The organism is Pedobacter lusitanus (assembly GCF_040026395.1).
In the GTDB taxonomy this organism is placed as follows: domain Bacteria; phylum Bacteroidota; class Bacteroidia; order Sphingobacteriales; family Sphingobacteriaceae; genus Pedobacter; species Pedobacter lusitanus.
Genome location: NZ_CP157278.1, coordinates 5709469 through 5767139, shown reverse-complemented (window position 1 = coordinate 5767139; position 57671 = coordinate 5709469). Strand labels below are relative to the sequence as shown.

The 57671-nt window shown below is 39.4% G+C and carries 54 protein-coding genes and 2 riboswitches (2 of these 56 only partly in view); of the genes, 10 read left to right on the top strand and 44 right to left on the bottom strand.

The features are described 5' to 3' along the window. From metE to PL_RS24785, 3 genes are all read right to left on the bottom strand, one after another. On the bottom strand, positions 1-2084 hold the 5' portion of the coding sequence (metE, locus tag PL_RS24795; RefSeq protein ID WP_041887329.1) for a 5-methyltetrahydropteroyltriglutamate--homocysteine S-methyltransferase. The gene continues 241 nt to the left of window position 1, outside the view; the window shows 2084 of its 2325 coding nt (coding positions 1-2084); the start codon lies at positions 2082-2084; its stop codon lies off the left edge, out of view. Positions 2085-2265: 181 nt separating this feature from the next. Beyond that, positions 2266-2450: riboswitch (cobalamin riboswitch) on the bottom strand. 64 nt (positions 2451-2514) lie between these two features. Then, positions 2515-3519, bottom strand: coding sequence for an L-glyceraldehyde 3-phosphate reductase (mgrA, locus tag PL_RS24790; protein ID WP_041887319.1), 1005 nt, complete (start codon positions 3517-3519; stop codon positions 2515-2517). A gap of 63 nt (positions 3520-3582) precedes the next feature. Next, a complete protein-coding gene (locus tag PL_RS24785; protein WP_041887317.1) occupies positions 3583-3762 on the bottom strand; it encodes a hypothetical protein in 180 nt (59 codons plus the stop codon). A 304-nt stretch (positions 3763-4066) separates the two neighbouring features. Here PL_RS24785 and PL_RS24780 point away from each other — a divergent pair, with 304 nt between their 5' ends. Then, positions 4067-4474: a response regulator transcription factor gene (locus PL_RS24780; protein ID WP_052496666.1), complete on the top strand. Its 408-nt coding sequence runs from the start codon at positions 4067-4069 to the stop codon at positions 4472-4474. Here the strand turns inward: PL_RS24780 and PL_RS24775 are convergent. The 15 genes from PL_RS24775 to PL_RS24705 form a co-directional block, all read right to left on the bottom strand. Further along, positions 4471-5385 (bottom strand): tetratricopeptide repeat protein, encoded by a 915-nt coding sequence (locus tag PL_RS24775; protein WP_052496665.1) that lies wholly within the window; start codon positions 5383-5385, stop codon positions 4471-4473. The two genes, PL_RS24780 and PL_RS24775, sit on opposite strands and share 4 nt — an antisense overlap. Positions 5386-5424: 39 nt before the next feature. Then, on the bottom strand, positions 5425-5631 hold the full coding sequence (gene xseB, locus PL_RS24770) for an exodeoxyribonuclease VII small subunit (RefSeq protein ID WP_041887315.1): 207 nt from the start codon (positions 5629-5631) through the stop codon (positions 5425-5427). Next, positions 5609-6976, bottom strand: a complete 1368-nt coding sequence (gene xseA, locus PL_RS24765) for an exodeoxyribonuclease VII large subunit (protein WP_235324756.1) — start codon at positions 6974-6976, stop codon at positions 5609-5611. The genes xseB and xseA overlap by 23 nt, the downstream gene beginning before the upstream one ends. A gap of 139 nt (positions 6977-7115) precedes the next feature. Continuing rightward, positions 7116-8054 carry a phosphatase PAP2 family protein gene (locus PL_RS24760; RefSeq protein ID WP_041887313.1) on the bottom strand — a complete coding sequence of 313 codons (939 nt, stop codon included), beginning with the start codon at positions 8052-8054 and terminating at the stop codon, positions 7116-7118. Beyond that, positions 8029-8676: a sterol desaturase family protein gene (locus PL_RS24755; protein ID WP_348620611.1), complete on the bottom strand. Its 648-nt coding sequence runs from the start codon at positions 8674-8676 to the stop codon at positions 8029-8031. Before PL_RS24755 ends, PL_RS24760 begins: the two co-directional genes overlap by 26 nt. Before the next feature lie 9 nt (positions 8677-8685). Beyond that, positions 8686-10014 (bottom strand): DUF4833 domain-containing protein, encoded by a 1329-nt coding sequence (locus PL_RS24750; protein ID WP_348620609.1) that lies wholly within the window; start codon positions 10012-10014, stop codon positions 8686-8688. Between the two features lie 24 nt (positions 10015-10038). Continuing rightward, a complete protein-coding gene (locus tag PL_RS24745; protein WP_041886735.1) occupies positions 10039-12600 on the bottom strand; it encodes a DUF5686 and carboxypeptidase-like regulatory domain-containing protein in 2562 nt (853 codons plus the stop codon). A 5-nt stretch (positions 12601-12605) separates the two neighbouring features. Continuing rightward, on the bottom strand, positions 12606-12977 hold the full coding sequence (locus tag PL_RS24740; RefSeq protein ID WP_041886733.1) for a GtrA family protein: 372 nt from the start codon (positions 12975-12977) through the stop codon (positions 12606-12608). Between the two features lie 2 nt (positions 12978-12979). Then, complete coding sequence (locus PL_RS24735) at positions 12980-13432, bottom strand: phosphatidylglycerophosphatase A family protein (protein WP_041886730.1); 453 nt, start codon at positions 13430-13432, stop codon at positions 12980-12982. 26 nt (positions 13433-13458) lie between these two features. Next, entirely contained in the window at positions 13459-14448 is a 990-nt protein-coding gene (locus PL_RS24730) for an NAD-dependent epimerase/dehydratase family protein (RefSeq protein ID WP_041886729.1), read from the bottom strand. A gap of 143 nt (positions 14449-14591) precedes the next feature. Next, complete coding sequence (gene spt / locus PL_RS24725; protein ID WP_041886728.1) at positions 14592-15797, bottom strand: serine palmitoyltransferase; 1206 nt, start codon at positions 15795-15797, stop codon at positions 14592-14594. A gap of 274 nt (positions 15798-16071) precedes the next feature. Next, entirely contained in the window at positions 16072-16683 is a 612-nt protein-coding gene (locus PL_RS24720; RefSeq protein ID WP_041886725.1) for a TetR/AcrR family transcriptional regulator, read from the bottom strand. 152 nt (positions 16684-16835) lie between these two features. Then, complete coding sequence (locus tag PL_RS24715) at positions 16836-17183, bottom strand: helix-turn-helix domain-containing protein (protein WP_348620607.1); 348 nt, start codon at positions 17181-17183, stop codon at positions 16836-16838. A 287-nt stretch (positions 17184-17470) separates the two neighbouring features. Continuing rightward, positions 17471-18817: a hypothetical protein gene (locus PL_RS24710; RefSeq protein WP_041886723.1), complete on the bottom strand. Its 1347-nt coding sequence runs from the start codon at positions 18815-18817 to the stop codon at positions 17471-17473. Continuing rightward, positions 18817-19383 (bottom strand): RNA polymerase sigma factor, encoded by a 567-nt coding sequence (locus PL_RS24705; RefSeq protein ID WP_041886722.1) that lies wholly within the window; start codon positions 19381-19383, stop codon positions 18817-18819. Before PL_RS24705 ends, PL_RS24710 begins: the two co-directional genes overlap by 1 nt. A 268-nt stretch (positions 19384-19651) precedes the next feature. Between PL_RS24705 and PL_RS24700 the strand changes: the two genes are divergently transcribed. Next, positions 19652-20380 carry a DUF4397 domain-containing protein gene (locus PL_RS24700; protein WP_041886720.1) on the top strand — a complete coding sequence of 243 codons (729 nt, stop codon included), beginning with the start codon at positions 19652-19654 and terminating at the stop codon, positions 20378-20380. Between the two features lie 50 nt (positions 20381-20430). On the opposite strand, the gene PL_RS24695 is transcribed toward PL_RS24700, so the two are convergent. Together PL_RS24695 and PL_RS24690 are read right to left on the bottom strand one after the other, a co-directional pair. Then, positions 20431-20580 carry a hypothetical protein gene (locus PL_RS24695; protein ID WP_235324708.1) on the bottom strand — a complete coding sequence of 50 codons (150 nt, stop codon included), beginning with the start codon at positions 20578-20580 and terminating at the stop codon, positions 20431-20433. A gap of 133 nt (positions 20581-20713) precedes the next feature. Further along, entirely contained in the window at positions 20714-22132 is a 1419-nt protein-coding gene (locus PL_RS24690; protein WP_041886714.1) for a glycoside hydrolase family 125 protein, read from the bottom strand. Positions 22133-22332: 200 nt separating this feature from the next. On the opposite strand from PL_RS24690, the gene PL_RS24685 reads away from it, so the two are divergent. Beyond that, positions 22333-23553, top strand: coding sequence for a dicarboxylate/amino acid:cation symporter (locus tag PL_RS24685; protein WP_041886712.1), 1221 nt, complete (start codon positions 22333-22335; stop codon positions 23551-23553). Here the strand turns inward: PL_RS24685 and PL_RS24680 are convergent. Both PL_RS24680 and PL_RS24675 read right to left on the bottom strand, forming a co-directional pair. Then, positions 23540-24352: a hypothetical protein gene (locus PL_RS24680; protein WP_052496608.1), complete on the bottom strand. Its 813-nt coding sequence runs from the start codon at positions 24350-24352 to the stop codon at positions 23540-23542. The genes PL_RS24685 and PL_RS24680 overlap by 14 nt on opposite strands. A 471-nt stretch (positions 24353-24823) precedes the next feature. After that, positions 24824-25306 (bottom strand): DinB family protein, encoded by a 483-nt coding sequence (locus tag PL_RS24675; RefSeq protein ID WP_041879489.1) that lies wholly within the window; start codon positions 25304-25306, stop codon positions 24824-24826. 108 nt (positions 25307-25414) lie between these two features. Between PL_RS24675 and PL_RS24670 the strand changes: the two genes are divergently transcribed. Then, positions 25415-26230, top strand: coding sequence for an MOSC domain-containing protein (locus PL_RS24670; RefSeq protein WP_041879338.1), 816 nt, complete (start codon positions 25415-25417; stop codon positions 26228-26230). Here the strand turns inward: PL_RS24670 and cobC are convergent. From cobC to PL_RS24645, 5 genes are read right to left on the bottom strand one after another with little or no spacing between them, the layout of a single operon-like run. Beyond that, a complete protein-coding gene (gene cobC, locus PL_RS24665; protein WP_041879342.1) occupies positions 26211-26735 on the bottom strand; it encodes an alpha-ribazole phosphatase in 525 nt (174 codons plus the stop codon). The two genes, PL_RS24670 and cobC, sit on opposite strands and share 20 nt — an antisense overlap. Next, complete coding sequence (locus tag PL_RS24660; RefSeq protein ID WP_041879345.1) at positions 26720-27517, bottom strand: adenosylcobinamide-GDP ribazoletransferase; 798 nt, start codon at positions 27515-27517, stop codon at positions 26720-26722. The genes cobC and PL_RS24660 overlap by 16 nt, the downstream gene beginning before the upstream one ends. Further along, on the bottom strand, positions 27517-28521 hold the full coding sequence (gene cobT / locus PL_RS24655) for a nicotinate-nucleotide--dimethylbenzimidazole phosphoribosyltransferase (protein ID WP_041879347.1): 1005 nt from the start codon (positions 28519-28521) through the stop codon (positions 27517-27519). The genes PL_RS24660 and cobT overlap by 1 nt, the downstream gene beginning before the upstream one ends. 50 nt (positions 28522-28571) lie before the next feature. Continuing rightward, a complete protein-coding gene (locus tag PL_RS24650) occupies positions 28572-29078 on the bottom strand; it encodes a bifunctional adenosylcobinamide kinase/adenosylcobinamide-phosphate guanylyltransferase (RefSeq protein WP_041879350.1) in 507 nt (168 codons plus the stop codon). 1 nt (position 29079) lies between these two features. Next, positions 29080-29673, bottom strand: a complete 594-nt coding sequence (locus tag PL_RS24645) for a cob(I)yrinic acid a,c-diamide adenosyltransferase (protein WP_041879352.1) — start codon at positions 29671-29673, stop codon at positions 29080-29082. A 194-nt stretch (positions 29674-29867) separates the two neighbouring features. On the opposite strand from PL_RS24645, the gene PL_RS24640 reads away from it, so the two are divergent. Together PL_RS24640 and PL_RS24635 are read left to right on the top strand one after the other, a co-directional pair. Further along, positions 29868-33008 carry a TIM-barrel domain-containing protein gene (locus PL_RS24640; protein ID WP_082035844.1) on the top strand — a complete coding sequence of 1047 codons (3141 nt, stop codon included), beginning with the start codon at positions 29868-29870 and terminating at the stop codon, positions 33006-33008. Positions 33009-33082: 74 nt separating this feature from the next. Continuing rightward, positions 33083-33748, top strand: coding sequence for an Rpn family recombination-promoting nuclease/putative transposase (locus PL_RS24635; protein ID WP_160292072.1), 666 nt, complete (start codon positions 33083-33085; stop codon positions 33746-33748). A 44-nt stretch (positions 33749-33792) separates the two neighbouring features. Here the strand turns inward: PL_RS24635 and PL_RS24630 are convergent, their stop codons facing one another. The 8 genes from PL_RS24630 to PL_RS24595 form a co-directional block, all read right to left on the bottom strand. Further along, entirely contained in the window at positions 33793-35982 is a 2190-nt protein-coding gene (locus tag PL_RS24630; RefSeq protein WP_041879354.1) for a TonB-dependent receptor, read from the bottom strand. A 36-nt stretch (positions 35983-36018) separates the two neighbouring features. After that, on the bottom strand, positions 36019-37026 hold the full coding sequence (locus tag PL_RS24625; RefSeq protein WP_041879356.1) for an ABC transporter ATP-binding protein: 1008 nt from the start codon (positions 37024-37026) through the stop codon (positions 36019-36021). After that, entirely contained in the window at positions 37026-38054 is a 1029-nt protein-coding gene (locus PL_RS24620) for an iron ABC transporter permease (RefSeq protein WP_041879359.1), read from the bottom strand. Before PL_RS24620 ends, PL_RS24625 begins: the two co-directional genes overlap by 1 nt. 12 nt (positions 38055-38066) lie before the next feature. After that, the gene (locus PL_RS24615) at positions 38067-39236 is read right to left on the bottom strand and encodes an ABC transporter substrate-binding protein (RefSeq protein WP_160292073.1); all 1170 of its coding nucleotides are present in this window, start codon (positions 39234-39236) and stop codon (positions 38067-38069) included. A 27-nt stretch (positions 39237-39263) separates the two neighbouring features. Further along, positions 39264-39457, bottom strand: a riboswitch (cobalamin riboswitch). After that, on the bottom strand, positions 39454-39990 hold the full coding sequence (locus PL_RS24610) for an AAA family ATPase (protein ID WP_041879364.1): 537 nt from the start codon (positions 39988-39990) through the stop codon (positions 39454-39456). (Overlaps the previous riboswitch by 4 nt.) A gap of 49 nt (positions 39991-40039) precedes the next feature. Next, positions 40040-40975 (bottom strand): adenosylcobinamide-phosphate synthase CbiB, encoded by a 936-nt coding sequence (gene cbiB / locus PL_RS24605; protein ID WP_041879367.1) that lies wholly within the window; start codon positions 40973-40975, stop codon positions 40040-40042. After that, the gene (locus PL_RS24600) at positions 40960-41973 is read right to left on the bottom strand and encodes a pyridoxal phosphate-dependent aminotransferase (RefSeq protein WP_041879369.1); all 1014 of its coding nucleotides are present in this window, start codon (positions 41971-41973) and stop codon (positions 40960-40962) included. The genes cbiB and PL_RS24600 overlap by 16 nt, the downstream gene beginning before the upstream one ends. 4 nt (positions 41974-41977) lie before the next feature. Next, the gene (locus tag PL_RS24595) at positions 41978-43456 is read right to left on the bottom strand and encodes a cobyric acid synthase (RefSeq protein ID WP_200890701.1); all 1479 of its coding nucleotides are present in this window, start codon (positions 43454-43456) and stop codon (positions 41978-41980) included. A gap of 160 nt (positions 43457-43616) precedes the next feature. Here PL_RS24595 and PL_RS24590 point away from each other — a divergent pair, with 160 nt between their 5' ends. Both PL_RS24590 and PL_RS24585 read left to right on the top strand, forming a co-directional pair. Next, entirely contained in the window at positions 43617-45107 is a 1491-nt protein-coding gene (locus PL_RS24590; protein WP_082035846.1) for a glycoside hydrolase, read from the top strand. A gap of 252 nt (positions 45108-45359) precedes the next feature. Next, positions 45360-46592, top strand: a complete 1233-nt coding sequence (locus PL_RS24585) for a peroxiredoxin family protein (RefSeq protein ID WP_041879372.1) — start codon at positions 45360-45362, stop codon at positions 46590-46592. A gap of 117 nt (positions 46593-46709) precedes the next feature. Here the strand turns inward: PL_RS24585 and PL_RS24580 are convergent, their stop codons facing one another. Next, positions 46710-47903, bottom strand: coding sequence for an inositol-3-phosphate synthase (locus tag PL_RS24580; RefSeq protein ID WP_041879375.1), 1194 nt, complete (start codon positions 47901-47903; stop codon positions 46710-46712). A gap of 385 nt (positions 47904-48288) precedes the next feature. On the opposite strand from PL_RS24580, the gene PL_RS24575 reads away from it, so the two are divergent. Next, a complete protein-coding gene (locus tag PL_RS24575; protein ID WP_041879377.1) occupies positions 48289-48663 on the top strand; it encodes a VOC family protein in 375 nt (124 codons plus the stop codon). An 18-nt stretch (positions 48664-48681) separates the two neighbouring features. Here the strand turns inward: PL_RS24575 and PL_RS24570 are convergent, their stop codons facing one another. Continuing rightward, complete coding sequence (locus PL_RS24570; protein WP_041879381.1) at positions 48682-49266, bottom strand: DUF4136 domain-containing protein; 585 nt, start codon at positions 49264-49266, stop codon at positions 48682-48684. A 380-nt stretch (positions 49267-49646) separates the two neighbouring features. On the opposite strand from PL_RS24570, the gene PL_RS24565 reads away from it, so the two are divergent. Beyond that, positions 49647-50333 carry a DUF4397 domain-containing protein gene (locus PL_RS24565; RefSeq protein ID WP_041879383.1) on the top strand — a complete coding sequence of 229 codons (687 nt, stop codon included), beginning with the start codon at positions 49647-49649 and terminating at the stop codon, positions 50331-50333. Between the two features lie 73 nt (positions 50334-50406). Here the strand turns inward: PL_RS24565 and PL_RS24560 are convergent, their stop codons facing one another. The 7 genes from PL_RS24560 to PL_RS24530 all read right to left on the bottom strand — a co-directional run. Next, the gene (locus tag PL_RS24560; protein WP_160292074.1) at positions 50407-52713 is read right to left on the bottom strand and encodes a TonB-dependent receptor domain-containing protein; all 2307 of its coding nucleotides are present in this window, start codon (positions 52711-52713) and stop codon (positions 50407-50409) included. A 170-nt stretch (positions 52714-52883) separates the two neighbouring features. Next, positions 52884-53252 carry a hypothetical protein gene (locus PL_RS24555; protein ID WP_041879389.1) on the bottom strand — a complete coding sequence of 123 codons (369 nt, stop codon included), beginning with the start codon at positions 53250-53252 and terminating at the stop codon, positions 52884-52886. A gap of 62 nt (positions 53253-53314) precedes the next feature. Further along, positions 53315-54094 carry an SDR family oxidoreductase gene (locus tag PL_RS24550; protein WP_041879392.1) on the bottom strand — a complete coding sequence of 260 codons (780 nt, stop codon included), beginning with the start codon at positions 54092-54094 and terminating at the stop codon, positions 53315-53317. A gap of 18 nt (positions 54095-54112) precedes the next feature. Next, the gene (locus PL_RS24545) at positions 54113-54970 is read right to left on the bottom strand and encodes a fumarylacetoacetate hydrolase family protein (protein WP_041879394.1); all 858 of its coding nucleotides are present in this window, start codon (positions 54968-54970) and stop codon (positions 54113-54115) included. Positions 54971-54978: 8 nt separating this feature from the next. After that, positions 54979-55743: an SDR family NAD(P)-dependent oxidoreductase gene (locus PL_RS24540; protein ID WP_041879396.1), complete on the bottom strand. Its 765-nt coding sequence runs from the start codon at positions 55741-55743 to the stop codon at positions 54979-54981. An 8-nt stretch (positions 55744-55751) separates the two neighbouring features. After that, entirely contained in the window at positions 55752-57416 is a 1665-nt protein-coding gene (locus PL_RS24535; RefSeq protein ID WP_041879398.1) for a UxaA family hydrolase, read from the bottom strand. A 1-nt stretch (position 57417) separates the two neighbouring features. Further along, positions 57418-57671, bottom strand: partial view of an L-rhamnose mutarotase gene (locus PL_RS24530; protein ID WP_041879400.1) — the 3' portion only. It continues 79 nt past the right edge of the window; only the last 254 of its 333 coding nucleotides appear in the window; its start codon lies beyond the right edge, outside the window — the gene reads right to left on this strand; the stop codon is at positions 57418-57420.

Genomic DNA, 57671 nt, shown 5'->3' with positions numbered 1-57671 from the left:
TTGAAATCTGCAAAAGCATCCAGCAATTCCATTTGCGAACGTGAACATTCAATTGTAATCACATCCGCATCCATATCAGCAATATGCTGAATGATATCATTAAATTCCGAATAACACATATGGGTGTGAATCTGGGTTTCGTCGCGGACACCACTTGCAGAAATCCTAAAAGACTGTACAGCCCATTTCAGATATTCCTGCCAGTCAGACTGACGCAGAGGCAATCCTTCACGAATAGCAGGTTCATCAATCTGAATGATTTTAATACCTGCCTTTTCCAGGTCGCATACCTCATCACGAATTGCCAGTGCTATTTGTTTACAGGTCAGCGAACGTGGCTGATCATTTCTGACAAATGACCATTGTAAAATCGTAACCGGTCCGGTTAACATCCCCTTAACCCATTTACTGGTTAAGGACTGCGCATAAGACGACCATCTTACTGTCATTGGTGCAGGGCGATGAACATCACCAAATATAATCGGAGGTTTTACACAACGGCTTCCATAACTCTGTACCCATCCATTTTTAGTAAATACAAAACCCGCAAGCTGTTCACCAAAGTACTCGACCATATCATTACGCTCAAATTCACCATGAACAAGTACATCAATTCCGGTATTTTCCTGAAAACGGATGGTTTCTTCAGTTTCCTTCTCTATTAACGCGTCATATTCTGCCAGTGTCAAACTACCCTTTTTAAATTTAGCTCTCCAGCTGCGGACTTCAGGAGTCTGAGGGAAAGAACCGATAGTAGTTGTTGGAAACAAGGGAAGCTTTAAGGCGTTATGCTGCGCAATTCTGCGTTTGGAGAAAGGGTTTAATCTGTTTTCATCTTTTTCGGTCACTCCGGCAATACGGTTCTTAACCGCGTCATGATGAATCAACTTAGAAGTACGGCGGCTTTGGTTAGCAGCAACATTATCCTGTAAAGCAGTAATTGCATGATTTGAAGGTGTTTTACCTGCCAGTTGTTTCAGATAAACTATTTCATCAACTTTCTGACGGGCAAAGGCCAGCCATTGTTTGATTTCCGGTGTTAGTGTCTGATCATTGGTTTCCAGCTCCAGATCACATGGCGCATGAATCAATGAGCAGGAAGGAGAAACTAAAATTCTGCTCTCTCCTATTTTTTCCGCCGCCAGATTCAGCTGAGAAAGCGACTGCTGAAAATCATTTTTCCAGATGTTTCTTCCATCCACTACACCCAGCGATAACTGTAAATGATTAGGAATAGCAGCTAAAATACTTTCAAGCTGTTCAGGAGCTCTGACCAAATCAATATGCAATGCAGTAACCGGTAACGAAGCTGCCAGTTCCAGATTATCTTTTAATCCTTCAAAATAAGTAGTCAGAAGAATTTTTAATTTAGGAAACTGTTTTCTGATTTCCTTGTATACATAGGTATAAGCATCTTTTTCTTTTGGTGTTAAATCCAGAACCAGGAAAGGCTCATCAAATTGTACCCATTCCACATGCTGGTTCTCTAATTCTCTCAATATTTCGAGATATACTGGTAATAAGTTTCTGATCAGGTCGATTCTGTGAAAACCGCTTTGTTTTTCTTTGCCCAGCAGCAGATAAGAAACCGGACCGATAATTACAGGTTTGGTTTTTATGCCCAGTCTTTTTGCCTCATTGTATTCATTGACAATTTTCTGAGAAAATAACTTGAATGTCTGGTCTTTATAAAATTCAGGGACAATGTAATGATAGTTGGTATCAAACCATTTGGTCATTTCCATTGCCGTAATATCAATACCGTCTTTCTGATATCCCCTGGCCATTGCAAAATAGAGATCAAGCTCAGTATTAGCTTTGTTCAGAATAACTTCATGATAACGTTTTGGAATGGCGCCAACTGTTAGAGAAAGATCCAGTACCTGATCATAAAAAGAGAAATCATTTGACGGAATAAGATCTATTCCTGACTCCTGCTGAAGTTTCCAGTTATTTGCCCGGATTTCTTTTCCTGTTTGCAACAGGTTTTCAATAGGTGTTTTGCCCGACCAGTACAGTTCACTGGCTTTTTTGAGCTCTCTGCTGCTACCTATTCGCGGGTAGCCTAGATTGTTTGTTAGCATTTTCATTGCTTTTTAAATGATAAAAAAATCAGTTAAAAGCTCTTTTAAGCTAGATGTTCACAATGATTTATAACAGAAGAAGGATAAAATATATACGCACCAATAGCCATTAAACATATAGTGATGTTTTTAAGACAAAAAAATGCATCATACCTGATCAAAAGCTTCTATTCGCGAAAGCATTGTCAATGCGGTTGAGGCAGGTCTCCTGACTTGTAACATTTTTGCCATCCTTCCCATCTCTGAAGACAGTGGATATACATGGGCAAAAACTGTTTGGTTACTTACAGTTGCGCGACAGCTCGTGATTTGCACACGATTCCCTATTAATCTGCGTTAAGCAGAACCTTTTCCGGTTGATGAAGAAAAAATAGTAAAGAACTTAATCAGGACAAATATAATTGAAATAAGGATGCAGTGGTTAGGAAAATCAGTATTTATCTGAATTAGATAAAACATGTTCAATCAAACTCAATTCATCTTCGCTAAAAGATAGATGATTAAGACATTTAATTGAATCTGCCAGCTGTTCAGGTCTGCTGGCACCAACCAGTACAGAAGTAATTCTCTGGTCGCGTAAAATCCAGGATAAAGCCATTTGTGCCAGACTCTGTCCGCGTTCCACTGCCAATGCATTAAGTTCCTTTAACTGACCGAGACGTTCAGGAGTAATCTGGTTTTCCTGTAAAGCCCCATGAGACTTTGCGGCTCTTGAACCCTCAGGAATACCATGAAGATATTTATTGGTCAGCAGTCCCTGTGCCAATGGCGAGAAAGGGATACATCCTACTCCCTGTTTACCCAGTAAATCTAGTAAACCACCTTCAATCCATCTTTCAAACATAGAATATTTAGGCTGATGAATTAAACAAGGTGTTCCTGATTCTTTTAAAATACGTAAAGCTTCTGCCGCTTCAGTTGCGGGATAATTTGAAATTCCAACGTACAAAGCTTTACCCTGGCGGACCAGCAGGTCTAATGCCGCCATGGTCTCTTCCAGTGGAGTTTCCGGATCCGGACGGTGGTGATAAAAAATATCAACATAATCAAGGCCCATACGCTTTAAGCTCTGATCAAGACTGGAAACCAGATATTTTTTAGAGCCCCAGTCTCCATAAGGACCATCCCACATCGTATAGCCTGCTTTCGAGGAAATAATCATTTCATCTCTGTAAGCTGAAAAGTCCTGTTTTAAAATTATACCAAAATTCTCTTCAGCCGAACCCGGTGGCGGGCCATAGTTGTTAGCCAGGTCAAAATGTGTAATTCCACTATCAAAAGCGAGCTTAATAATATTCCGCGAATTTTCAAGCTGGTCTACATATCCGAAATTATGCCATAAACCTAACGACAAGGCTGGCAATTTCAGTCCGCTTTTACCGCAACGGCGGTAAGACATCCGGGTATAACGTTCAGGATTAGCTATATATGGCATAAAAAAAAGAATATAAAAAAAGAGGGTTATAAACCCCCTCTTCTGGTAAGGTTGTGCTAATTTTTATTTAGCTGTGTTTTTTTTCTCTGTTACTTCAGTACGGATATCCTGAGCAAGAACTTTTAAATCCTGCATCGCTTTACGTACTCTTGTTCCAGCTGCATTGTTACCTGCAGAATAAAACTTCTCAGCATCAACTTCAACAGAAGCAAGCAATTCTTTTAATTTTGAAAATTTTTCCATGTTTTAATGTTTTATACAGAATCAAATATATAACTTTTGCGAAATAAACACATAAATCATCCCCTTAATTGCGATTATATCTTATAAATAAATTACAACCACTATCTTTCCGTCTTATTCAGCCCGGTCAGCTCACCGGTTCCAACAGATCCGCGCTCCTAATTTTCCGTTCTGAGAGAAAAAATTAAACTAAAGTTTAAGTTATCCCATCCGTAGATAACTTGTTACAGTACAGACAGATTCAGCTGTATACTAAAAATGACGCTATCATTTCACATAGTTCAGATTTTGTACTTATTTTTGCATGAAATTTTATCAGCAAAGACCAAACGGACAGAGAATCAGATCTATGAATAAAAAAGTATTAGTGTTGGAAAAGGACAGAGATATTCTTGAACTGATTAATATTGTGCTGACAGACGAGGGTTATATCGTTAACGTGTTATCCTCAGAACTTGGAATTTTTGATCACATTAAAAATTTTCAGCCTGATATAATTCTGCTGGATATTATCAGTCCTACCGAAGAAGGCACTGCATTATGTAAGACTATTAAGGCAGCCGAAGATTCCAGCCATATACCCGTTATAGTTTTGTCTACCCATCCAAAGGTAGAAGTAGTAAAAGAGATATGTGCAGATGAAGTTGTAGCTAAACCATTCGATATCTCTTTTTTATTAAGTACTATAGAACAGCAACTGATAACCAGTTAAAGTTTATGTTCAGTTTTCAGGTATTTCAGGTATTTCTGATCATCTTCAAAAAGATCAGCACCTTCCATTTTATAAGCAGCCAATAAATGTAAACTGGCATTTTTCTTATCACCCAGCTCGAAATAAGTTTCGCCCAGTCTAAGTAAGACGAAAGGATTAATTTCTTCTTCACTGCTGTAGATATCATGTGCTAACAATAAATGACCAAGCGCCTCCTGATACTTTCCTGCATTGAAATAAGCATCACCACAAGAAGCTGAAACCCAGCCGGCAGCTTCCCAGTCTTCCTTAGGCTCAGGTAATACATCCAGTGCTTTCTGAAACCATTCCGCTGCTGCTTCAAAATTCTCAGCATCCATTTCCAGGTTTCCCTGATCACAGTACTCTTCCATTAAATCCTGTTGCTCATCTGTCAGCTCTTCCTGCTGCAAATGATCTGCGGGTACAAAATTCTTTTTGAACTCTTCAAATTCTACATCAGAAACGACAGCCATATGCAGGAAATCTGCATTAAAATCATGGAAAATACTGTTCTTTCCCAAGCTGTGTGCGATTTTGAAATACACTCTGGCTTTATCCAGATCGCCCAATGCATAATAGATACTACCGGTGGTAATAAAATGGCCTGAACTTTTTACAGTTTCAGTTTTCATTTTTTCCTGAAGATATTCAGTTTCCTTTAAAAAATGAGGCAATGCCTTTTCAACCTGGCCGGTCTGCTCATAAAAAGAAAAAATGCTGTCCAGCAATATGCCGCCAACGCTGCAATTTTCTTTTGGATAAGGGATCGATCCATCAATTTTCAATAAAAGCTGTTCAGCTTCTTCTAAATTCTGTGACTCTGTCAGTGTATAAACCTGATCAATCTGATCAAAAAATACTTCTTCTTCTTCCGGACTATAAACTAACATGGCTGATTTTTTTTTAAATTAAACGGTATACGAAGGTAGTTATAAGGGTTGGTTTTCCATCTGCTTAATAATTTTGTTGACTTCGGTCTCAGTAGACCTTAATTTTGTCTGACAAAAAGCGATCAGTTCAGAGGCTCTTTTTACTTTTTCAGCCAGTATATCAACAGAAACAGCTTCAGTTTCTATTTCCTGAGCGATTTGCGTCAGCTCGCTGTAAGCTGCCTCATAATTCAAATTCTTTTCCATTGCGGGGTGTTTTAGATAAAACTTTTGTATTAATTTCTGCCGAAGCCAGACTTACAGTCAATTCTGTTCCAGGCACAACAGCATCTGCATTACTCACAATCAAACCATTCACTTTTACAATCGCAAAACCCTTATTCAGAATATTCTGCGGGCTCATCATTCTCACTACAGATTCAAAATGACCAATATACCTTGCATGACTGGCAAAATACATCCTGTTAAAAGATTTAAAATTGGCCAGTAAATTTTTAAGGTCTTTACTTCTGTTGGAAATGATAATTTTAGGATTCGTTAATACCATTCCTGAAAGATTCAGGATATCCCGGTGTTTTTCATGCAGCAGATTTTTTGTTGAATTAATGATGACCTGGTTTAGCCGGTTCATCTGTTCTTTATGCTGATTCATCATTTGAAAAGTCCTGATAACCAAATGTTGCTGGAGCGACAAAACAGATTCTTCAAAACTTCTGTTATGTGCAATCAGCATTTCAGCTGCTTTTGTAGGAGTTTTCGTAGATGTATGTGCCATCAGGTCGGCAATAGTTTCATTTTTCTGATGCCCTATGCCGGTAATTACCGGTATGGGAAATTTTGCAATAGCACGGTTGAGTTCGTAATTATCAAAAATCAGAAAATCTGTCTGTGCGCCGCCACCTCTGATAATAATCAGGGCATCATACGCTTTACCAGATCCGAATACCTGGATAAGTTTGGCCAGAAACTGCCCGGCATTGCCTTCTCCCTGTACCAGGGCAAAATAATCATCAATCTCAAAACGATAACCAAAAGCATTATTTTCCAGGGTGTGTTTAAAATCCTGATAACCTGCAGAAGTATCAGAAGATATAACCGCTATCCGCTGTAATACCCTGTTCAAAGACAGCTCGTTATTTCTGGTTCTGTATTGCCCGTCTGTCAGCCGTATAAAGGAAGGATTATCCCGCACCAGTCTGTCGAGCGTTTCTTTACGCTGCTGTTCAAATCTGCCTAGTGTAAAACTGGTATCAATATCAAGCAGATTTAACTGTAAACCAAATGAAGGATTGTATTGTACAGCAACCTGAATCAGCACATTAATATCATTTTTAAATTGCTGTCCGGTAGCTTTTTCAAAGTTTGAAATATTTACTGAGGCGTTCCCCCATGCTCTCCCACCTATTTTAGCCAGGATCTTTGCAGAGGATTTATCCTTTTCAACCAATTCAAAATAATGAAAATTGCTCTGAGGTTTGTAGGTATAATTAGTGATATCGGCAATTACCCAGAATGTTCTGCCCCCAAAAACGTCATTAATAGTATCATGAATCTGACGGGTAAGTTCGGATAATTTAATAGAAGGTATCACTGTCAAAATTTTTGATGCTTAACTATATAAAAGCCTGTTTAGAATACAATTGTTTACAGCCGAAAAAGAATTATAAACAATTTAAGTAAAATTAGACATTTTGAAGCAGAATTAATCTTCAAATCAGGAATACGAAAAACTAACTGACTACAGTATACATTTTTTCCAGGAACACCTTTAATGCAGTATGTTTAGCCAGCCAGCCGAATAGACTGATTCCTACTATTGCACAGGTAATACCGGCTATTACATCCAATACGTAATGATGACTGGTGTAGACAGCTGTAAACCAAATACCTACAGTCACAATTCCGAAAAATATATTGATCGGTCCCAGTTCATTTTTCAACCCGAAATACAGTACGATTACCGGGTAAGAAGAATGCAGAGAAGGCATTGCAGCAAAAACATTAGAACCATTACTGTAAATTGACTTGAAAATAGGTGCATTAAAGAAATGGTCAAATTTAGCCAGTCCGGCAGTATTTCCTGCAGTATGGGCTTCAAATACAAATCCGTGATACTGAACATACCATGGCGGTGCAGCCGGATAAAGATAATAGATCACAAAACCAATCAGGTTCACCAGCACAAAGGTGACCAGAAACTGGATAAAAAGTTTTCTGTTTGCAAAGAAAAGGTAACCGGCAAATGCCATGGGTACAGGAATCCACATCAGATAAAAGATCCCTCCTATCACATCCAGAGCAGTATTACCATGTAATCTCCAATATTCATTAGGGGTTAAAACAGTACCATCAGATAAAATGCCGAAGACCTGTTTTTCCAGATGATATAATTCTGCAATATGCACTTTATTGAAAGCATAATTGGGAAATGCCTTCATATAATCAAAGATTATCCAGTAAACTATAAATATAGAAAACCCAAGAATAAACTTTCTGGTTATCTGAGAAGCGTAGTACAAAGAGTTAAAAATAACTATTAATACAACCTGCTGACTTTTAAATCCGATTAAAAGATAAGAAATCAGCAGATAGGCAAAAGACAGCGAAGTAGTTACGATGATGTCTCTCCAGGAGAAAAATGGTCTATTCAGCCGTATCTGGTCTGTCATTTACTTTTTTTATAAAATCTGATCCTAATACTTTATCCCAGATAGCAGAGCTCACGCCGTAGCCTTTGGTAGAATCAGAATAATGATGTAACATATGATGCTGTTTTAATTTCTTCCAGAATGAATTTTTAAAATTCGCATGGTGTAAAGCATAGTGCACCATATCATAAAATAAATAACCAATCAGAAATCCTGCATAAAAAGCAAATATAGTACCGGCCGGCAGGATAAACAAAAAGAAAAAATATAAAGCAAGCGCCATAGGAATACTTGCCGATGGAGGCATTACCAGTCTCTTTGCATCATTCGGATAATCGTGATGAACACCATGGAAAATAAAATGTATCCTTTTACCGATTTTTGAACTCGGATAAAAGTGAAAGATATAACGGTGCATAATATATTCTGTTATTGTCCAGATAAACAAACCGATAATCAGCCAGCCTGCAAAACCAAGGAAACTCATTTGAGCATCAGCAAAGGCCTTCCAGATCAAAAAGGCAATAACAGGAATAAAAACTATCAGCGGCACATAAAAATCTACTTTAGATAGTTTTTCTAAAAAGCCGCTTTTGAACATTCTGATAGATTCAGAAGAGTTCGATATAAAATTCTTTTTCATGAGTTTTTCTTAAATTTTAATCCGTTCAGTAATTAAGGCATTGGTGGAAGTATTCACACCCTTAATTTCGACATACTTTACATTAGGTAACCAGAACGATCCACCTTCTATCCGCAAAAATATGCGTTCTACCTGAATTTTCTTATTATTAACTGTCACATAAACATGATATTTTTTATCATCTTCTGACCTGGTCAGATACAAAGGCAATTTTTTATGCGAAACAAAGCGTAATTCAAACTGATCATTAGCCAGTGCTTTGGATTCTATTCCATAAGCAAATTTGCGTTGAATATATCCCAGCTCTTTTCTGGATTCGTCTTCAGTATAACGGATCCAGTAAACATGAACCGGGTTATCTTTATCTACCTGTCCTTTTCCATTCACATTCAGCTCACAGATGATCGTGTTTGTATTCGGATCACGCTGTACATAAAAAAGCTGGTTGGCTATGCCTTTTGGCACAGGAAATTTAATCGGTGATGGATTGCTCTGATCCTGTGTCTGTGCATATACAGTAGTCGCAGATCCAAAACTGAACAAAGCCGTTAACAGAATTAAACCTGTAACCACAATCGTTAAAGGATTACTTTTCCCACCTGCTAAAGCTTCTTCTTCTTTCTTCTCATTCAGATCCTGGGCATCCAGTGCTTTTTTAGCATCCCTTAATCTGTTTATCGCAGTAATATTGGTCATAAATGCCATTACTGTAATAGGGATTGTAAAAATAGAGATCGTTTCAAAAATATGGAAGGAGATACCTGGTACAAATATTTTATAGTCACCACCTATATAGTGTCCTGTAATACCTGCAGCCATAGCACAGATACCAATGGTTACCACACGTTCAGGACGCTGCATCAGGCCACCTTTACTTTGCACACCCAATCCTTCTGCCCTTGCACGGGTATAACTTACCATCATAGAACCAATCAATGCAATAAATGCAAATAATGAGCTTAAGAAATAATGATGAGACACCAGATAATAACAGATCCCCAGGAACATAATCAGTTCACTGTAACGATCCAGAACAGAATCATAAAGTGCTCCAAATTTTGAGCTCATATTTCCAAGACGGGCAACCTGTCCGTCCAGCATGTCAAACAATCCTGCAAAAAGAACCAGTGCACCACTCCAGCCTACAAAAGATAGGTCTCCCCTGTTACTTCTTTCCGCACCAAAAACAAAAATAACAGCTACTCCAACATTAAGTAAAAGACCAATAGTGGTTACAGCGTTGGGTGTTAACCCCATTCGGATCAGTCCTTTTACAAAAGGGTTAATGACCTTATAAATCGTCTGCTGTAAACGATCACGAAATGATAATGCTTGCATAAATATCTCTTTATTCTTTTTTTTTTAAAAATCAAATTTAACCCTTGCCCTGATTCCCCACGAAGACACTACCGGATTATCCAGATAAGTGAAACGCTTAACCATGTCTACACGCAATATTTTAAAAATATTACCAATTCCCACACTACCTTCCATATAAGGCTGATTTCCCAGAACATAGGTAGTTTGCACACCATCTGCATTTCTTGGAAACTGTAATAGTGAAGGATCCATATCCGGATTATTCTGATCTCTCAGCCCTCCATATAAAGCTTTGAAAGATACGGATTCCCTAAGCTTCAATTTCTTGATCAATGGTATCTTATTAAAAAAGAATCCATTAAAATTATGATCAATATTGATGCTTGCGTAATGATCACTCACAAATTCCAGGAAGTTCATTAAGTTATACGAACTAAGCTGATAAGAATAGGTTTGATTCGCTCTGTGTATAACAAGCAAAGGAAAAGGTACTTTACCAAAAATACTTCCGCCTTCTAAAGTAACATCAGTATAGCCCAGTTGTGAAACATAGAAACGCTTGTCAATACTTCCCATCAGGTTATGATAATTATATTGTCCGCTAAAAACTCCCTTTAAACCAGCAGTATACCTCAGGTTAAAAATAGGATATCTGTCAAAGATAGGAACTCTGTATATTTTCCCCTGATAAAACTTCTCATGTGGTGCATAACGCAGATTCACACTTATTTCTGAAGTATTGATCAGATCTACCGGATTTACCGTATTGTTTAGTGTATTATTAAAAGCCAGTGTACCGCCCGGGCGCTGCGTCCATTTACGCAATGATACAGCGTATGAAAAATGGTTTTCATATTCTTTTATATAATCAATTTTATAAAAATCATTATATAATAGCATATCATTCTGACCACGTTTAAACGATAGCAAAAAGTTATCTTCCTGAACAAACTGAAGTTCCTGACCCGGAATTTTAGTATCTCTCTGGAAACTTGCCCTTACATAATTCTGAGGGAAAGAATAGATGGATTTATTGTTCAGTGAATAAGTTCCGCTCAGGAAATATTTCCATTTTTCATCTTTAAAACCATAAGCGGCATAAGTCTCAAAATAATATCTTTTACTTAAAGCCGGGGTTGTACGTCCACCTAAACGCAGACGGAAACCTTCTACATTATTGAAACTATAAAACGTGTTCACAGGTCCTACTTCAAACGGTCCGAAATCCTTATAACCGGCAAACAGTAAAGTAATCAGATCCATCGTTCTTTTAAAAGACGGAATCGTTTGTAAAGTATCAATATTTTTATAAACACTTAGTTTTGAACGAACCGTACTATCCTGCCGCTGCGCATTCCAGAACTGATCTGTACGCAATGCTGCCTGTGGCAGTGTCACCAGGGACGGGCCAGCATAAGTAGTATCTCCCTGTGGCTTATTAATCTGATAATCATTGATAATAACAGTACGCTGACCGGTAAAACCGCCACCCTTGTTTTTGTTGATACCAAAATCAACAATAAGATTGGTTTTTGATAAATGATACCTGCCATCCTCATTTTTCGCAAAATCAAGCTTGGCTTCCAGCGCTCTTACAAAGTTCAGATTGATATTTTTATTTACAGTAAGGAATGCATCCTGAACAGCATAATTGCCATCCATAGTCACATACATCTTTCCTTCAAACAAAAGATCTGTATTATTTCTTGGAATAAAAGAAAGCTCAATCAGATTCGGAGTATGCGTTTTGATTGTATCAGTAATAAAAAACTTATAAAATGTTGGTGATGCATCTGCAATAGGACTCAAAAACTGGTTACTCATTAAAGAGATATTGCTGTCATATATATTAATATCCGCATACATCCTTTCAAAATACATGCTCAATCCCTGAGTATCTATAAATTTACTATCATAGTTGACATGTTTATCCCCCTCTACAATCGTCTTCTTTTTATTCGGATTTTTCTGCAGATAGTTTTGTGTAACCTTCTCTTCCATATAGACAGGCATTAATAGCTTGCCACCTATTTTGGTAGAATCCTGTTGTTCAAAAAGAAACTGGTAATTTCTGAATATCCGTTTATTTTTGAATTTCTCTGACAGATTACTCAAAGAAAAAACCAGTTGTTCATATTGTTTAAATTCCACATGATCATAGCTTTTACTCTGATTTTTATTTTTATTCTCGATAACTTTTCTAATCAGTTCAACAGCAGGATTGTTCTTATTTCTATACGCTGGTCTTTTATTAGAACTGATCACTACCTCAGTCAGGCTCTGTGATTCAGATTGCAACCGCACATTAATAACCTGTGTTTCTCCGGGTTTAATAGTTGCATAATTAGTCTTATAGCCTACATAACTAAATTGCAATTGATTATGTACCTCACTTGTCGAAATACTGTATTTACCATCCGCATCAGTTTTGGTGATAATATTGGTTCCTTTGAAAAGAACAGTCACATAAGGTATAGGATCTTTGTCAGCAGCATCTGTAACCACACCACTGATTACAGTGTGTTGTTGAGCTGAAGCCTTAACTGCAAAAAAAGGCAGTGCTAAAGCACAGATGAGTATGATTGTTTGAATGCGAGTTTTCATAAAAATTATATAAATACAAACTTCTTTTGCATCAGAAAGTTATAACCAATTCCAACGGTACAAGAGACTATGATTTTTGACAAAATGTAATTAACATGTAGATAATGGGTAACGAGGTAGACCCCTGCAGTTGTTAACAGCAAATTCCCTACCCAAACTATAATATATTTAAAGATTTGATGATTGATGTTTCTTTCCTTTGCACCGAATACCCAGTTGCGGCCCATCATAAAATTCACCATTCCACCTGCAGTCGTACCTATCACACTTCCAATGACATACCAGATCTGAAACACCTGCGTACAGACTAATGTGGTAAGAAAGTCAATAATTGAGGCCGACAATGAAGCAACCTGAGCCTTTACAAAAGTCGCCATATTTAACGTATAATAAATCTTACAATAACCTGCAACAGGATGTTTGCATATATACCCGCAAGGATATCATCAAACATCACTCCCCAACCCCCTGGCAAACTCTCCAGGCGTCTGATAAAAAGTGGTTTTACTATATCAAAAAAACGAAAAAGAATCAACCCCAACAACACATTTACCGGTGTAACCGGGATCCATAAAAGGGTGATACACATACCGACCACTTCATCTATAACTACCCGGTTATGATCTTTACCCCAAATGGTCTCCACAATATTGCCGGACCAGATACCTAATGCAGTCAAAAGACCAGTAACAATTAAAGCAGGAATAAAGTTAAATCCATCAGGATGCACAAAATACCAAACCAGACACGTAGCCACGGCAGCAGCAGTTCCTGCTCCTTTGCCAATGTACCCGATACCCAGGCTTGTAGATGTGATTTTATGAAATAACATTTCCTCTCTGATTATTAATGTGCTAATTAAAGCCACTTATTATTTTTATACCAGTTAACTGTTTCCAGCAGACCATTTTCCAGATTATAAGCTGGCTTGAATCCAAGGTCTGCTTTAAGTTTTTCAATATTACATGCCCAGTTAACAGCGGTCAGTTCATTCATCTTTTCTTTATTCAGTGTTGGTGCACCTGCAGAGTTTTTATAAATCCGCTCCATTAGTGCTGCTAACGCTGAAACTGCCGAAACGGGTAAATGGAATTTCCATGTCCGTTTATGCAATGCTTTTTTTACTCCTTCTGCCAGTGCATATCTATCATAGATACCACCATCAGACACATTATAGTTCTTGTTTGTTACGTCCGAGAATAGTGCATCAATGATAATTTTAGCCAGATCTTTTACATAAATAAAACTAATCTGTTGTTTAAAACTACCTATATGAGGTTCTAATCCTTTGTTTATAGTTTGCAGCAAAATAAAAATGTCTTTTTCTCTTGGTCCGTAAACCGCAGTAGGACGAATGACTATCAGTGGTAAGCCATTTATCTCTGCCAGATATTGTTCAGCCAGTAATTTGCTTGCCCCATAATTGGTTACAGGGTGAGCCGGAGAATTATCCTCAATCAAACCGGAAAGGTCTTTTAAGGGGCCCAGAGCTGCAAGACTGCTTACAAAAATGAATTTCTCCAGGTTAATCGCAGCCGTTACAGCTGCCAAAGCCAGATTTCTGGTATATTCTGCGTTAACAGTATTATATTCTTCCTGTGTTTTTGCTTTGGTAATACCGGAAGCGTGTATAATGTAGCTGTACTGTTTTTCTTCCAGTTCTTTTTTCAATAAATCAATATTACTGAAATCAGGATTGGTATACTGAATATCAAATTCCCCCAGATGTTTGATATTACTGCTCGGCCTCACTGCTGCATAAACCTCCAAACCAGAGGATATAGCTGCCGCAATCAAATGGTATCCAACAAAACCACTTGCTCCGGTTATCAGTACACGCTTCTTCATATCGTTTTTACAAATAACTGCAGCGAAAAACGCTCCAGGAAAGGGTGCTTGCCAGTGATCAGTTTATGTTCCTGAGTTATAAATAATCCAGGAACATAATTAAAATCTTTTTTGCTACAGGCAGCAACCATGAGTTTCATAGCTTAGATACTAACCTTAACCGGGGTTAGCTGAACTTCTTTAAAAGCAGCATAAAGTTTATCCACCGCTTCCTCAATCTGAGCAAAAGTATGTGTAGCCATCAGAGAGAATCTGATTAAAGAAGAATCTGAAGGTACAGCTGGTGAAACAACAGGATTAACAAATATCCCGTTCCTGTGCAGAATATTAGTGATCAGGAAAGTTTTATCGTTATCTCTGATATAAACAGGTATGATCGGACTATCTGTATGTCCAATATCAAATCCTGCATCTAAAAGTAGTTTTTTTGCATAGTTCGTGTTATCCCAAAGTTTATCTATACGTTCTGGTTCTTCATCTATAATATCCAGTGCTGCAATTACACTTGCAACAGCAGAAGGAGGCATACTTGCACTGAACATCAGTGAACGTGCCCTGTGTTTGATATATTCAATAGTTTCTTCCGTTCCGGCGATAAATCCACCCAGTGAAGCAAGAGATTTACTGAACGTACCCATGATCAGATCTACATCATCTGTCAGGTTAAAGTGAGAAGCTACTCCTGAACCATTAAATCCGATAACACCTAAACTATGAGCGTCATCCATCATGATATTAGCGCCAAATTCTTCAGCAAGCTGAACAATCTCAGGAAGCTTCACAATATCTCCCTCCATACTGAAAATTCCGTCTGCAACAATCAGTTTGGCAGAATCTTCCGGTAATCTGCTTAATTTCTTACGCAGATCGTCCATATCATTGTGAGCATATTTTATAGTACGTGAGAATGACAAACGGCTACCATCAATGATAGACGCATGATCATATTCATCAAGTATCAGATAATCATTTCTTTCCAGTAAACAGGAAATAACCCCAAGGTTAACCTGAAAACCGGTACTGAATAATACTGCAGCTTCTTTACCAACATAAGCCGCAAGTCTTCTTTCCAGTTCCAGATGTATATCTAATGTTCCGTTAAGGAATCTTGAACCGGCACAGCCTGTTCCGTATTTATCAACAGCAAGTTTTGCAGCTTCTTTAATCTTTGGATGATTTGTTAACCCTAAATAAGAATTTGACCCAAACATCAAAACTTTTTTCCCTTCAATGATGACCTCAGTGTCTTGTGCCGACTCTATCGATCTGAAATAAGGGTATAATCCTTTTTCCTTAATTGCATTAGCATCTTTAAATGCTGCAATCCTATCGCCCAATTTTTTACGCATGCCTGAATTGTATAATGTTTACTTCAGATAGATTCATAATTTATTTTATTCATAAACAGCTTATTACTGAAAATACCGCAATGAAACATGATCTAATATATTAAAAATATGTTAATTTTAAGATAGACAAAAGTAAATTATTCTTAGACCATAAGCGTATTTTAGTCTATAATATTATTGTCAAATAAATAATTCAACCTTTTATATCTTATTTTATTGTTAAAATCTTCCTTATATTTCTCTGTTTAAAAAGAGTCCTAATTCTGATTTTTTGTTAATCTGTTTTCTTTTGTGGCTTACCCTTCCCTATCCCTGTGATCAGCATGTCGATCATTTCATCAAAATATTCATGCGTCTGCTGTTCAGAAAGCTCAATAGATAATGGAAAATGAAGTCCGCGAAAAACAGTAACCATCACAAAAGCGATTTTGTTCATCCGTTCCAGCGTCATTTCCTTAAATTCCCCCGACTGACTTCCGCCGAGAAGAATCTCTGTAATCATATCTATCTGAATCTGCTCATATCTGGATTTTATACAAATCAGCATTCTCATGCTATCAACAATGTCATCAAAAAGCACTTCCCTAAAGCTATGAAAACCTATTATGGAAGTGATTTGTGCCTGCAAATAAGCCTTTAACTTGTCTTTAGCTGTTAATGAAACATTTACGGCTTCACGTATACGTTTCACCACATTTTTCATTTCATCTTCAACAACTGCCTCGAAAATCTCAATTTTGCTTGGAAAATAATAATAGAGCGTACTCTTTCCTTTACCAGCAGCAGTCGCTATTTCTTCCATGGTAGTCTTTTTTAAACCATGTTTACCGAATAGCTTCTTCGCTCCTGATAGTATCTCCTCTATTACAATCTCATCCTTTTCCATTCAAAACTACTAATAAATAATTAGACCGAAATTCAATTATGGTCCAAAAGTATTGTAAATATTTCATTCCACAATTTTTCAGCATCAAATCAGACATTAAAATGATACTTATATTAAATTAAAAACAAGAAAAAGCTTCGCAGATAAATGCCCTATTTTGATTGTCCAGGCTTATTTCGCAGATCTTCTTTATCATAAAGATCAATTAATTTACTCTGTAAACGGATTACACTTGATTCCAGTTCCAGTACTTTTTGCTTCAATCGTTCATTTTCCTCTCCGACTTCACTTTTATCGTCCTCGCCGGTATTTAACAATTGTCTGATATCTAAACCATGTACTTTTGCAATCTGATGAATACGGCTAAAGTTTGGGTCCGTAATTCCTGTTTCCAGTTTTGAATAAGCAGGAATAGAAACTTTTAATAATTCGGCCATTGTCTTTTGATTAAGGCCTTTTTTTTGACGGAGAATTTTGAACTTCTGTCCCAGTGTTTTCATTATAAAATATTTAATTGGTGAGTTTGTTTACAAATAAAATTAGAAATTATTTAACATAAATTTCACATCATTTACTGAAATTTTAAGCTAAAACATTATAGTAAATTACAGATAATGATAAATAAATTCATCTGACAGAAAAAAAGATAATGATTTTTGTAGATCGCTTAAAAGTGCTGGTTTACAGAGACAAGAATAAGCTGTAACAATAAAAACATCTGACAGACAAATGTATCAGCCTGTTATGATCAAACATCAGGCCATAAAACATAAAATTGCAATTTTCATTAAAATGAAAGCTGAAATTTTATACCGCTGTTCGTCAATTTCAAATCTTCAGAAGAAAGTTTTCCAACTGGTATTTTAACAAATGGCTCAATGCGGATTTTATATTTATTAAAAATATTCTGCTGACGACCTATAGAGAAATTAAAGAAACCTATATAGCTATTGCCCTTTAAATGCTTGTCCATCACCGGTTCATCAACCTCTTCAACAGAAATTGATTTAAATGTAGACGGATGCCCGGTATCCGGATCATAACTCATTTTATCTACAGGACTGGTCTGTTCAAAGGTGTTACTGCGCTTCTCACTAAAAACACTAAAATAAGAAACCCCTGCACTGGTATAATAATTTTTATTTAGTTTATAAACCAGGGCAATAGGAATATCTATGGCTTTAAGATTTGCATCGACAGCTAATAGTTTTTTATCGGAAAAAGCACTTATTCCTGCCGCACGATAGCTATCAGGCTGAGGAGGAATAACTCCTCCTGCATCCATCTGAAGATAGGAAATACCCGTGCTCAGTGAAAATTTATCCGAAATCCTGTAGGCGGTTGTCAATCCTGCGCCGATATTCACATTGGCGCTGGTTGTAGCCGGCATAACTTCAACCCCAAAATCCCATTTAGACACGTTCTCTTTCTTTTTCAGGACTTTACCAGTATTTCTTGATTCAGCTAACAGGAATTCAGCTGTACTTAATTGTTTGCGGCTTTGAGTAGCGGCAGTATCTTTTTCTTTGACACCAGCCAGTTCACTGCTACGGCCGCGGCCGGCTTCCGGATCTGCTGCAGGTTTAATTTCCGTTCTGACATACTGTTCTGTCATATTTTTCTGTCCGTCTTTCTTCTGTCCGGGAGTCAATGTCCTTTCTGTATTAACCTGCTGTATCTTTTTATACACAGTTGTATCCCGAACAGCATAAGCCAGATCTGCCTGACGTTTCGCTGGCTCAGTCTGAGTACCGGCATTCGAATTTAAATCACCCGCAGTACTGCTGCTGCTCATAGTGCCTGCCCTATTTTCAGCAATGTCTGCAGACTTACCCTGAACAGGCTTAACCGGATTTACCTGATCAGCAACCGGACTGGCCGGGCTGGTTTGAACAGGTGGTTTGATCACAGCAACCTCAGCTGTCTTTTCCTGATGAAATAGTTTAGTAAATGCAAAAGGCAATCCAGCCATTAAAAGTAATACCGCAGCAATTTTAACCCAGTTTGCAGCAAAGGGATATTTCTTCTTTTTAACCTTTGAAAATGACTCCCATTCTCCCGGCACATAAGTTTCCTGATAATCTTCGAAAAGATCAGCAATCTCCTTTATCAATTCTTTCTTAGGATGTTCCATCAGTTGATATCAATACTTTTTTTATAGAGTTCTCTTAGCTTCTGTTTTGCCCGGGTCAGATAAGTCCGGCTCGAGCTGACCGGTATAGTTAACAGTGAGGCTATTTCATCATGACTGAAGCCCTCAATTTCATAAAGATTAAATACAGTGCGGTGTAAATCAGGAATACTATGAAGCAGCTTTAGTATATCCTCAGCAAACAGTTTTTCTTCTACCTCGACATAACCAACAGTCCCGTCTTCATAGTCATCTACATAAGTCAAAACAGATTTGTTTGCCCTGATCCGGTCAAGTGAAGTCCGAACTGTTATTTTAGCAAGCCATGCCTTAAAGGTTTTCTGAAAATCTATCAGATTATGATCATGCCTGAAGTCATACATTGTTTTAAATGCCTTCATAAAACTATCATTTACTACCTCCTTTGCAGCATTTCTATCTTTAAAATAACGTGTTGATATCCCCATAAGATAACCCCAGTAATGGATATAAATACGTTCTTGTATACGCTCATCACGCGCAGCAAGGCCCGCAATGATCTCCTGGAACACTGTATTCTTATTATCCACGCTTCGCTAAACCTATCTTGTAAGTCAATCTATCTATTTTATCCTTCTGCTTAAAGCAGATTGCAACCATCTCCATCTATTTAACAGTACCGGATTAAATGCATAAACGCAGTTCACCGGGATAACGCTACAGTCACTATTTAATAAATCGATAAATATCGGATTTTTCTTCAAATATCAAATTTATCTAAAAACGTTGTAGCGTTATCGTAATCCGCTACGTTTTACCCTCAAAAAACATATTAATTTTTATTAAAACATTTTAGACATGAAATTTAATCCTACTCTATTTTCAAAAAACATCAAAAGATCAACTGTATTTATTGCACTGCTTGGTACAGCGTTGTCTTTTGCCTCTTGTAAAAAGGATAGTACACCAGTTCAGCAGGATGCATCAGCATTCGCTATCACCAATGCTTCTCCACTCAGAGATTCAGTTGATTTTATCCTGAATGGTTCAAGATTGAATGGCTCAACTCCTTTACTTTTCGGAAAAACCTACAATTATCTTATTGTTCGTCCGGGAACACATCAGGGTGGTCTGGCAAGACCGGGTGCTCCGAAAACTTTTTATGACAAAAACTTCACTTTAACCAATGGTCAGTATCAGTCACTTTACCTGATCAGCCAGAATGATACTTCTTCATTCCTTCTTTTAAAGGATGATTTTACAGCGCCTGCAGTTGGACAAAGTAAAATACGTTTTGTTAACCTTTCTTCAGACTCACCAGCTTATGACCTGGTACTGGAAGGTGATACTACTACTTTCAAAAACAGAGCTTTCAAAGATTTCACACAATTTAAAAATATCAAACCAGCTAAATACAAAGTTTCACTGGTTAACACTACAACAAAAGCAGTTGCAGCTACACTTTCAGATGTAGATATTACAGCCGGAAATTTTTACACTATCTATGCTAAAGGTTTACTGGGTTCAACTGTTGATGCTAAGAAACTAAGCATAACATCGAGCATACATAAAGTACAGCAGAACTAAAAAAACAAATTTCAAAAAGACCATCTGAGCTATTGCCAGGTGGTTTTTTTTTATCTGCTTCCCTGACGTAAAATAAATGCACCAAGCATTAATGCTACTGAAACTCCTGAAATACCAGGAAACAACACAAAAAGATAAAGTATAGCACTTATCCCTGCAACAGCAAGTATAAATAACAACCCTTTCATTGGGGTTTCCATTTTAAAAGCAGCTATAGCTGTAAATAAATAAAACGTGGCGGCGAGTATCGGTAAGAACATATACAAATATGCCAACCTAATGTTAAGTTAATGTTAAGCATTCTTCATAATTTCATTCAGATGACAATACCTGTCAAACCAGCAGATACGGACGTTCCTGATATATTTTCCATAAAAACTCAGCAAACAGACTGTTTGCCCTTGAGTATGAAGAACCTGTAAATTGTTTGGGATTATCCGGATCAAAAGATTCATGTAAAACTCCTGTATCCCCGTGACACTTCTGCAGCATCTTCAGACAAAGTTTAATTTCTTCATCATCTGTACTGGTAAGCCCTCTGGCAATAATGCTCATTGGCCAGATCATATGTTTGGTAATACGGGGGCTTCCTACCCCTTCTGCCAGGGCTCCTTTATAAAAAAACGGGTTATCAGCCGAATGAATCATTTTTCTGGTATTCAGATATACCGGGTCTGTCATAGATAAAGCACCCAGATAAGGAAGGGATAATAATCCCGGAATATTAGCATCATCCATCAGATTATAACTTCCCATTCCGTTAATTTCATAAGCATACACCTTTCCATGGACCGGATGATCTGTAATCGCATATTTTTGCAGGGCCTGTCTCACCTCCAGTGCCAGCGCCTCCATATCTTTAGCCACCTGTTCATCAGCTTTGATGACTCTGAATAATTCAGCAGCCTGACGCAGGCTCACTACAGCAAAAAAGTTAGACGGAACAAGGAAAGAAAAAATAGTAGCATCCTCACTTGGTCTGAAAGCAGAGCAGATCAATCCTACTGGTTTTACCGGATAACCGAAACCTTCCATCGGTAAGCTGTCTGTCGCCCATAAAGTAGTTCGCTGAAAATGATAAGGTCCATTATTTTCTTTGCGCTGCTGTTCTTTAAAGGTTTTTAAAATGGTCTTTATGGCCTCCTGCCATTTCGCATCAAAAAAGCTCGTATCCTTAGTCTGCTGCCAGTATCTGTAAGCTAAACGTATAGGATAACAAAGTGAATCAAGTTCCCATTTACGTTCATGAACACCAGGTAACATCGTAGTCAGATCATCTTTCATTGCCCCCACTTTAGCCGGGTCATTATAAAAAGAACTGGCATAGGGATCTTTAAGGATATAAGTTACCTGTCTGTTGATTACTCCGCCAACCAGATTTCTTAAGCCTTTATCCCTTTTTAAAAAAGGCAGATAAGTCCACATATGAACACTGCTGTCCCTCAGCCACATGGCATCAGTATCGCCGGTATTCATATAAGTATCCGATTTCCCGTTCACCTCACTGTAACTAACCAGGTTATCCAGCGCATTTGGGAAACAGTTATTAAACAGCCAGGCCAGTTCCTTATTTTTCACCTTGTCAGTAAACTCAGTAATCGCATTTTCAACCGCTTTACTGGTAAAACGACGTAACTCCATCGCCTTTCTTACTACCGGAAACTCGGGTTCAGCAGCATAGGAAAACATTTTACCTGACATCATTGCAGCTGTTAAAAGTCCGGCTTTCTGCACAAAAGATCTTCTTTTCATTAATATCTATCAGATTAACTCGGCATCTTTAAAAACATCCTTCCGGACATTTAGATGCTAAATGGGTTAAAACAATCCTCCAATATTATATATTTTTTTTAGATATCCGGGTCTGTTCAGGTGTATATTGTGAAACACAATAAGGTAAACAGCTAATTTTCTGATGGTTCTTTTACCTCAATAAAAACTATATTAGACCTATGAACAGCTTTTACGAAAACTACAAAGGAATCATCTGGCTGATAGCTGGTATCATTGCCGGCAGTCTTGCCGGCTTAATATTTGGCGAAAGCGTGAAAGTACTTAAGCCCATTGGCGAAATCTTCCTTAATCTGCTGTTCACTGCAGTAATTCCACTGGTATTTTTTTCTATCGCGTCAGCAATCGGAAGTCTGAAAGAAACCAATAAATTAAGTAAAATGATGGCCGTAATGGTGCTGGTATTTCTTTCAACTGTACTGATCTCTGCTTCTTTAACCATAATGGCTGTTAAGCTATTTCCGGTACACGAGCATATGACCAATACACCGCTGACAGAAAATATAGTAAAAAAACCTTTTGGAGATCAGCTTACACAATTGTTAACCACCAGCGAGTTTTTCGAGCTCCTTTCCAGGAAAAGTATGCTTGCTATGATCATATTTTCAGTACTTACCGGTTTTGCAACCTTACGTTCGGGTGAATACGGAACTGCTTTTTCCAATTTTCTAAATGCGGGCAATGAAGTTTTCAAGCATGTGTTTATTCTGATCATGAAACTGGCACCGATTGGATTAGGTGCTTATTTTGCTTACCAGGTCGGTGTTTTTGGCCCGCAGTTGTTTGGTGCCTATGCCAGATCCCTGGGCTTATATTATGGTACAGGCGTTTTTTACTTTGTATTTATCTTCACCTTTTATGCGTTTGTGGCAGGCGGAATAAAAGGAGTTAAGAAATACTGGAATAATAATATCGTCCCATCTGCCACTGCTGTAGGCACCTGCAGCAGTATAGCTAATATACCTGCCAATCTTGATGCGGCAGCAAAGATTGGTATCCCTGCTTATATTGCCAATGTGACCATTCCGCTGGGCGCAACACTGCATAAAGATGGTTCCAGCATTTCATCTATTATTAAAATGGCTGTAGTTTTTGCGATGTTCGGCAAAGGCTTTGACAGTATGGAGAATATACTGATCGCATTGGGAATGACCGTACTGGTCAGTATTGTAGAAGGAGGTATACCTAATGGTGGTTATGTGGGCGAACTGCTTTTTATTTCCGCTTACGGTTTCCCGCCCGAAGCATTACCCCCCGCGATGATCATCGGAACATTAGTAGATCCGATGGCCACCTTATTAAATTCAACCGGAGATACCGTAGCGGCAATGCTCGTTGCACGTTTTACGGAGGGTAAAAACTGGCTTGCTACAAAGGCATAAAACCGTTTTCAATGTTATCATCGTGTAAACCGATAACAGAATAATGTCTTGGCAGATACCAGGTAACAGTCTGCATCATATTTCTATAGTGAGTTTCAGATTCAAAACGATCCGGGGTAATATTAAAAGCCAGATCCTGTTTTAATTCTTCGCCTACTTTGCGTGCCATCAGTAATACCTTAGGCCCTTCAATTCCGTTCAGTTCAAAGAAATCCTTTAATAATTTTCTGGTTTCTGATGGAAGTATCGTTTCTGCAGGCTGCCCAACCATAATTTCTTCTCCTTCAGCAACGACTTCTTCTGTACTGGTACTCACACTAAACTGGCTGTCTTCGGCCGTAAAGAAATCACCATTCAAATGATAATTTAAAAGATCACCGTATGACAATACCCAGTCTGGCTGTCCTTCTCCGGGATTAATCACAATACCATATCCCCTTTCCAGCAGAAAATCAGTAATCATTCTTTCAATGTAAAAAGATTGATATTCTTCCCCTGACTCAGGAACAAATAATTGAAAATAAGGGAAACCATCCGGCCCTGCAATGATTTGCGGTGTTCCGCAACGCAGGCTTGCCAGAGGCAGATTTGCCAAAAACCGGCTTACCCAGTCTGCATCTCTCTGTTCCATTGGTACAGCTAAAAGTACAGATAACAACTGTGTTTTTTCTAAATCTCCAAGGTACTCCTGTGGCACCTTTGTTTTCCCAGCCTCAACAACAGACTCTTTTTCAGCAGCTTTCCCGTTTTCCGTTTCCTTTGCTGTATCAGTCTTTTTGAAAATATCGAATAATCCCATGTAATATAAAAAATTGCTAACCCGTCAGGTGTATCCTTCAAGCGCAACCCAAATTTAACAAAATATAGATAAATAGGCTGCTAATTGTTAAAAACCGAAAACAAACAGCATAAATGCCACCCGGTTATTCATGGTTGTGTGAGACTGCCTCTTGAGTATTAGCGTGTAATCAGCAGGATAAAATCTGTATCAGCAAAGAATAGCAGCAGGTATATGAATCCGGATGGCATGTAACTAATTTACAGCTAAATAAACGAGAATAACAGGGCCAGTTGTCTCAAAAAAAGAAATCCAGGAAGGGAACATCAAAAGTTTAAAGGGTGTTTGTGGTCGGGGTTGGTATAGGGTTGGTATACCCCCGGGGTATACCAACCCTATACCAACCCCGACCACAAACATAGCGCTGAGGCGTCCGCTACCCGGACGCCTAAAAAACAGAGAACATCAAAAAACAGGTAAGAAAACCGGAAATTATCCCTTCCGGATCAATAAGATAAAGCGCTCAATCTGCCTTCGGTGACGCAGTATGTGAACAATTGCATGTTCCATCAATTGTTCTATATCATATAACTGCCCCCAGCCGGTCATGATTTTATCCGCCGCATCAGATCGTTCCAGCTCATCATCCTTAATCAGTTCAAAAACCCCCACAGTAAACAGAAAAGCCTGCTTAAGTTCATCAATATAAGCTGCAGCCGTAAGCTGGAATATCTTGGCGGGCCTCGGGGTCAGAACACCACTAAGACTCTGAATATAAATCGCATAGCTATAGGCAGAACTCACCACATGCGATAAGACAGTTTGAATTGATCTGCAATCCTCATTCAATGTAAACTCATCAGCAATGCTGATCAGCTCTGCATCAGAGACAACTGCTATAACTCCTGATAAATCAGTTATTGCTCTTTCATACTCGTCAAGCAGACCACCAGCCGCCCCTTTTCTGTAAATCATAAAATCAATTCTTAATTTCTTATCCAATATTACAATAAAAAAAGATGCTTCTCCTAAACAGAGACACTTTCTCAAATCCAGTGAATGATTAATTCTTATCTTTGAATTATGAACCAATTCTTTCTGTCAGAGCTCAACATTTATCCGATTAAATCCCTTGCAGGTATTAGCCTGACCACGTCAATCCTGGAAGAAAAAGGACTGCAATACGACAGGAGATGGATGCTGATTGATCAGGAAGGCACATTTATCAGTCAGCGAAAATATCCGGAACTCGCTTTACTCCAGATCACTCTTGGAGAAGAACAGCTCACCATTACCCACAAAAATAATCCTGCTCAGACTATTTCCTTTGGCTATGGAGAAAACACCGGTCAGCTTATTGCTGTCAATGTATGGGGTACAGATTGCCAGGGCATTGAAGTTAATACAACGGTAAGTAAATGGTTCTCTGCATTACTGCAAACAGAAGCCCGGCTGGTACAAATGCCGGAAGCAGAAAGAAGACTGGTAGATCCCAGATATGCACCAAACAATGAGGTGGTCAGCTTTGCAGATGGCTATCCCTGTCTGATCATCAGCCAGGCTTCACTGGACGGACTTAACGAGAAGCTCGATCAGGCAGTCCCGATGGATCGTTTTCGTCCTAATTTTGTCTTTACCGGAGGGGAACCTCATATTGAAGATCGTTTTGACACTTTTTATATCGGGGATTTGTTATTCAGGGCAGTAAAACCCTGTTCCAGATGCGTGATGATTACAGTAGATCAGCAGACCGCAACAAAAAGTGCTGAACCACTGAAAACACTGGCACGTTACCGTACTGTCGATAAGAAAATTATGTTTGGTCAGAACCTTATTCATCAGGGTTCGGGAACTATCCGTATCGGCGACGAGCTGGTGATCAGGGAATGGAAAGTTTAAAGACTTCTCCCATGGCGATCTTCAGGTTAAAAGAATCTTTAAGGGCTATGTTCTGCTGATTTGCCAGAATTATCCTGATCACCCCACCATGTGTAACAATAGCTACCTGCTGATAGGGCTGCTGTAAAAGTTCTGTCCAGAATGCCATCACCCTTTGCTGCATTCCAAGCATAGTCTCTCCGTTTGGCGGTGCCAGGTTCACAAAGTCATTCATCCATGTTTCGCATTCGGCACGATCCACCTTATCCCAGGTATCTCCTTCCCAATCTCCAAAATTCAGTTCATAAAGTGCTGTATTCATTTGATAGACCGGAGAAATTTCAGCTGCCAGTACCTTACATCTGAATGAAGGGCTGGAATAAACAATATCTAATACTGCCGGAATCTGTTCCAGAATATGCTCTTTTTCTGCTGAAAAACTAGCCGCAAGCGGAACGTCCATCCTACCGTAAACCAGTCCCTTTTTTATCAGGGGGGTAGTATGCCTGATCAGGTAAATTTCCATATCAAAATATAAGACAGATAGACTGTTACCTCAGTAAGCTGCTGAACCGCTCCCAGACAGTCACCGGTATAACCTCCTATCCATTTTTTAAAATATGCACCAAGGTACAGACTAAAAAGCAATACAGGAACAACAATCAGCAGCAATAAAGGCTGTTCGAGCCAGACAGTTAAACCGGCCAGCGGTATTAGCGTAAAAATACCGGCCAGGATAAGATTTACCGGTTTTCCTTTGGCCACCGCCCCACTGGCTTTACTTTCTTCGATACGGGCATAACTATGATTAAAAACAACTGTTATGGCAGCAAACCTGCTTAATGTATGGGCCACAATAAACAATCCGGCCGTTGTGAATATGGCAGGATCGGTAAAGGTTTCTGTAAATAACTGCAGAAGTGCTGCAAATTTAAGTCCCATCAGTAAAATCAACCCGGCTACACCATAAGTCCCCAGCCGGCTGTCTTTCATAATATCCAGAATCTTCTCTTTGGACCATCCGCCACCAAAGCCATCACATACGTCTGCAAAACCATCTTCATGAAAAGCTCCTGTCAGTAATACAGAAATGATCATGGCTAATAAAATAGCAATTGCTTCTCCAAACAGCCAGGTAGCGGCAATAAAAACAAAGGCAGTGATCAATCCTGTCACCCAGCCCACTACCGGCAGGTACCTGATAGCATCAGGCAGATTATGCGCATTATCCTGATGTACAGCAGCCGGTGCAGGCAATCTGGAATAAAAGGATAATGCCGTGAAGAAAAGTTTAAGTTCTTTATTCATCAGGATTTACCGGATACCTCCGCACTCTGAAAACTAGCCATCTCATTCAGAAAATTTACGGAACTTTTTAATAATGGATAAGCCAATGCACAACCTGTACCCTCGCCCAATCTGAGACCAAGGCCCAGCAGCGGTTTTGCTTTTAAATGCGTTAACAGTAACCGGTGTCCTTTTTCTTCAGACTCATGACAGAAAACAGCTTTACTTTTGAGCTGCGGATCCAGTTGAAGAGCACAAAGAAAGGCTGCAGTAGCAATAAATCCATCAACCAGGATCACCATATTTCTTTTTCCGGCGGCCAGCATTGCGCCAGTCATTTCAACCAGTTCAAATCCTCCGAAATGTGTCATCAACTCAGAGACAGCCCTGCTTCCGCTGTAATTTGCAACTGCCTGTTCCAGTATTTCCTGTTTTCTGAGCAGCTGCTGATCATTCAGTCCCGTTCCCCTGCCAATACAATCTGCCATGGGTAAATTGCAAAGCAAACTCATTAATACCGCAGCACTTGAAGTATTTCCTATTCCCATCTCTCCAAAACCAATCACATTGCAGCCTTTGGCTTCAATCTCAGCTACTACCGCTTCGCCCTTGGTCAGGCAGCGTTCCATCTGTGCTGCTGTCATTGCCGGACCATGTAAAAATGACGCCGTACCTTTGGCAATTTTCGCATCCCCCAAAGGCAGATCAGGTTCAAAATCATAATTTACACCAGCATCAACTACCTGCAAATGGATATCATGCTGCCTGCAAAAAACATTGATAGCTGCACCGCCGTTTAAAAAATTCAGGACCATCTGCCGGGTTACTTCCTGCGGAAAAGCACTTACACCTTCATTCGCTATCCCATGATCGGCTGCAAAAACGACCAGATGCGGCTGAATTAACTCAGGACTTGTTGTACCTAATATTTCTCCAATCTGCAGAGCCAGCTCTTCCAGCATACCCAAAGAGCCGGGAGGTTTGGTTTTATTATCTATTAATATCTTTAAATCTTCAGTGATCATATATTCTTTTTATCAGCTAAAAGCCGGTTTAAATTTAGAGGATAATATTATTATTTTTTCAAAAACAAAGGTAACCCTGATACCATAAGTACAGCCTCATCAGCCTTAGCGGCAACATACTGATTAGCCCAGCCCTGTAAGTCAGCAAATTTACGGCCTACCGGAGTTTCAGCATGTAAACCCATCCCCAATTCATTTGAAATAATAAGGAAAGTAGCAGGAACACTGAGCAGCTGATCAATTTCTTTTTTAAAATCAGCCAGTGAAAGCTCCACATCATTTTCCCGGTCCATAAAGAAATTAGTGAGCCACAGCGTGACGCAATCAATCACCACATAACGACCTTGCAGCGGTAAAAGATGCAGATCACGATAAGCTTCAAAATTTGTCCATTCCGGCCCACGGTCATCCTGATGCCTTTTTACCCTTTCCTGAAAATCCTCATCCCAGATTTTGGCTGTAGCTATATAAACCGGATCTGCACACAATTCCTTAACACGTTTTTGTGCATATCCGCTTTTACCACTTCTCACTCCTCCTGTTACAAAAATCAGCATATTAAGATTTCACCTCCGGATCTGTCTTTTTGAAACGTTTATACAAAAACAACTGCCATTTTTCTTCTGCCACACCTGCTTTATCCATTTCGGCTCTGGAAAGCGTAAAAAACAAATCAGATAAACGATTGATATAAGCCGGAATGGTATCATCAACCTGATCAGTTTTAAGCAGACTGACCAGTCTTCTTTCGCCTCTGCGCATCTGTGTTCTTACCATATGGCAAAGTGCAGAAATTTCATTTCCTCCCGGCAGGATAAAATAATCAGAAGGATGGGTCATTGCATTTTCCAGTTCATCAATCCATGCTTCACAAAATTCAGGTCCGTCCACAGGCATAGGATTAGTATTGATTTTAGTGGTATCAGACGGACGGGCCAGATGGGACATCATGTCCATGAGATCTTTCTGAATTTTATGCAGATTAGGCTGCCATTCATGTGTGGTGCCCAGCTTTACTCTCAGCATCCCGATAGTAGAGTTCACTTCATCCAGTGTGCCTACACATTCTACCCTGATATCGTCTTTATCTACACGTTTTCCGCCAAACAATCCGGTAGTTCCTTTATCCCCTTTTTTAGTATATATCTTCATCTGATTTGATTAATGCATCAAGAGCACAATTTTAACAAATAAAATCTAAACAATACCAAAAAGAAGGCTTAGTTGATCTTTGTGATAAATTGAACAAACGTTTGCGCTGAAATCTCACTTTTCAATTGTTTAAGTTTGGTTTGTAACTGTAGAAGCTATGAAAACAGCTTCATTATCCTGAACGCAATAACCAAATGAAAAGACTAATTTTATGCGCCCTGACTGCCTTGTTTGCAGGCAAATCTTTTGGGCAGAAACCTGCAGCAGACCCTAAAATATTCTGGTCAGAGAATTTCAAAACAGGTAAATTACCTGAAGGCTGGAAAAACGTAGATCAAAGCACACAGAACATTGAATGGCTGGTCACAAATCAACCTTATCCGGGTTCTTATCAATATCAGCAGCAGGCTCCTCCTATTGCCTCAAAAAGCAGAGGATACCATCTTCAGTTTCAGGCAGGTTATTTTGTTGATGAAGATCAGCCGCGCTGGATAAAAAAGAACTGGCATCCTGATACCTGGATGCAGACTAAAAGTATTGACTGTTCTGGTAAATCGTCTGTAATTTTAAGATTCCAGCAAACCTTCAGATACAACAATGAATCTGCGGCTCCGGGTGCCGGCTTATTTGTAGGCGTCAGTACCGATGGGGTAAAGTGGACAGACTATAATGTAATGAATAATGCACCGGCAGTGAAAGATATGTTCACGCCTATTAATCAGGAGCTGAATATTACTAAAACCGCAGCTGGTCAGGCCAAAGTATATCTTCGTTTTTACTGGAAAGGCTATTATAGCTGGTACTGGATGATTGACGATATTGAACTGGCAGAAGCTTATAAAAAAGACCTCGCTATCGGACGTTTAACTTCCCATGATGAAGAAGAGAACACTTTCACCAAAACTGATGTTTTAGCTGTGACAGTGAAAAACAGTGGCACTGAAACCATCAGATCTGCATTTAAAGTTTACTGTAAACTGGATGGGAAAAGAGAAATAGAAGCTGTTGTTCCTGCAGGTAAAAAAGGGATTTCCCCGGGCGAAGAGATCACGGTAAAATTTCCGGCAACCGATCTGACAGACAGACCCATGCATGCTTTAAACTTCCGTCTGAAATATGATGCAGATGAAAAAGAATCCAATAACAACCTGTTGGTTAAAATTAACGCTAAAGAGACTAAAGTTGGAAATCTGACAGCTTTTAAAGCTGATAAAAATGAGTTTAATATCACTGCTGGTTTGTCAGCTTTCAAAGTAATTTTCTACAGTGATGATATTTTCAGAATCTGGATGACTCCGGATGGAGAATTTACTAATCCTGCGGCCAATGATATTGTCGTGAGTTATGCGGTGAAGAATCCCGCAGTGACTTCAACAGACAAAGGTGATTATTATCAGCTCAAAAGTGCCAGCTGTGTAGTCAGGGTTTACAAAAGCCCGCTGCGTTTTGCGATGTATGATATCACTGATAGCAAGGCAATCTGGGAAGAATCAGAACCGCTGTCATTTGGTGCACATACCAGACAAAGTATGAAACGTCATGCAGACGAATATTTTTATGGCTGCGGCATGCAAAATGGTTATTTTTCACATCGTGATAAAGATATTCTGATTGAAAAAGGAAATGGATGGGACGATGGCGGAAGAGCCAATCCTGCCCCGTTCTATCTTTCTACAGCAGGATATGGTGCTTTCAGGAACACTTTTGATGTAGGTAAATATTCATTCCGGGAAAATCTTCAGTTTACTCATAATGAGAACCGTTTTGATTGTTTCTATTTCTACGGCCCATCTTTAAAACAAATTCTGAATGGTTATACTCAGATTACCGGACGGCCGTTTTTAATGCCGCGCTGGGCTTTAAGTCTGGGAGATGCCAATTGTTATAACCGTGGTGCCAAAGGCAATGAGAGCAAAAATTATAAAGGAACCGGAAGTACTGGTACCACACCGGATGTAATTAAGCTGGTTGCAGATAAATATGTGGCTAATAACTTCCCACGTGGCTGGATCTTACCTAATGATGGTTATGGATGTGGTTATACCAAACTTGATTCTACTATTACAGAATTACATAAACGTGGATTCTATACCGGATTATGGACAGAAAACGGCGTAGATAAAATTGCTAAAGAGGTTGGACAGTCAGGTTCCCGTCTGGCTAAACTGGATGTTGCCTGGGTTGGCCCGGGTTACAAATATGCACTGGACGGCTGTAAAGCAGCTTATGAAGGGATAGAGAACAATAGCGATGCAAGGGGTTTTATCTGGAGCGTAATGGGCTGGGCTGGTACGCAGCGTTATTCTACTGTCTGGTCGGGTGATCAGAAAGGAAACTGGGAGTATATCCGTTTCCATATTCCAACAGTCATTGGCTCTGGTTTATCGGCACAAAATGCAGCTACCGGAGATGTAGACGGGATTTTTGGCGGCAGCGATTCTACTTATGTCAGAGATTTGCAGTGGAAGTGTTTTACACCTGTATTAATGGTGATGAGCGGCTGGGCTAAAAAGGATAAACAACCGTATAATTTTGGTGAACCTTTTACCGCTATCAACAGAAAATATCTGCAGCTTAAAATGAGAATGACGCCTTACATGTATACTTTATGTGAGGAAGCTTATGAAACCGGAGTACCTGCTTCCAGAGCAATGGTACTGGAATACCCTGAAGATCCGGTAACCAGGGGTAAAAAAACACAATATCAGTTTATGAACGGTGCTTCTCTGCTGGTCGCTCCTGTTTATAAAAGCGAAGCAAAAAGAGATAGTATTTATCTGCCTGCAGGTAACTGGTCTGATTACTGGAGTGGTAAAACCTACCAGGGGAATACCTGGCTGAACAATTATGAAGCCGGGCTGGAAAAACTACCGCTGTTTGTGAAACAAGGGGCTATTATTCCTATGTATCCACTGATGAATTATGATGGGGAAAAGAAAACGGATAGCCTGACACTGGATATTTATCCTTTTCAAAAGTCTGCTTTTGACCTGTATGAAGATGATGGTTTAACCCGTGAACACCGCAATGGGGCTTTCGCCAAAACACTGCTGGAAGTTGATGCGACTAAAGGTGTAACTGTTAAAATAAATGCTGCCAGAGGCGATTTTAAAGGCCGGAATATGAACAGGGTTTATTTAATTGATATCCATCAGACCAGTTCACCTGAAAAAGTTACTGTCAATGGGAAATCAGTTAAAGGCTATAAAAACAAAGAGAGCTTTGATAAGGCTTTAACAGGTTATTATTTTGATCCGAATGATAAAACAGGAACAGTGCATATCAAAACTGCCACTCTGAGTACAAGTGTTACTCAGCAGGTATTTTTAAACTAGTTATTCACAATAATGACATTTATTACCTTTTAAATAAAAAACGGGATTAAGTTGGATGGCATAAATCAATTGATTTGCTGTGTACCGGTGACCAGGGAGAACAATTTATAGTAGAAATGCAGCGGGCAGCTCATGATAATTTTGAGGACCGCTGCATTTTTTATTTAAGCCGGCTGATCCACCAGCAAAAACTACCAGGCAAAGACAATTGGAAAACCAGGCTGAAAGAGGTTTTTCTGATCGCTATCCTGGATTTTAAAATGAAAAACAGTCTCGGAGATCATTATTTACAAAGTATTTTACTGGTTAATACCACTACAGGTAAAAAATTCCACAATGGACTGGGATTTAAATTTCTTGAACTGCCTAAATTTGACAAAAAAGAGGATGAGTTAGAAAATGAGCTGGACAAATGGACATATATGCTGAAACATATGCACAGTCTGGATCGGATTCCTCATTATCTGGATAAACGCATTTTTCAAAAAACATTTAACATAGCAGAAATGGGAAGATTATCAGCAGAGCAGCAGTTTTTATATGAAACGCATTTACAGGACCGCGCGGATTATGAAAGTACTATTGAATACGCGACCAATAAGGGAATAGAAAAGGGACTGGAAAAAGGAAAACTTGAACTTGCGGTTGAAATAGCCAGAAAGATGAAACTCGAGAACTTCGACTTCATTAAAATTGCTGGTTTTACTGCACTATCCATAGAGCAGATCGAAAGTTTATAAATAAAAAAGGATACTATGCGATGGCATAGTATCCTTTTTTATTTTTAGAAGCTGAGATTATATCTCAGCGAGAAGTTTCTGCCGGCCAGGTTGAAACCACGTTTTTCATAATAATTTTCATCGGTTATATTATCTACAAGAAAAGTAACTGTGTGTCTTTTTTTGTAGGTATAGCTGGCTGCGAAATCAGCTACCATAAAATCAGGATAAACAATTTCCGGATATTTAGGATCATTAAAATCAGTATCCTTACGTTTACCCACATATCTGCCACCCAATCTTAAATCAAGTCCTTTCAGATTGTTAAACTCAAAGCCATAACCTGAAGTAAAATTTGGAACATTGTAAATATCTTTAGTGGATTCAGAACCATCAGCCAGAATAGTTACTTCTCTGGCCTTAGATGATTTGGTAGCATTGGCAAAGACTTTCAATGAATAATCTTTATCTGCCAGTCTTCCAAAATCCCAGGCAAATTCAGCTTCGAACCCATTGATATTTGCTTTATTGGCATTGATATAAGTCATACGGCTACTGATCGGAAAACCACTTGGTGTAGTTTCCACAGGAACAGGAATAGTGGTTTTAGTCGTAATTCTATCCTTTACATAAGTATTAAAATAAGTAATGTCAGCCGTTAGCCCCCATTCAGGTTTACTGAATCTTAAACCTGCATCCCATGAGATACTATTCTCATTTTTCAGATCAGCATTTCCCTGGATTACGCTTGCTTTACCATCTTTAACTTTTTCGGAATAACCTGCAACATTATAAGCATCAGGTGTCACAAATGCACGTCCTGTACTGGCATGTACGGTAAACGCTTTACTGATTGCGTATTGAGCAGCTAAACTCGGGCTGAAAAAAGGGTTAGTTTGTTTTCCACCTGCATAGGTCGGCAATAAAGGAGTTTGTTTTACATTGTAGGTAATCAGATCCAAACGTACACCAGGATTAATAACTAATCTGTTATCCAGGAAATTGAATTGTCCCTGAATATAACCCGCAGCAGAAGAAAGACTGTAATTTGGAGAATAAGGAGCCGATTCAGAACCGTCAGAATTAAAGGACTGTGAGCGGGTTGATGCATTACTGTAATCCAGACCAAAAATCAGAGTATGATTACCTAACTGATAAGCGTCTTTTGCCTGTATTCCTTTCCAGCTCGTTGAACTTTTATAAGAAGGATAAGGAGCCAGAAGGCCATTCACAGCAAGCAGTGAATTGTTTAAATTATTCTCCTGTGAAGTATATCCCTTTAAGGTCAAATGATGCTGTGCAAGATCACCGGAAAGGGTTACTTCTTCATTATGGCGTTCAATATCTTTAGTACTGGGCTGTCCGTTTCCAAAAAAGATATCACTTGGTGACTCGACATTTTTTGCGGCAAAACGTTCTCCTCTTACATCAATTCTCCAGTTGGCATCCAGCTGATAACCCAGTCTCAGACTCCCCGAATTATAGTTCAGTTTAGTATAATCACGTCTCAGTCCGTCAGAACGTTCATCGTCCTTTTCTACCGGTCCGTCTGTATAATTGTAAAGTGCAGTATTCGCACCCAGCATCTTCCTGAACAGATTTCCTTTACCCAGTTTCATATTCTTTGCTCTGTCAAAATTCAGGAAAGACAAATCAAAATCCAGTTTCTTAGTGATATTCCCACCTGCCGAAGCGCCTAATTTGGTAGTCTCATAGGAGCCATATTCTGCAAATACATTTCCATGAATATCACCAGACGATTTTTTAGTGATAATGTTCACGACTCCACCCATAGCTGATGAGCCATATAAAGCAGAAGCCGGACCTTTAAGTACCTCGATACGTTCAATATCAGATGGATTTATAGTCGAAATACTTACTGTACCAGCCGGACGGCCGTCAACCAATAACAATGAACGCTGATTTAAACCACTTGCCTGTGGTCTGAAGCCTCTTATACCTATGCCTGACGATAAACCAGGATACTGAATAATACTTACAGAAGAATTCTTTTTTAAAAGATCAGTAACTTCCTGTGCAGGAGTCATGTTAATGGTTGCTTTATTGATGACCGTCATACTTTGCGGTACATTACGTCTTTTAACCTCTGTCCTTAAAGAGGTTACCACCACTTCATCCAGTGAGTTGGTTTTAAGAGAATCAGCTTTTTTTTCCTGTGCAAAAACAGGACTGCTGATCAAAACCGTGCCGATAAGCAGGTTTTTTAATGATAATAATGGTAAATTTTTATTCATATAATTTAGGTGTGTAATTGACAATCTATCAAAACATTATAGTGCATTCAGAAATTCACGCAGCGAAGTATAAGTTGAGCTTTTATTATTTTCCTCCAGTTTCCAGAGCAAATCAGATTCCTTACCGGTCACAAAAACGGTAAGTACATTTCCTTCAGCCTGAGTTGTACTAAAGCCATTTCTAACCAGTGCCTTTTTTGTCCAGAAAGCTGCGGCGCCCTCTCCAATTACATTAATGCTTCTTTTACCTTCATAATGAATGTTAAAGGTCCCGGTAGCGGCATCAAACGCAATTCCGTCTTTATCAAAAGCATGCTGAAATGAGCCATTTAAAACCAGTTCTTCCGGCAAACCAGCAGCCAGCTGTCCGCCATTACTCATTAACCAGATCTGATCGGCTACCTGGAGTGCCAGATCAAGTTCATGCGTGGAAAGTAAAATCGCTTTATTGGTTTCTTTAGCCAGCTGATGTAATAAACGCATCAGTTGAATACGGCTGGGCAGGTCAAGATGTGCAGTGGGTTCATCCAGTATAATCAGCGGCGTATCCTGTGCCATTGCCCTGGCCAGCATCACTTTCTGACATTCGCCGTCGCTCAGGCTATCTATCTTTCTACCCAGAAAAGCTTCTGTACCAGTCGCTTTAATTGCCTGGTCAATCGCTGTTTTATCTTTTTCAGTCAGTATACCCAGCCATCCTGAATAAGGGTAACGTCCCAAAGAAATCAGGGAATACACATCCAGGTTTCCGGATCTTATATTATCAGTCAGCACTAAACTTATTTTCCGGGCTATCTGAGCAGGTTTCAGTTTTTTAAGCTCTTTTCCATCCAGTGTAATCCCGCCATTCAGCGGATGCTGCAAACCAGATATAGTTCTGAGTAAAGTAGATTTCCCGCAACCATTCGGGCCTAATAAACAAACAAGCTGCCCGGCATGGAGTTCCAGGTTTAAAGGTCCTGCAACAGCTTTAACCTTGTTTTTTCCTGCCTGATAACCTATCGTTAACCCGGAGGTATAAAGTAATGATGTTTGCGCGGCCATTAGAATCCTCTTAGTTTAGTGGGCCCTGCTATAATCCAGATGACTACCGGTGACCCCACCAGTGCAGTAATCACGTTAATAGGCAAAACGGTCTGACTACCTGGCAATTGTGCTACAATATCGCAGATCAGCATCAGCACAGTTCCAATCAGGCAGCATGCCGGAATCAGCACACGATGATTCGATGTATTAAATAAAGCCCTGGCTAAATGTGGTACTGCAATACCGATAAAACCAATAGGTCCGCAAAATGCGGTTATGCCTCCGGCTAAAATGCTGGTACTGCCAATAATCAGTATACGGGCACGTTTTACCGTCAGCCCCATACTACGTGCATAATTATCGCCTAACAATAAAGCATCAAGTAATTTTGAAGACAGGAATGAAATTAACAGTCCGGCCGCAACCACAACAGCAAGTATCGTCAGCTGTCCGCCTGTCACTCCGCCCAGCGAACCAAAAGTCCAGAGCAGATAATCTTTAATCAGCTCCGGCGAACTGAAATACTGCCAGATACTAATTAAGGAAAGTGTGATATTCCCAATCATTACGCCTACAATCAGTACAATAACATTATCTTTTAAAGAGGAAGAAATAGAAACTATCAGGATCATAATCAAAGCTGCTCCTAAAGAAGATGCTGTTATGATTAACCAGCTGCCTGAGATCCCCAGTTCTTTAATGGTATACAAACTCGTAATACTCCCGGCCGAAAGCATAACTAAGGCCACCCCCAAACTTGCTCCGGCAGTAATCCCTAAAACTGAGGGTCCTGCAAGGGGGTTCCTGAACAGTGTCTGCATCTGTAAACCGCTTACCGATAAACCGCAGCCGACAATAATAGCTGTCAGTGCTTTGGGCAGCCTGATCTGTTCAATAATATAAATCCAGGTATCATTTCCTGAACCAGAAGTAAATAAAGCTTTGATAACTTCCTTCAGGGGAATATCTACAGAGCCCAGAGCCACATCAAGAAGAAAAGCCACCAGTAATATGGCCAGCAATACTGAAACTTTTATTTTATTCAATTTCTTAAGGAATTAATTCAATTGCTTGTAATAAACGAGCTGATGATCCGGCAGTAATTCAGGATGAAAAATCCTGATTAAATCACCCAGAACCAGCTGAGGGTTTACCGCCCCGGATTCCCAGTAATCATTGGAACCGATATCGTTTACTTTTTTATTGAAGTTGAAGATATGATTATCTTTAAAGGGCTTAAATTCTGCATATCGGCTATCGATTGCCTTAATATCATTTTTACTGTCCACGGTTCCGACATTCAGCCAGAAATCAGCTTTTAGTGCTACCGGAGCCACAGCTTCAAAACTAAGTGGTAAACTGCCTTTTCCATGTATGTTTGCCCAGTTATAGGTTGTACCGGCATCTTTCAGAAACTGAACCATATAACTATCTCCATCTGGCACGTACCACGTCCCTTTGTAAGGCATTCCGCAGATCAGAGACGGTTTATTGACTGCCTTTGCACCAATTGCAGCCAGACGTTTATATTCTTTCTCCAGGGCGTCAAATTTAGTATTGACAAATTTTTCCCTGTCCATGAGCGCTGCCATAAGTTTAACCCATTCTGCGCGGCCAAGCGGCGTAGTTTCCAGCCATTCTGAATTCAGCATGACCGGCACACCGGCACCAGATAAGGTTTCATATTTACTGAATTTGGCATCGGGACTCCCCATGACCATAACCAAACCCGGTTTCATACTGATCAGGACTTCATCATTCATTGTCCCGTCTATTCCTACTTCTTTTACTTTACCTGCTGCAATGTTTTTCCTCACGGTCTCTGAGCTCACATATTTCAGACTTCCAAGACCTGTGATTGCATCGGCAGCTCCCACAAAATCTGCCAGAGCAATATGCATAGATGACATAGCCACCAGACTTTTAACGGGAATTTCAATCAGCTGTGCTTTTTTATAACCTTCGGGAGCTTTTACGCCTTTAGCTAATAAAACATACTGTACCGTATCTGGCTTTGCCCCCATACCCGAATAAATACTGACCAGCTTATAATGATCATAATAATCGATATTAAAGCCTTTGGCATATTTAATTTCTGCACTGCCGGTTTTTGCTGAGGTATGTTTTTGACCAGAATGGTTCTGTTTGCATGAAGTAATCAGCAACAGGGAAACTATCAGACAGGGGAATATTCTGCTGAATGAAGGATAATTTATTTTTTTCATCATAAAGTTTAGCCTTTCTTCCGAAAGCATTTAATAACTATTGATAAGGCAGGTCTTCTGACTTCCTCCAACTGTCACCTTCCCTTCTTACAGAAAGTGGTATTACAACAGTTTTTTTAACGAGGTTTACAGCAGCGGAGACTGTTCCGGATTTACACCGGTATTCCCTTAAAGCATTTTAGATTTTGTAAAAATAAAATGCAGCCTTACGCCTGCAAACCTAGATAAAATCAAGGATAAATGCAACGCGGCTCTGACTGGTGTTTTTAGGCACCTCAATCAGCTCAAATCCACAGTCGGTATAGGTATCTATGATGGCTTCATAAATCACAACTGACTCTTCAAAAGTCTGCCAGCGTTCGCTGTCCTGAACGTATATATCCTGCCAGGGCGGAAGGATAAAAACCTGTTTATGATAAGGATAATTTATTAAGCTGGTATAGTATTTTTCCGGAACTGCTATTCCGGCAACACTCAGATAGGCAATGATATCAGGAATACCTCTATCAAAAAAAGTGATTTCATTTGCTGGTGCACTGTTCCAGGAAATGATCATTTCATCCAGTACTTTGACAGAGAAACAGGAAACATCCATCCAGGGCAGACAAAAAGATCCTTTTGCTTTTTCCTGGATAATCATCTTTCTGGATACCTCTTCGGCGCAAAAATACCCTTGCTGTCTTAACCCGTCAGTCAATGTTGATTTTCCTGCTCCGGGACCTCCGCTAATGATGTATTTCCGGGATATATCAGCCATTGGGCACAAGTTTAATGAGAATTTTCATGGAAGAAGAATGATACTGATCTTATACCTGAAAGAAATAAATAACCATTGATAAAACCATGATCAGACATACGCCCTGGTTGATACTGCTGACCATCCTGAATTCTTCATGTTTGATTTCTCTGCTGTTACTGCCTATCAGCGGTTTATCTACCAGAATACCATGATAAACATTAGGGCCGCCAAACTGGACATCCAGAATTCCGGCCAGCGCGGCTTCAGGATACCCTGCATTGGGGCTTTTGTGCTGATGACCATATTTCAGTACATACTGCCATCCACGCATACTAAAGGTAACCATCAGCATCAGAATGGTAGTGATACGGGCCGGAATAAAATTGGCCACATCATCCAGGCGGGCCGCAAATTTGCCGAAATACTCATACCTGTCATTACGGTATCCTATCATGGAATCCATAGTATTAATCATCTTATAGGTAAGCATCCCGGGTATGCCAGCTACAAAATAAAAGAACAAAGGTGCAATTACACCATCACTCAGATTCTCTGACATGGTTTCGAATACAGCCACGCGAATCTGCTGGGCATCGAGATTGGAAGTATCCCGGCCTACTATCCTGGACAGACGTACTCTGCCTGCCTCAAGACCTTTATATTTTAATGCATCAAATACTTGCTTTCCTTCTGTAATCAGCCCCTTATTGGCCAGCGCATAATACACAAATGCCGTAGCAAACAGAAAATAGACCGGCACGCTGTGACTTAACATGAAATGTATAGCCCCGTAGAAAAACAAAAATGTACCTGCGCAAAATACGATTGCCATCAACATACCTTTGACAAATCTGAACCTTCCTTTGTTCAGCTGCTTTTCAGCAAAGGAAATCAGGCTCCCAAAAAATCTGACCGGATGAGGCAAACCTTCCGGATCACCGAAGATCAGATCAAGCAGATAACCTGCAAGCAAAGGAATAATGATAATTATATATGTTTCCATTCAGCTAAAGCATTGATCAGTAATTGATTTTTATCCTTACTTAAAGTAGCCATACGAATATGCCCGGCACTAAGTCCTCTAAAATTTCCTGCATCACGGATCAATATATTAAATTCTTTCAGTAAAAACTGTTTTAATGCTGCTCCGGTTTGAAAATTTGTCTTTGCAAGAAAAAAATGGGTATGCCCGGGATAAACAGTCAGCAGATCAGCTGGTAGTTCCTTTATCAATTCAGTTTTATCAGCCAATAACTGATGAACAGGAATTTGCAGGTCCTGGTAATGGTCAAAAATAAAGTGTCCGGCTGCGATTGCCATCGTATTTACTGCCCATGGCAATTTAAAAGATCTTAACCGGTCAATCAAAGAAATATTTGCAGCTATATACCCCAATCTCAAACCGGGAATCGCATAAGCTTTGGTCATCGAGCGTAAAACAATCAGGTTACTGTATTTTTCAATGAGATTAATCACTGAACTGACCACTAGTGTAAATTCAATAAATGCTTCATCAACAACAAAAAGCAGATCAGGATATTTCCGTATCAATTTCTCCAGATCTTCGATTACCGCCCCTGTTGGATTATTCGGGTTACAAATAAACAGCAGCCCGTTATCAGGCATAAGCCCAGTCTCCAGTGCTGACCAATCCAGCAATCTGATTTCATGACCAAATAGTTTACAGGCATCTTCATATTCTGCAAAAGCCGGAATTGTAATGGTTGTCTTCTGATGCTGATAAGCCTGGGCAACCAGATAAATACTCTCTGTACTCCCATTGGTTACCAATATATTTTCGGCTTTAAAGCCATATGAACCGGCTATTTTTGCGGTAAGACTTTCTGCAAGTACCTCGGGATAATGCTGTACATTATCCCATTGTGCAAAAAGATGTTCCTTTAATCCTTTTGGTGCCCCGCCATACCAGACATTAGTGCTAAAATCTGCGGCTAATGTCTGCCGGTGTAAATATCCGTCGTCCCCGTGTCCCTGAAACATTTGATTAATCTTTGATATGCTGATATACCTGGTCAATATCCAGGTTTTCTCTCAATAATAAAGCTAATTTATCATATTGCTGGCTCCGGAACTCAAGATAATCGACAGATTCTACCTGCAAATCTGTATATGGAGCGACCAAATCATTGATGACTACCTGATTATCCAGAATCCCATGCAGATAGGAACCCCAGCATTTTTCTGACAAAAAATAACCGTCAGTCTGTTTTTCTTCGAGATACGCTACAGGTCTGCCTTCTCCATGGACCAGTGTTTCGCCCATATGAATTTCATAACCCATACATTCTCCGGGAAAATGCCGGTAAGTAAAATGGCATTGTCTGGTTGTTTTTTCTGACAGTAATATGGTTTCTACCGGTAAAATATCCAGTCCGGCGATTTCTCCGGCTGCAGACTCAATCTGCTGCGGATCTCTGATAATCTTACCCATCATCTGATATCCCCCGCAAATACCGATCACAGTCTTACCGGCTGAACGGGCAAGAATAATGGCATCAGCAAGCCCGTTAGCTCTGAGTTCCATCAGATCTTCAATCGTATTTTTACTGCCTGGCAGGATAATAATATCAGCCTGAGAAATGCCCGTTATTGTATGTGTATAATACAGATTGATTCTGCTGTCTTTATCTAAACGGTCAAAATCTGTAAAATTAGACATCCTGCTTAAAAGCACAACAGCAATATTGACTTTTCCACTTGCCGGCTGGTTACGTTTCAGTTTCAGGGAGACCGCATCTTCTTCTTCAATAAAAATATCTTTGAAATAAGGAATAATTCCGATAACCGGGACTCCGCACAACTCTTCTATCATTTTTTTTCCATCCTGAAAAAGATCAGCATCACCACGGAATTTATTAATTATAATTCCTTTAATACAGGCTTTTTCTTCAGGTTCCAGTAAAGTCATCGTTCCATAGAGGCTGGCAAAAATTCCTCCCCTGTCAATATCTGTAATGAGATAAGTTGCCGCACCGGCAGCTATCGCCATCCGCATATTGGTAATATCACGTTTTTTGAGATTCAATTCTGAGATACTCCCTGCTCCTTCCATGACAATTGGTGAGTAGCGTGAGGCTAATCTTTGCCATGCCCGTTTAACCTCTTCAAACAATTCATCCCGGTCTGCAGATAAAAAATATTCCTTCGCACTTTGATTACCTATAGGTTTTCCATTCAGAATAACCTGTGCAGTCTGATCATTGGTAGGTTTAAGTAACACCGGGTTCATGTCTGTATGACAGGGAATACCAGCTGCTTCGGCCTGCACAGCCTGTGCTCTGCCTATTTCCAGCCCCTGTGGAGTAGCATAACTATTCAGCGACATATTCTGCGCTTTAAATGGCGCGGGCGAATAGCCATCCTGCTTAAAGATCCGGCAAAATCCGGCCGTAATCACACTTTTACCTACATCAGATGAGGTTCCAACAAACATTATGGGTTTGAGTTTCCTTTGAATTTCCATGAAATGCAAGCTTACACAATTTATCAGAGCTTAACAATGCAATTTAACTGCTGCTGACCTTCAAATAGTTTTTGCACGACAACTAAAATCCAATTCCTTTCCATTATCTTAATATTCAATTAATAACAATACCTCATACTTGAAAAACAATATTTTAACCATGAAATTATCCCATCTGATTTTATTTGTGCCGGTATTACTGGCTTTATCCTGTAAAAAAGAAAATGTACAGCTTCAGCAAAAGCTCAGCAATGCGAAAAACGATGCTGTAGAAGTCACTAAAGACACGGCAAACATTACACTATCCTGGAACAAGACCTACCAGAAGATTGAAGGTTTTGGTGCTTTTGGCGGACGCATTACTCCTTTTTTTGAATCTCCTAAAAGAGATAGCATTATGAATTACCTGTGGGGAGAAACAGGCTTACAGCTGACTATCATCCGTGGAAAAATTATCCGCAGTTATCCTTTTGATAAACAAAGTGGTGTGGTAACCATCAAACCGGCAGGTTCGGATATTGATATGGATGTAAATGGTGCGGAATACAAAAAACTAACTGAAGACCAGAAGGAACAGATTGGCCAGCTCTGGATCCTGAAAAAAGCAAAAGAACGTTATCAGTTACCTATCATGTTTGCCAGTGCCTGGACACCTCCGCTGTATATGAAAACAAATCCGGACAGCGAAAGTGCCAAAAATTTCAATGGCCTTAATTTCAAGTGCTGCTCTACAGATTTTGCCCGTTATATTTCAGGATTTACAAAAGCTTATCAGAATGAAGGAATTAACTTTTATGCAATTTCACCAACCAATGAGCCGGAGAATATTTTTTCTGACTGGGATGCTTCTTACTGGGATTCAAAACATCTGGGTGAATTTTTAACCAACAATCTTCGTCCTGCTTTAAATGATGCAGGCTTAACTTCTACCAAAATTATCTCTTCTGAAAATGCAGCCTGGGGAACAGCTAATTCTTTTTTGTCTGGAATGGATAAATCCAATGTCGATATCCTGGCCGGACATGGCTATGTAGAAATCGGCGATCTTATTTTTGGCAAAAGGGGTTTGAACCAGAATCCAAAACCCTGGACATTCAGTACGGGGAACAAACCAGTCTGGTTAACTGAGACCTCTGATGATGGCGGTACTTATGATGGTACAATCACTGGTGGGTTAAAACTGGCAACAAGCATGCATAAATTCCTGGCAGAATGTAATGTCAGTGCATTTGTATACTGGCTGGGTATGCTGGCTGTTAAAAACAACGAATCCCTCATAGGCACTAATAGTGATGGCAGTCTGGAATTCCCTAAAACTTATGATGTAATGGGACAGTTTTCTAAAGCTATACATCCGGGTTATGTTCGTTTTGATTCTAAACTGCAAAATAACTCTACATTGAAAATATCGGCCTACAAAGATCCGGTAAGTGGTAAGTTCAGCCTGGTTGTAATTAACCCGGGTCAGAAAGCAGTGATATGCAAACTCCGCTTAGATGGCTTCACTGCCGGATTGCTAAATGCTTATCAGACTACTGAAAGCAACACAAGATGGCAAAACAGTGCTCCTATAGCTGTAAAGTCAAATGGAATCTTTGAAATTATGGTTCCTGCTACGGGTGTGATCACCTTTACAGGTAATAAAGGATAAAATTCAGCTGCATATTTCGGGTTTATTTTTAGTCATAAACCCGAAATATTTTCACAATTACTCTCTTCTTTAAAATCCGGCAATTAAAATCACTATTTTACCTGACACCATAGCTGATTTGAATGCAACCTGATCAAATAGATACAGAATGACTTTGCTTAATTTGACGATAGTCTTACTCTATAAAATTAGTAGAATTTAACTATATACTTATATTTGCCTGATAAACAAAGCTCAAAATCGATAAAACATATGTATAAAAAGACCCTGACTATAGGTTTGTTAGCCCTTTTATCTGTTGGTGCAAAGGCACAGACTTCTCTTCAGCAGGGAGCCTGGCGTGCTGCACTGCAAAGAAATGACGGAAACAAGATTATTTTTAACCTGGATATCCAGCAGCAAAAAGGAAAAACAGTATTCTATATTGTGAATGATCCTGAAAAAATGCTTGCTGATGATGTGACCATCGTTAAAGATTCCGTATTTATCAATATGCCGGTTTTTGAGTCTGCATTCAGATTAAAAATTATATCAAAAGACAGCCTTTCCGGAACATGGATCAGAAAAACCACTTCCAAAGATATTGTAATGCCTTTCACTGCAACAACAAAACAGGCTTTTCGTTTTCCTGCTGTCAATGGCAATGCAACTGAAAGTGCAGATGGGAAATGGAAAATTGATTTTGTAAAAGGTACAGGATCAGAAAGGGAGGCCATTGGTCAGTTCTCACAAAAAGGAAATCAGGTAACAGGTTCAATACTTACGCCTTCTGGTGATTACCGTTATCTGTCAGGAATAGTAACCGGAGATTCACTTCAGCTATCAACTTTTGATGGTATTCATGCCATGGTCTTTACCGGAAAGATTAATAAAGGAAATATTACTGATGGTAATCTATACAGCGGACCGGTTTCAAAAGAAAAATGGACCGCATTAAAAGATGACAAAGCAGCTTTATCAACTGAACAGGTTACTAAACTTAAAGATGGTGAAGATGGAAGTTTAAATTTCAGTTTTCCTGATCTTGACGGGAAACAGGTTTCCATTAAAGACAAACGTTTTAAAGATAAAGTAGTGATCATCCAGTTAATGGGATCTTGGTGTCCTAATTGCATGGACGAAACAGCCTTTCTAAGCGAGTATTACAAAAAGAACAAACAAAGAGGTGTAGAAATTATTGGACTTGCCTACGAGTACACTACTGACGTTAAACGTTCAACTGCGAGTATACGTAAGTTTCAGAAAAAATTTGATGTGAAATATTCATTACTGATTACGCCTACTACAGTATCTGATTCTTTACATACAGAGAAAACACTACCGCAGTTAACAGCGATTAAAGTATTTCCAACTACCCTGATTTTGAATAAGAGCGGGAAAGTAACAGAAATTACAACGGATTTTTACGGCCCGGGAACCGGCGATTATTATACCAGGTATAAAGCAGCTTTTGAGAAAAAGATTGATGAGTTACTGGCGCAGTAAAATAGCCCGTTATATAAATAAAAACCGCTCAGACCTTTTGATCTGAGCGGTTTTTTTATGCGGATCATATTTTCATATGCTCCTTTTAATATACTTTGAAGCTTGCTGAACCTTCAGTTATTTTTTTAATTGCTTTTTGGTGGATGCTGTCAGTTCGCGTTTCGCTAAAGCATGACATTCATAGATGGCATCACTGAACATCATTTGTTCCGGTGGTGTTTTCTGAGTTGAAGCCGAAGGTCCTCTAAGCGCTCCTACCAGACCTAATTCTCTGGCCACATATACATATCTGATCGCGTCAATAACCACACCGGCAGAGTTAGGTGAATCCTGAACTGAAAGCTGTGCGTCAAAGATTACCGGAGCACCCATAAAGCCTTCTAATTCCAAACGGAAATTAGCTACTTTATTATCTCCGTAAAATGAGATATACTCTGAAGGACCAGCATGCAGGAAGCTATCTTCAGTCGAAATACCTCTGATATCATTCTGTGCACGAATCACATTCTCTTTAGAGATCTTTTTGGATTTCAAACGGTTTTTATCTTCCATGTTCAGGAAATCTGTATTTCCACCAACATTTCTCTGGATATGGGCTTTTACATGGTGTCCTCTTTCGAAAGCCAGTTCCTGAAGCATCTGCGAAACAATACTTGCACCAAACTGACTGCGCATATCATCTCCGATAATTGGAATACCTGCCTCAATGAATTTTTGCTCCCATACAGGATCTGAAGCAATAAATACCGGAATACAGTTAACTAAAGAGATACCTAACTCAATACAGATTTCTGCATAGAATTCTGTAGCCAGCTGTGAACCCACAGGCAGGTAATTGATTAAAACTTCAACTTCGTGTTTACGCAATTGCGCAATAATTTCAGCTCGTAAGCCAGCTACCTGAGCCTTGTCATAGGTAACACCATCAATAAGAATATCAGTATTTTTCAATTCTTCCTTGATCACGAACCTGTTAGCCTCAGGATAAGCAGCCATTTGCGGAGATACACCATCAATAACCGGTGATCTGTATATTGGAGCTTCTGATTCTATGTCAGCATTAAGTACGATTGTACAGTTTGGTTTAGCAAAAATAGCAGCCTTTAATGGCTGGCCGATTTTTCTTTCGTCTATATCAAATCCGCAAACGAATTCAATGTCAGCCGCTTTATATCCACCAATATCATTAGCCATCAATCCTGATGTCTTGTCTGCATGTTTAGTGTAAAATTCCACGCCTTGTACTAGCGAGCTGGCGCAATTACCTACGCCTAAAATTGCAACTCTGATTTTCTTTCCTTGGTTATGCATTGTTTGAACTTGGGTTATTCTATATTTATCAGACGGAGAGCTTAAAGGCAGAATTCATCCATCTAAATCTCCGCAAAAATAGAAATCCGATTATTATTTCCAGTATAGTTTTGGGCAATATAGAGATAATTATGATAAGATGATTAAATTTTACATTCTGACAACTTTAATAACATAGTCAGTTTTTAATAAAAACCGGTATTCATTAATTCCTCTGCTTTACACATTTATTTGCTATATCATTAAATTGATCTTTTTTAGGCGTATATTAACACTTGATTAAGATTCTGCAATTAAAAATGGTTATAAAAACTTCTGCTCATATTATTTGTTAAGAACGTCACGCTGATTATTAAAAGCAGATATAACGCAAAATTCCACATCTATGAATAATTACAAGGATCAACAAACGATACTCTCCTATCTGATGCTTGAAAATGCAATAGAATTTATTGAATTTGTCAAAACGGTTTTTAATGCGGAAATTACTTTACTGAATATAGCTGCTGATAACAGAACTGTTCTGTCTGCAGAAATCAAAATAGGACATAGCGTACTGCTGTTATCTGAAGCAGCTGATAAATATGGAAAAGCCGTTGGTAATTTATTCATCTATGTAGGTGATGCTGATGAAACATTCCAGAGAGCTATATTTCATGGCGCATCTGTAGTGACTGAATTATCAGATATGGATTATGGACGATGCGGAGGTATAGAAGATCCTTTTGGAAATACCTGGTGGATAACCTCTACAGCATAATTCCACATCATCCTTTGATTAAGACAGCTTCTTAAAAATATTACTTATTACTTCGGGAATTTCATTAATCGCTTTCTCAGGATTATCAACTTCTCCTTCGGCCCACCCTCTCCAGATCACTTTAGAGGTTTTACGATCGATTATATCAATCATGATACTGTTAGCCTTTACTCTTATACTTCTTTCCCTTTCTCCTACATAAATGGGAAGCGGATTGTAATAAGAATAATAATAGACCCCTCTTCCACGATAGTAGGATACGCGTGGTAATATTCTTGGCGGAGGATTATAATACACCGGGTCGCTATACTCTTTAATTTCTTTATTTACTATCGCGGTGTACCGTAACAATAAATCGGGATTTTCATTTTGAAGAACGAAATTCCTCTTTCCCATTTCCTGGCTGGCAGACTCTACAATTTTATCTGTAGCTATATCATTATTATATATGGAGGTTGACTTTGATTTACCCTCAGGTATCCAGGCGAAGGTTTTATATTTTGCGGGATCCAGTGGCTTACGGGTCACTGAATAATAATTGTATGAAGAGCATCCTGAAAATACAGCTGCTACAGCAAACAATACTAAAACTAGCTTTTTCATTTGAGTTATATTTACAATTAAATACACATTATCAATACTTTACGTATTAAACAATAGACAATTTATCAGCTGAAAAGTTTAATCTGATCTTTTGTTTAAATACATTTTAATCTTCTGCTTTCATTCATTCTTCTCCTCCCCGGAGTCCGCATGCTGTATAGTATTAAGTACACTTATGCTGATGACTTATCAATTAACATCATGGTGTGTCATTCTTCACAGAATAGAAATAACATTCTTATTTTCAGAAAGATACAATTAAACACGAGCACATATTTTCGACAAAACCACCTAACGGATTAATTCTTGTAACCTCCTGATAGTAACAAAAATGTTATACAATCAATTCACCAACTATTAAATAAAAAACAATTATTACCATGAAAACGAAATTATTCTTAAAAAACCTGCTTAAGGGCACGGCCATTTTATCTCTTGCCGTATTGGTATCGTCCTGCAAAAAAAATGATGTTGACAGCTCAGGTTCTGCGAATATTAAAGTGGTAAACGCCTCGCCATCATCACCTAACCAGGGCTTTTATTTAGCCAATAAAACAGTTGTAGCCAGTGGATTATCATTTGCAACCGCATCTGCTTATATCTCTACAAATTCAGGCAATAATCTTGTAGCTGAATTTAGAAGTGACGGATCATCAACAGCTTATGCATCGGGAAAATCTGATATTAAAAATGGTGCCAGCTACACGATATTTCTAGCTGGTGACGGACAGGCCGCAAGAGTGAAGTTTTTTGAAGACGACCGCAGTGCGCCTGCAAGCGGACAGGCAAAAGTGAGATTTATTCATTTAAGTGACGGAGCTCCTGCAAATATTGACATCAGACGTTCAACTGGTGAAAATGTAGCTGCAAATCTTGGTCGCGATGTTGCTACTAATTTTACAACTATAGCACCTGGTATTCTTTCTCTTAGAATTTATGCTGCCGGTCAGACTACAAGTCTGGGCAGTTTTGACTTAACAGCATTTGCCGCTGATAAAACTTACACCGTTTATATCACCGGTTCTACTGCTAATTCAATCTCTGTACGTCAGATTACGCAGGAATAATTTATTCCGCTATTTATACAAAAAGCCGGCTTCTTTACAGAACCGGCTTTTTGCATAAACAGAAATCCCCCCTCTAGAAGAAATACTTCACACCCAATCCGGCATATCCGTTTCTTTTAGGCGAAGGGTTAAAGTAAGCTGGCTGGGCACCACCATATCCAACTGCATTTAAAGATAAGATTGAACTATATGATTCATTGAACAGGTTATCTATTCCTGCATAAATATTAACTTCAAAGGCCTTTCCCAGTCTGCCCTTATACCCAACCTTAGCATTAACTACCTGATATGATGCATTATAATCAGAGTTTTTATCATTTAATGGCATTTTATCATTGTAGTAATAATTTAAATATCCATATAAACCAAAACGGGTTTCCAAATCAAGACCAGCACTGATTACCCAGGGTGAAATACCGGTCAGTGCATTACCGTTATAAGAAGCTGTTACTTCATTCTTTGCATTCAGAATCTGATAATCCCTGAATTTGAAAGCTGAATAAGTCAGGGCAACAAATGGTCTCAGGACTGCTATTCCAAGATTATCTTCTGATTTTAAGGCTTGCCATGACAGAGCCAGCTCCGCCCCGTTATGTGTTGTTTTCCCTGCATTATTGTAAATGGTAATCCCCTGCTGAACGGACTGCCCGATTAACTCTCCTTTCATATCCATTTTAAACAGGGAAAGATCATAACTCAAACGGGAATTCAACAGGTTACCTTTAGCATTAATTTCATAATTAATTGCCTTTTCTGCCTGTAGCACAGGATTAATTGACCCGTCTACATTTTTGACTTCTGAGCTTGAAGGCGGCGAGAAACCTGTACTTACACTGGCATGCAGACTCAGTTCTTCAGCAAAATTATGACTGATTGCAATACGGGGAGTTGCTTGTGGTTTGAAATCCTTTATCCCACTCTGTGCCGGAACAAGATAATTTGACACATCATATTTCAGACTGTTATAACTCAGCCCAAGGGTTAACAGTGTACGTGCTCCAAGCTGGGTTTCTGATTGATAAAACAAAGAATAAAGTGTATTTCTGTAATCTATATTACCTGTGATTGCACCTTCTGTACCTTTGTTGTTTACATACTGCGTTCCTTTAGTAAGCCCTTCATTGAATTCAGCACCAACAATAAATTTAGTTGGTAATTCAGAAAAACCTGGATTATAAGTAAAACTGGTCCGGCCACCATAACTCTGATAATAATTTCTAAGATAGGCATATGGTAAAGGGTGATTTAAATCATAGGAGTAAGTAAATACACTGGTGCTGTTAGACAACTGGTCATTGATCTGGTATTGCTGTCCAAGTCCTACTCTTGTCCAGGTCTGATAACGGCCAGCCTGTTTATCCAGATTACTGGCATTAGCCTGCAAAGGGTTAGCAACAACCTGATCTGCAGTCAGTGATCCTGGAATCTGTGAATACTGCGTAGTACGGTTGAGTAATAAAGTAATAATACGTCTGTTACTTGGAAACAGCTGAAAGTTTCCTGAAAGAAATCTGCGCATATCATTGCTGTGTTCCCTGTATCCGTCATACTCCTGCCATCCATAGGAAACATAACTGTTAATTTTATCTCCGCCATTGCGATAAGTTGCGGCCAGACGGTGTAAACCATAGCTACCTGCTAAACCGGAGGCTTCCAGGCTTTGTTCCTGATAAGGAGAACGTTGTAACTGGAAATTGATAACACCACCTGTACCGGCACCATATATACTGGAGGCGGGACCTTTGATCACTTCGGCCCTGCCAATGCTGTTGACATCCAAAGCCTCAATTCTGGTAGTTCCGTCGGCTTCAGTAACGGGAATATCATTCAGATAGACTTTGATATTTCTTAATCCATACGATGATCTGACTCCGTTTCCACGAATCGAAATCCTGGCTTCAGAAAGTGTACTCTGATCCATTCTGACACCTGGTATAGAGTTGAGTGCTGATTGAAAGGACAGGGCGCTGCCACGATTGATATCTTTACTGGTAATCATTCCGACAGAGCCTGCAGTTTCCTTCTTGGTCCGGTTACCGGCAAAACCAGTCACACGTACTTCATTCAAACTGGACTCGTCTGCGTCGAGCTGAATATTCAGCACTCCTTCTTTTTTACTGTAATCTACATCCTGCGTTTTAAAACCCAGCAGAACAAATTTATAATGCTGATCTGATGTTGTATTTTCAATCTTAAAGTATCCGTTTTTATCTGATACGGTAAGTAATTTATTATCGGATGTTTTGATACTCACACCGGCAAGTGCCTGTTTGGTTTGAGAGTCATAAATATTACCTGTCACAGGTTGATTTTGTGCCTGAACGGTCTGCAGAAAAAATGCAAAACCGCTGAATAGCAGAAGAAATCTGAAAAGCTTCATTGTAAAATGCGAAATTATAATCCATATAAATATTGCCTGAGCCATCCTTCTTTAGCTTTTGTCCGGATTAATCTGCGGAGCTAAAGAAAAAATGATTCAGACTTTAAACCGGAGATTAGATTTCCGGTAAAACGAATACCTGTTCAAAATAAACAGGGCTAAAAATGGGATTATACGCGGGGTGGCTGAAATATTTCCGCAGCATAGGCTGGCAAACGAAAAGGCAGCTCAGGCTTATATTCCCGCTCAATATGGATCATATAAGGATTAAAAGTTAGTTTTTCAACTACGATACCTGCCTGGTACAGACTTCTTTGATTTTCATTTGCTCTGTTTTTTTCCTTTTGCTCCGCCTGTTTGAGCTTACGCATCAGGTAACATTTACCATTGCAATGCATCTGCGGTTTGTCACGGTTAATACAGAGTTTGGAAACGATATAGTTCTCGTTCAGCTCAAACCCAGCCCTCACAAAGACCTGACTGAAATTAGCAGTCAATGTAGTGAAAATGAGAATATGCGCAAGAATGCTTCTGAACATTTTGCAAATATAGAAAATCTTCACAGAGCCTGTTATAATTTTACAGGCTCTGATTTGAATATTTATATAGACCGGTCCAGATGAACATAACCGCCATCAACATAAACCAGCTGCCCGGTAGTATGACCTGATCTGGGAGACAGCAGGAATACAGCTGTATCGGCAATTTCTGCAGTAGTAGTCATTCTTTGTTCGAAAGGAATTTTTGCAGTAATATCTTTCAGCTTCTTCTCCGGTTCCGGCAGCGAACTGATCCAGGTCTGATACAAAGGGGTATAACATTCCGCTACAATGACCGCATTTACACGGATACTATGAGGCAGCAATTCCACTGCCCATTCTCTTGTCAGTGCATTTCTGGCTCCGTTTGACGCCGCATAGGCTGATGTCCCGCCCTGTCCTGTATCAGCTACCTTTGAACCAATATTCACAATAGCTCCTTTACTTTTTTTCAGATAAGGAAGTGCATGATGAGCCATCAGGTAATAGTGAATTACATTTTTATGCAAACTATCTACAAATGACTGGTAATTGCCGCTCTCCAGTCCTACCCCATCATTTACTCCTGCATTGTTCACCAGGCCATCAATTTTACCAAAAATCCTGATAACTGTATGAATGGTTTCTTCTGTACTTTTTGGATCTGTCAGCTCTGCAACGACCTGAAAGGCCTGCTTGCCTTCGGCAATAATTTCATTGACCAGCTTCAGATTATCTGCTTCTTTTCTGCCTACAACAACTGGAATAGCACCTTCATTTGCCAGCTGACGAACAATCCCTTCGCCAATTCCTTTTGCTCCACCGGTAACAATGATTATTTTATCTTTTAATTGCAGATCCATTATCTTTTTCTGTTAATATTAATTTTTAACATAAGCTTTGACTTCCTGTCTGGAAATCCCCAGGCCATCAATCCCCAATTCTACGACATCACCGGCTTTCAGATATACTGGCGGATTAAAACCAAGTCCGACTCCGGCAGGGGTTCCTGTAGAAATCACATCTCCGGGAAGTAATGTCATAAACTGACTTACGTATGAGATTACAAATGGAATGCTGAAAATAAAGTTTGAAGTATTACCGTCCTGCATAGTTTTGCCATTTACCTTAAGCCAAAGACGTAATTTGTTAATATCACCTAATTCATCAGGGGTTGCCAAAAATGGACCTAAAGGTGCAAAAGTATCGCAGCCTTTACCTTTGTCCCAGGTTCCGTTTCTTTCTATCTGAAATTCACGTTCTGAAACGTCATTATGTAAAGTATAACCTGCGACATAATCCAGCGCATCTGCTTCTTCTACATAGGATGCTTTTTTACCAATCACTACTGCCAGTTCCACTTCCCAGTCTGTCTTTACAGAATTTTTCGGAGTGATGATGTCATCATTCGGCCCGGCCAGTGCTGTTGTCGATTTCATAAAAATGATCGGTTCAACTGGTGTTGGTGCATTGGTTTCTTTAGCATGATCAGCATAATTTAAACCTATGCATATAATTTTAGATGGACGTGCAATGGGTGAACCTAAACGTTCTGAATCGGGAATACGTACTAGTTTACCTGCATTTGCCTTTACAAATTCAGCCAATCTTGCCAGCCCGTTTTTTTCAAAAAAATCCTCATTATAATCTCTGCCAAAAGCAGAAGTATCGTACTTTATATCATTGATAATTACACCTGTCTTTTCCCGGCCGGCACCGCCCCATCTTATTAATTTCATAAATATCTTTAGTTGTTAAGTTTTATAAATCCTCCATCAATCGGATAATCATTTCCTGTTATAAATCCTGATTCTTCTGCGCAAAGATATAAGGCCAGTGCTGCTACTTCTTCTGGTTTCCCCATTCTTCCGATTGGCTGACTTTTAGAGAGTTTAGTAAAAATCTCATCCTCCTGTCCTGCATAGTTTTTTGAAATAAACCCATCTACAAAAGGTGTATGAACTCTTGCAGGAGATATACTGTTGCAACGAATACCATCTTCGAGATAATCACGGGCAACTGACATAGTCATGGCATAAATTGCGCCCTTGCTCATGGAATAGGCAAACCTGTCTGCTATACCTACTACAGCCGCTATGGATGCCATATTTAAAATCGCCGGACTCTTACTTTGCTTCAAAAAAGGAATAGCTGCAAACAAAGTGTTATAAGCTCCTTTAACATTCACAGCAAATACATTGTCGAAATCTGCTTCACTGGTTGTATCTGCTTTACCTATATGGGCAATTCCGGCATTATTTACTAAAATATCCACCGCTCCGATCTGAGAAAACACATCCAGAACCTGGTTCTGATTACTTACATCACAACTATGAATGTGAGCTTTGCCATTGTTCTTCTTAATCTCAGTCACTGTTTGCTCAGCCGCCCCGGCATTAAGTTCGATAATATGTACATCTGCACCTTGTTTGGCAAATAATATAGAAATAGCTTTTCCTATACCACTTCCTCCACCGGTAATTATGGCTATTTTTCCTTCTAAACTAAACATATCTTAAATTATAATGAAACTCCTCTTTTCCATGGAATAAAATCATCCTGTCCTAATTCTACTGATTTTGGCTTAACGTGACCGCTTGCCACATCAATAACATAATTCAAAATCCTTTCGCCGGCTTCTTCTATACTTTCTGTTCCTTCAATGATAGTACCGCAGTTAATATCGATAATATCTGGCATTTTATTGAATAAGGTTGTATTAGTAGAGATCTTGATTACTGGTGCAACCGGATTTCCTGTTGGTGTACCCAGCCCGGTGGTAAAGAGCACAATGTTGGCTCCCGACCCTACTTCGGCAGTAGTACTTTCTACATCACTGCCGGGTGTACATAATAAATTCAGACCTGGTTTTGTCACCTTATCCGGATAATCCAGCACTGCTGTGACAGGAGAGTTACCTCCTTTTTTTGCTGCACCTGCTGATTTTATAGCATCGGTAATCAAACCGTCTTTGATATTTCCTGGTGAAGGGTTTGCATAAAAACCTGAGCCTGTTGCTTCTGCAAGTGCATTATAGGTACTCATCAGCCCCATAAAACGGTTAGCAGTTTCTATATCTACACAGCGATCACTTAATTCCTGCTCAACACCACATAATTCTGGAAATTCAGCCAGAATAACGCTACCGCCTAAAGTGACCAGCAAATCTGAGAGATGACCCAATGCCGGATTAGCTGAAATTCCTGAAAACCCATCAGAACCGCCGCATTCCAGACCAATACAAAGTTTAGATAAGGGCGCTGGTGCTCTTTCTTCCTGATTAGCCACAATCAGACCGGTAAAGGTTTGCTTCAGGGCCTCCTGCAATAGTCTGCTCTCGGTTCCCAGTTTTTGCTGTTCTAAAACGACCAGGGGTTTACTGAATTCAGGATCTCTTTTTTTAATTTCTGCTTCCAGGATACTTATTTGTGCATGCTGACAGCCTAAACTTAAAACAGTTGCTCCCGCCACATTGGGATGGGTAATATATCCTGCCAGTAAACCGCAAAGACTATCTGAGTCCATCCGCGTCCCTCCGCAGCCCATATCATGGTTTAAAAACTTAATGCCGTCTATATTTGGAAATAATTTATCTGCAGGAGCTACAGAAGCTGAATGCTGCAAATCTGCCTGCAGTATATCTTCTATACTTTTACCTGTCTGATATAAAGCAATCAGACCATCTACTTCATTTTCATAGCTTTTAGCCTTTTTAAAACCAAGCTTCCCGGTAAGTGCTTCTTTAAGAACTTCTACATTCCTGTTTTCACAAAATACCAGAGGAATTACAATCCAGTAGTTGGCGGTTCCTACAGAGCCGTCTGCCCGGTGAAACCCCATAAAGGTTTTATCTCTGAAAGCTTCCACATCTGGCTTTTGCCATTCAGTTTTTCTTTCTCCCAGCTGATAACCATCGGCTGCATGTTTTACGTTATCCACGGTTATTGCATGCCCGGCAGGAATAGCTTCACTTGCTTTACCCACCAGCACTCCATACATGAAAATACTGTTCCCTTCAGACAGATCATGCATGGTAAATTTGTGCTTGGCGGCTATCGGTGCGATTATATCAAAATTCAGTGCATTAAACCTCACTTTAAACCCTGCGGGTAAATCTACCAGGGCTACCAATACATTATCCAGCGGATGGATTTGTATAAAGCAGGTTGTTTCTGTTAATGCCATATTATTCAAGTTCAAAAATCAGATTCATTAACATCCATTTCTCTCCGGGTTTAGCTCCTGGTAAAGCCTGCTGATATTTCCACATTAGCTTTTCCCATTCCTGAACCCTCTCATTAGCTGCATCTTTTGCAGCTTTATACTCAAAACTAAAAGCATCATTTACGCTCATCGTCATCATCAGCCGGTTGGCAAAGCGATAAATCTGCATCTTCTCTATACCTGAATCTTTAATACTGGCATAAACTTCCGGCCATA

Coding starts and splice junctions, on each gene's coding strand:
- mgrA (WP_041887319.1), bottom strand. CDS start 3,519: ATGCCATATATAGCTAATCCTGAACGTTATACCCGGATGTCTTACCGC.
- PL_RS24785 (WP_041887317.1), bottom strand. CDS start 3,762: ATGGAAAAATTTTCAAAATTAAAAGAATTGCTTGCTTCTGTTGAAGTT.
- PL_RS24780 (WP_052496666.1), top strand. CDS start 4,067: ATGAAATTTTATCAGCAAAGACCAAACGGACAGAGAATCAGATCTATG.
- PL_RS24775 (WP_052496665.1), bottom strand. CDS start 5,385: ATGTTAGTTTATAGTCCGGAAGAAGAAGAAGTATTTTTTGATCAGATT.
- xseB (WP_041887315.1), bottom strand. CDS start 5,631: ATGGAAAAGAATTTGAATTATGAGGCAGCTTACAGCGAGCTGACGCAA.
- PL_RS24760 (WP_041887313.1), bottom strand. CDS start 8,054: ATGACAGACCAGATACGGCTGAATAGACCATTTTTCTCCTGGAGAGAC.
- PL_RS24755 (WP_348620611.1), bottom strand. CDS start 8,676: ATGAAAAAGAATTTTATATCGAACTCTTCTGAATCTATCAGAATGTTC.
- PL_RS24750 (WP_348620609.1), bottom strand. CDS start 10,014: ATGCAAGCATTATCATTTCGTGATCGTTTACAGCAGACGATTTATAAG.
- PL_RS24745 (WP_041886735.1), bottom strand. CDS start 12,600: ATGAAAACTCGCATTCAAACAATCATACTCATCTGTGCTTTAGCACTG.
- PL_RS24740 (WP_041886733.1), bottom strand. CDS start 12,977: ATGGCGACTTTTGTAAAGGCTCAGGTTGCTTCATTGTCGGCCTCAATT.
- PL_RS24735 (WP_041886730.1), bottom strand. CDS start 13,432: ATGTTATTTCATAAAATCACATCTACAAGCCTGGGTATCGGGTACATT.
- PL_RS24730 (WP_041886729.1), bottom strand. CDS start 14,448: ATGAAGAAGCGTGTACTGATAACCGGAGCAAGTGGTTTTGTTGGATAC.
- spt (WP_041886728.1), bottom strand. CDS start 15,797: ATGCGTAAAAAATTGGGCGATAGGATTGCAGCATTTAAAGATGCTAAT.
- PL_RS24720 (WP_041886725.1), bottom strand. CDS start 16,683: ATGGAAAAGGATGAGATTGTAATAGAGGAGATACTATCAGGAGCGAAG.
- PL_RS24715 (WP_348620607.1), bottom strand. CDS start 17,183: ATGAAAACACTGGGACAGAAGTTCAAAATTCTCCGTCAAAAAAAAGGC.
- PL_RS24710 (WP_041886723.1), bottom strand. CDS start 18,817: ATGGAACATCCTAAGAAAGAATTGATAAAGGAGATTGCTGATCTTTTC.
- PL_RS24700 (WP_041886720.1), top strand. CDS start 19,652: ATGAAATTTAATCCTACTCTATTTTCAAAAAACATCAAAAGATCAACT.
- PL_RS24695 (WP_235324708.1), bottom strand. CDS start 20,580: ATGGAAACCCCAATGAAAGGGTTGTTATTTATACTTGCTGTTGCAGGG.
- PL_RS24690 (WP_041886714.1), bottom strand. CDS start 22,132: ATGAAAAGAAGATCTTTTGTGCAGAAAGCCGGACTTTTAACAGCTGCA.
- PL_RS24685 (WP_041886712.1), top strand. CDS start 22,333: ATGAACAGCTTTTACGAAAACTACAAAGGAATCATCTGGCTGATAGCT.
- PL_RS24680 (WP_052496608.1), bottom strand. CDS start 24,352: ATGGGATTATTCGATATTTTCAAAAAGACTGATACAGCAAAGGAAACG.
- PL_RS24675 (WP_041879489.1), bottom strand. CDS start 25,306: ATGATTTACAGAAAAGGGGCGGCTGGTGGTCTGCTTGACGAGTATGAA.
- PL_RS24670 (WP_041879338.1), top strand. CDS start 25,415: ATGAACCAATTCTTTCTGTCAGAGCTCAACATTTATCCGATTAAATCC.
- cobC (WP_041879342.1), bottom strand. CDS start 26,735: ATGGAAATTTACCTGATCAGGCATACTACCCCCCTGATAAAAAAGGGA.
- PL_RS24660 (WP_041879345.1), bottom strand. CDS start 27,517: ATGAATAAAGAACTTAAACTTTTCTTCACGGCATTATCCTTTTATTCC.
- cobT (WP_041879347.1), bottom strand. CDS start 28,521: ATGATCACTGAAGATTTAAAGATATTAATAGATAATAAAACCAAACCT.
- PL_RS24650 (WP_041879350.1), bottom strand. CDS start 29,078: ATGCTGATTTTTGTAACAGGAGGAGTGAGAAGTGGTAAAAGCGGATAT.
- PL_RS24645 (WP_041879352.1), bottom strand. CDS start 29,673: ATGAAGATATATACTAAAAAAGGGGATAAAGGAACTACCGGATTGTTT.
- PL_RS24640 (WP_082035844.1), top strand. CDS start 29,868: ATGAAAAGACTAATTTTATGCGCCCTGACTGCCTTGTTTGCAGGCAAA.
- PL_RS24630 (WP_041879354.1), bottom strand. CDS start 35,982: ATGAATAAAAATTTACCATTATTATCATTAAAAAACCTGCTTATCGGC.
- PL_RS24625 (WP_041879356.1), bottom strand. CDS start 37,026: ATGGCCGCGCAAACATCATTACTTTATACCTCCGGGTTAACGATAGGT.
- PL_RS24615 (WP_160292073.1), bottom strand. CDS start 39,236: ATGATGAAAAAAATAAATTATCCTTCATTCAGCAGAATATTCCCCTGT.
- PL_RS24610 (WP_041879364.1), bottom strand. CDS start 39,990: ATGGCTGATATATCCCGGAAATACATCATTAGCGGAGGTCCCGGAGCA.
- cbiB (WP_041879367.1), bottom strand. CDS start 40,975: ATGGAAACATATATAATTATCATTATTCCTTTGCTTGCAGGTTATCTG.
- PL_RS24600 (WP_041879369.1), bottom strand. CDS start 41,973: ATGTTTCAGGGACACGGGGACGACGGATATTTACACCGGCAGACATTA.
- PL_RS24595 (WP_200890701.1), bottom strand. CDS start 43,456: ATGGAAATTCAAAGGAAACTCAAACCCATAATGTTTGTTGGAACCTCA.
- PL_RS24590 (WP_082035846.1), top strand. CDS start 43,617: ATGAAATTATCCCATCTGATTTTATTTGTGCCGGTATTACTGGCTTTA.
- PL_RS24585 (WP_041879372.1), top strand. CDS start 45,360: ATGTATAAAAAGACCCTGACTATAGGTTTGTTAGCCCTTTTATCTGTT.
- PL_RS24580 (WP_041879375.1), bottom strand. CDS start 47,903: ATGCATAACCAAGGAAAGAAAATCAGAGTTGCAATTTTAGGCGTAGGT.
- PL_RS24575 (WP_041879377.1), top strand. CDS start 48,289: ATGAATAATTACAAGGATCAACAAACGATACTCTCCTATCTGATGCTT.
- PL_RS24570 (WP_041879381.1), bottom strand. CDS start 49,266: ATGAAAAAGCTAGTTTTAGTATTGTTTGCTGTAGCAGCTGTATTTTCA.
- PL_RS24565 (WP_041879383.1), top strand. CDS start 49,647: ATGAAAACGAAATTATTCTTAAAAAACCTGCTTAAGGGCACGGCCATT.
- PL_RS24560 (WP_160292074.1), bottom strand. CDS start 52,713: ATGAAGCTTTTCAGATTTCTTCTGCTATTCAGCGGTTTTGCATTTTTT.
- PL_RS24555 (WP_041879389.1), bottom strand. CDS start 53,252: ATGTTCAGAAGCATTCTTGCGCATATTCTCATTTTCACTACATTGACT.
- PL_RS24550 (WP_041879392.1), bottom strand. CDS start 54,094: ATGGATCTGCAATTAAAAGATAAAATAATCATTGTTACCGGTGGAGCA.
- PL_RS24545 (WP_041879394.1), bottom strand. CDS start 54,970: ATGAAATTAATAAGATGGGGCGGTGCCGGCCGGGAAAAGACAGGTGTA.
- PL_RS24540 (WP_041879396.1), bottom strand. CDS start 55,743: ATGTTTAGTTTAGAAGGAAAAATAGCCATAATTACCGGTGGAGGAAGT.
- PL_RS24535 (WP_041879398.1), bottom strand. CDS start 57,416: ATGGCATTAACAGAAACAACCTGCTTTATACAAATCCATCCGCTGGAT.